Here is a 56,233-nt window from a genome sequence, read left to right on the forward strand (position 1 = left end):
GCGGCACACTGCTGCCCAAGGGCTTTCATTGCGTGATTCCCTCGCAGCGCCTGAGCGAAGCCGAGGCCACGGCGAAGATTCTCGGCGAGGGTGTATGGAAAAGCTTGCCTTGGGCGTGCGGCCAGGACGGCCGGCGCGTGCTGCCTACCACTACGGATCCGCAGCAGGCGCTGCTCGATTCCACGTGGCGGCCTTCGCTTTCGGTCACCGGCGCAGCGGGCCTGCCCGCGCTCGCCGACGCCGGCAATGTCTTGCGCCCGCGCACGGCGTTCAAGCTCTCGCTGCGTCTGCCGCCGCTCGTGGAGGCAGCGAAGGCCGTGGCGGAACTGAAGGCGCTGCTCGAGTTCGATCCACCCTACAACGCGAAGGTCACCTTCAGGCCAGACGCAGGCGCGGCCAACGGCTGGAGTGCCCCGGAACTCGCCCCCTGGCTAACCGAAGCGCTCAGCGCCGCCTCGCGCACGCACTTCGGCGCGGATTGCGCCTATCTTGGCCAGGGCGGCACGATCCCGCTCATGAATGTGCTGCAGGCGGGCTTCCCCAAGTCGCAGTTCATGGTGTGTGGCGTGCTTGGCCCCAAGTCCAACGCTCATGGACCGAACGAGTTCTTGCACGTGCCGTATGCGAAGAAGCTCACGGCCACGGTTGCCGAGGTAATCGCCGCAGCACCTTGACCGGGTGCCACGGCGCGACCCGACGGCCGCAGCTTGCACTGCGGGAGACGCATCAGCGGCGTTGACGTGCCGGTGCGTCGTTTGCAGCATGGCCGTCGCCATGGCATGAGCAGCTTTCGTCGTCGATGGGTTGTTCCAGACTTTTCATGATCCCGCACCCGGCGCTGCTGCTCTGATGGGTGCGGCAGCTCTCGCGCAACGTGCGCAACTGCTGCTCCAGCACGCGCATCGATTCGATTTGCTCGTGAATGCGCGCGATCTGGTTGTCGATCAACTCGTTGACTTCGTCGCAAGGCTGGCCAGGATCGGCCTGGAAGCGGCGCAGCATGCGGATGTCCGCCAGCCCGATGCCGAGCGACCGGCAATGGCGGATGAAGTTGAGCTGCGCGGCGTGGATGGCGGTGTAACTCCGGTATCCGTTGGTCTCGCGCGCGGGCTCGTCCAGCAGGCCCTCACGCTCATAAAAGCGCACCGTTTCGACATCGCAGTTTGCGAAACGCGCCAGTTCACCAATTCGCATGGTCGCGGTTCTCCTGAATCACTTGACCCTGTAGCCACTACAGGCTGTTCAATGATTTTGTCACTTTGGGGAGAAATCGGCGATGAACCATGGCTTCTTGTCACGGCTTGGTGTCGCGCAGCGCTTGCGTGCGCGTGACGAAGAAAGGGCGGCCGGAGGCGCCAGCGGCGCGTGTTGCGAGGCGGACAGGGCCAGCGCGCCTGCTGGCGGCTGCTGCCACCAGCATGGGCATGAAGATCACGGCCACGATCACGATCGCGGCCACAGCCACAGCCACAGCCACGATCACGGCCATGCCGAAAGCTGCTGTCACAGCGCCGCACAGGAGCGCGCGCCGGAGCACGCGCGTTGCCAGGCACCGGCACCCGAAGGCGCCAGGCGCGCGCGCTGGCGCATCGACAACATGGATTGCCCGACCGAGGAGCGTCTGATCCGCAACCGGCTCGAGCCGATGCCGAGTGTCGTGCGTCTCGACTTCGACCTGCTCGCTCGCGAGCTGACCGTGCATCACCGGCTCGACGATACGCAGCCGGTCGTCGATGCATTGCTCGCTCTCGACATGTCCCCGCGCGCGCTCGATGCGACCGCTGCGGTGCAAGGCACGCCGCCGGCCTCGCCCGGCATCGCCCTGCGCCAGAAGCTGCTGCTCGCTGCGAGCGGCATCGCAGCCGCAGGCGCCGAGGTGCTTGCGTGGAGCACCGGCCACGAAACCGGCCTGCCGGTGCTGGCCTGCGCGGTCGTCTCGCTGTTGTGCGCGGGGCTGCCCACGCTGCGCAAGGGCTGGATTGCGCTGCGCAATTTCACCATCAACATCTATTTCCTGATGTCGCTCGCACTCATGGGCGCGGTCGCGATCGGCAAGTGGCCCGAGGCCGCGATGGTCGTCTTCCTGTTCGCACTCGCGGAGGAAATCGAGGCGCTATCGCTCGAACGCGCGCGCCACGCCATCCGCGCGCTCACCGCGCTCGCGCCCGAAACTGCCGAGGTCTGGCAGGCCGGCGACGGCGTCGCCGCGACGGGCGAATGGCGCGAGTGCGCGGTGAGCGCGGTAGTCATCGGCAGCCGCATCCGGGTGCGCACCGGTCAGCGCGTGCCGCTCGACGCGCGCGTCACCGCGGGCCGCGCCGCGCTCGACCAGGCGCCGATCACGGGCGAAAGTCTGCCCGTCGACAAGGAGGCCGGCGCGGCGCTGTACGCGGGCAGCATCGTCGTCGATGGCGTGGTCGAGGCGCTCGTCACCGCCGCCGCGCAGGACAGCACGCTCGCGCGCATCGCGGCCGCGGTGCAGGAGGCGCAGGCGCAACGTGCGCCCACGCAGCGTTTCGTCGATCAGTTCGCCCGCTATTACACGCCGGCCGTCGTCGCACTCGCCGTGATCATCGCGCTTGCCGGGCCGCTCGCATTCGGCGGCGCATGGAGTGCCTGGCTCTACAAGGCGCTCGTGTTGCTCGTGATCGCCTGTCCGTGCGCGCTCGTCGTCTCGACGCCGGTGACGGTCGTGAGCGGCCTCGCCGCCGCCGCGTCCCACGGCATGCTCGTGAAGGGCGGTGTCTGGCTCGAACGTGGCCGGCTCCTCAAGGCCGTCGCGCTCGACAAGACCGGCACGCTCACCCGCGGCGAGCCCGTGCTGACCGACGTGCTCGCAGCGCCCATGCGAGCGCTGGCTACCGCTGGCGCGCCAGCCGAAACGCCGCCGCTTTCGGTTGACGAGGCACTGCGCATCGCCGCGAGCCTCGACGACGCGAGCACGCACCCGGTCGCGCGTGCGTTGGTCGAGGGCTGGCGGGCGCGTCAGCCGGATGCGCGCCTCTTCCCGGTCGATCAGTTCGCGGTGCTGGGCGGCCGCGGCGTGCAGGGGCGCGTCGACGGCGCGCGCTGGAGCCTCGGCAATCACCGTCTGGTCGAGGAACTCGGCTTATGCTCGCCCGAACTGGAGGCGCAACTCGCGGGCCTTGAGCTTTCGGGCAAGACCGCGATCGTGTTGTGCACGCCGGAGTCGGCCGTTGCCGTATTCGCCGTGGCCGACGCGCTGCGCGAAGAGAGCGCGCCGGCCGTGCGCGCCTTGCGCTCGCTTGGCGTCACGCCTGTCATGCTGACCGGCGATAACGTATCGACTGCGCGAGCGATCGCCGATCAGCTGGGCATCGACGATGCGCGCGGCAATCTGCTGCCGCAGGACAAGCAGGACGCGATCGCCGCGCTCTCCGGGCAGTACGGCATGGCCGCGATGGTCGGTGACGGCGTGAACGACGCGCCCGCCCTCGCGCGCGCCGATATCGGCTTCGCAATGGGCGCGGCGGGCACGGCCACCGCACTCGAAACCGCCGACGTGGCGATCATGGACGACGATCCTCGCAAGATCGCTGCGTTCATCGGGCTTTCTCGCAAGACTGCCGCGGTGCTCATGCAAAACATTGCGTTCGCGCTCGGCATCAAGGCCGTCTTTCTCGTGCTCGCGCTGGCAGGCGAGGCCACGCTCTGGATGGCCGTGTTCGCCGACGTGGGCGCGAGCCTGCTCGTCGTGGCGAACGGCCTGCGTGTGCGCCGGCATTTCGGTGCGGTGCGACAGGCGATGAAGCCTGCATGAGAAACATCCGTGCGGCGACTCAACGCAACTAACAGCCAAACCCGCGGCGGTGCTCCAAACGCGGCTCACCAAGGCCTGGTGAGCCGCGCGCGCAGCGCGGCTCGCGTGCCTTCGTCGAATTCGCCGAGAAAGGCGAAACGCCCTGCAATCAGGGTCGCGGCAGGCACGCCGTCGCGGAACACGATGCGGTTGCCGACTACAGCCGGCACCTTTTCCCCCGGCAGCAGCGTGCCGACGAGATTGAGCGGATCGGCCGCGCTTACGCACACAAGCTGTCCGCCTTCTCCTGGTGTGGGCGCGCGCCGCCGTACGTCGCGCAGCAGCGCCACGGCTTCGGGTAGCGCGAACTGTTCGCCCGAAATACCGGTGATGAAGCGCCCGCCGCGCGCTTCGCCGCGCGCCTCCATCCGATGCAGCACGCGCAAAACGTCGCGCCAGGGTGGCAACCAGGGCGCTTCGCGCGCGAGCAGATGCCAGCTGACGACGCCATACCGGCGCAGCAGGACGTCGGCGATATGCGCCAGCCGTTCCGGATCGGCGGGCGGACGGCGAGCCGCCGCCGTGGTGGCCGACGGTCTGGCGCGCGCGAGCGCTGGCGCGCGGGGGGCGGCGACGACGTTGCCGTTCGAAGCAGCCGGCGCTTTCCCGACGAACGACGTTGCATCCTCGGTGTCCGTGAGCGGGGCGGCCAGAGTATCCGCCAAAGGGTCTGGCAACTGAGCCGCCAACGGATCTGCCAACGAACCTACCAACGAATCTGCCAACTGAGCCGCCGAAGAAGTCGCCAACGGCACGCGCCGCAGTGTCGCCCAGCGCCCCGCGTCGGCCATGCCGCCCGCGAGCGGCGCGAAACCGCGTGGCCGGCGCCGGCCGGGATGCGCGCCGCGCTGCGCCGCCGGCTTCACGAGTGTCCGCAGCCCGGCGAAGCTGTCCGCGTTCACGAGCCCTGCCGCCACCAGTTCGCCCAGTGCGTTTTCCAGTTCCACGCCGAGCAGATGCGCATCCGCGGTCAGCTCGTCGAAGAACATTGCGCCGTTTCGCATCAGCGCCTCATACACGCGCCGCGCGCGCGCCGACAGACCGGCGGTGTCGGGCGCTTCGACGAGCGCCATCCAGTGCGCCAGTTCGCGGCGCGAGAGCAGCACGACCGGCGTGCTGCGCACCGTCGACGCCGCCGCCGCGCGCGCGGGCAGCCGCGCCCAGGCGAGATGCCCCGAGCGGCATAGCTCGTCGAGCAGCATCGGCGTGTAATCGTCGATACGAGCCGGCAGGATCTCGTCTTCCCACGCGAGCGCGGAGGCCTCCCAGCCTTCCAGCTGGTCGAGCACGGCAGCCAGCGCGTCGCGGCCCGACCCGCGCGTGCCGGGCGCCACACGCTGCCATTCGAACAGGAAGCGCATGAAATCGTGGCGCTCGACAGGCTCTATCTCGCGTCTGAGCTTGCGCACCGTGTAGCGGTGAATGCGCGCAAGCAGATGGCGTTCGCACCATTCGTCCTGGCCGCCTCCCATCGCGGCAGACGTAAAGCGCCCGCGCATCACGGCGCCTTCCGCTTCGAGGTGCGTAAGCGCGAGCGCCACCACGCTTGCTTCGAGCGCAAGCGGCCGCGCCGCCTGCGCGACCGTGAGCGGTCCGAACCCCGACAGGCGCGCACGCACGATCTCGACGAGCGCCGCTTCCTCGGTCCACGCCTGCGCATATTCGGGCGGCGGCGTGAGCGGCGGCTCGCACTGCGCCTGCGGATAAATGGCCTGCACGCATGCCAGCCTCTCCACGGCCACCCACAGCGCGTCATGCTCCGCAACCGGAATGCGCGTCGCGCGACCTTGCGCCGCCAGGTCGCCGAGCCATGCGAGCCACTGCGGCTCGCGCTGCGCCTCGCTTTGCGCAAGCGCGCCGAGGCTCGTGAGCGCGTCGTGCATTTCGTCGGCATCACGCGCCTGGGGCCAGGCTTCCTCGCGCACGCTTGCGATCGCTTCGGGGTCGAGCGCGCCGAGATCGTCGGTGGACTCGGGGTCGCTCCAGCGGCGCGACAGCACGGCCTGCGTGCGGCGTTCTTCTATCGGCGCGTCGTCGAGGAACGCATAAGGGCGTGCCGTGAGGATTTCGGCGGCGAGCGGCGAGGGGGCTGGCAGCTCGCGCACCACGAGCGTCACCTCGCCCGCTTCGATGCGGCGCAGGAGCGCGATCCATGCTTCGGAGTCCATCGCGTCGTGCAGGCAGTCGTCGAGGGTCTGGTCGACGAGCGGATGGCGCGGCACGTCTCGCTCGCCCGCGATGTTCTCGACGCACGCCGCCTGATCGGGGAACACGGCCGCGAGCAGATCCTCGCTGCGCATGCGCTGGATCTGCGGCGGTGTCTTGCGTCCGCCGGTCTGGCGCGGCAAGGCCAGCGCCGTGGTCGCGTTCCAGCGCCAGCGCACGCCGAAGAGCGGCGCGTCCAGCAGCGCCTGGACGAGCAGATGCTCAGCGGAGTTCGAATGCAGATAGCGCCACACCTCATCGAGCGCGAAGCTGTGCGCGCCGGTGAGCGAGAGGATGATGGCGTCCTCGGTCGCGGCGGCTTGCAGTTCGAAATTGAACTGGCGGCAAAAGCGCTTGCGCAGCGCGAGACCCCACGCGCGGTTCAGCCGGCTGCCCAACGGTGCGTGGATGACCAGTTGGGTGCCACCCGATTCGTCGAAAAAACGCTCCATGACGAGCGTGTCCTCGGTCGGCAGCACGGTGAGCGCGGCGCGGGCGCGCGCGAGATATTCGACGATCTGGCGCGCGGGGGCATCGTCGATATCGAGCGCGGCGGCAAGCTTTGACGTGGCGCGATCGACCACCGGGGAAGATGGGGCATCGTCCGCCGCGCCGGCGCTCGCGCTTGCGGTCGTGCTCGCGCTCGCCTCGATCAGTGCCGCCTCGACCTGCTTGCGCAGCCGTGAAATCGCGTGCGAAAGCTCGTCGCTGCGGCCCGGTGCTTCGCCGAGCCAGAACGGAATGTTGGGCGGCTGCCCCTGGGCATCTTCCACGCGCACGCGTCCAGCCTCGATGCGCAGAATCCGGTACGAGGCGTTGCCGAGCTGGAACACGTCGCCCGCAAGGCTTTCGACGGCGAAGTCCTCGTTGACGGTGCCGATCTGCACGCCTTGCGGCTCCAGCAGCACCGAGTAATCGGCGTTGTCGGGTATCGTGCCGCCCGAAGTCAGCGCGACGAGCCGGGCGCCGCGCCGCGCGCGCAGCGTATGGCTCACCACGTCGCGGTGCAGGTAGGCCGCGCGCGGCCCGTGACGGCTCGTGTAGCCCTCGGCGAGCATGCGCAGCACCGCATCGAACTGCGCGCGCTCGAGCGTCGCCCACGGCGTGGCGCGCCGCACGAGCGCGTAGAGGGCATCTTCTTCCCATGCCTCGCAGGCCACTTCGGCGACGATCTGCTGCGCGAGCACATCGAGCGGCGCATGCGGCAGGGCGAGGCGATCGAGTTCGCCGCGCCTCACGCTGTCGAGCAGCGCCGCGCATTCGATCAGATCGTCGCGCGAAGTCGGGAAGATCCGCCCCTTCGGCACGCCGCCGACCTGGTGTCCCGAGCGCCCCACGCGCTGCAGGAAGGCCGCGATCGACCGTGGCGAGGCGATCTGGCACGCGAGATCGACGTCGCCGATATCGATGCCCAGTTCGAGCGACGCCGTCGCCACGAGCACGCGCAACTCGCCGCGCTTCAGGCGCTGTTCGGCGAGAAAACGATGCTCGCGCGCGAGGCTGCCGTGGTGCGCGGCCACGGCCTCGGCGCCCAGGCGGTCGGTGAGATGGCGCGCCACGCGCTCGGCCATGCGGCGCGTGTTGACGAACACGAGCGTCGTGCGATGCATGGCGACGAGTTCGGCCATGCGGTCATACACGCGCTCCCACACATCGTTCGCCATGATGGCTTCGAGCGGCACGGGCGGCACTTCGATCGCGAGGTCGCGTGTTCGCGTATGTCCGACGTCGACGATCTCGCAGGCGGGCGCGTTGGCGTTCGGATCCTGTGCCGCTTCGCCCATGCCCACCAGAAAGCGCGCGACGGTCCCGATCGGCTTTTGCGTAGCCGAAAGCCCGATACGCAGCAGGCGCGTGCCGCACAGCGCATCGAGCCGCTCGAGGCTCAGCGCGAGGTGGCAGCCGCGCTTGTTGCCCGCGAGCGCATGGATCTCGTCGACGATCACGGTGCGCGCGCCAGCCAGCATGCGGCGGCCCGACTCGGAGCCGAGCAGCACGTAGAGCGACTCGGGTGTCGTCACGAGGATATGCGGCGCGCGCTTTCTGAGCGCGGCGCGCTCGGGCTGCGGCGTGTCGCCGGTGCGCACCGCCGTGCGGATCTCGACCGGTGGCAGGCCGAGGCGCGCGAGCTCCGCGCCGATCCCTTCGAGCGGCCGCTCGAGATTGAGCCGGATGTCGTTGGAGAGCGCCTTGAGCGGCGAAACGTAGACGACGAGGGTAGTATCGGGCAGCGCGCCGCGATTCGCGAGGCCTTCGCGCACCAGTTCGTCGAGCGCGCCGAGAAACGCGGTGAGCGTCTTGCCCGAGCCCGTCGGGGCCGCGACGAGCGTCGCGCGCCGGCTCGCGATGAGCGGCCAGGCGGCGCGCTGGGCGGCGGTGGGCGCGTCGAAGCTGCGCCGAAACCAGCCGGCGACGGCCGGATGAAATTGCGCGAGCACGTCGCCGGCGCCCTCGTCATGCGCGGCGAGAGCCGGTGCGTGCGGATCGTTGACAGGTGTGGGCGAGGTCATCCGGATGAATAGCGGCGACGGGGCGTTCGCGGCTCGTGCGCTCGTGCGTCGCGGTGGTTCGTGCACGCCTGCAAGTCTCGCAGCTTTCGCGGGCCCTTGCCAGGCACGAACCCAGGCACGAACCCAGGCGAACCGGGTGCGCATCAGGCATGAACCCTGCACGATCGCCGGCCGGCATCCGGCAAGCGCGGCGCGATCGCACGCAGTATCCTCGCCGCGTTGGACTTTCCCTCGACCCACGACGGAGTCACACCATGCGCTACAACCCCTTGGGCCGCACCGGCCTGTTCGTTTCGGAACTCTGCCTCGGCACCATGACGTTCGGCGGCGGCGCGGGCATCTGGAACCAGATCGGCGATGTCCAGCAGTCCGACGCCGAGCGCCTGGTCGGCCGCGCGCTCGAAGCCGGCGTCAATTTCATCGATACCGCCGATGTCTACTCGCAGGGCGTCTCCGAGCAGATTACCGGACAGGCGCTCAAGAATCTCAAGATCCCGCGCGAGCAGGTCGTGATCGCGACCAAGGTGTTCGGCGAAATGGGATCGTCGCCGAACGAGCGCGGCGCCACGCGGTACCACATCATGGACGGCGTGAAGGCGAGCCTGAGGCGCCTGCAGCTCGACCACATCGACCTCTACCAGATTCACGCATTCGATCCCGTCACGCCCATCGAAGAGACGGTGCGTGCGCTCGATGCGCTCGTCCGGCAGGGGCACGTGCGCTACGTCGGCGTCTCGAACTGGGCGGCGTGGCAGATCGTCAAGGCGCTTGGCGTGGCGCACCGCGAGGGGCTCGCGCGCTTCGAATCGCTGCAGGCCTACTACACGATCGCGGGGCGGGATCTCGAACGGGAACTCGTGCCGATGCTGGAAAGCGAAGGCCTCGGGCTCATGGTCTGGAGCCCGCTCGCGGGCGGGCTGTTGAGCGGGAAGTACGGGCGCGACAAGCAAGGCGAGACGGGCAGCCGCCGGACCACGTTTGACTTTCCGCCGGTGAATCGCGAACGGGCTTGGGATTGCCTGGACGCGATACGGCCCATCGCCGAGGCGAAAGGCGTGTCGGTCGCGCAAATCGCGCTTGCCTGGCTGTTGAATCAAAAGGCGGTGACCTCGGTGATCATCGGTGCGAAGCGCTTGGATCAGCTCGACGACAACCTCGCCGCGACGAAAGTGAAGCTCAGCGCGGAGGAAATCGGCGTGCTGGACAAGGCGAGCGCGTTGCCCGCGGAGTATCCCGGCTGGATGCTGGCGCGCCAGGGCGAGCAACGGCGCGCGCAACTCAGGCAATCGCGGCAAGGCGACGAGTGAAGGAGGACGGAGGCGCGCCGGCGAAGCATTGCCGTTTGTGATGACTCGATGGTCTCACGGGTCACACGCCCGGACGCTCCGTGCGCGTCCGGGCACGGGGCTCTCTGGCCCGGCAGGGCCCTTAGCTCGCCGCCGAGACCTTCAGGTGGTTCTTCACCGAGGTCACGCCCGAGACCCCTTCCACGACCTGTTTGGCGTTGTCGCGGTCCTCGGCGGTCGGCACGGTGCCCGTGAGCGAGACGACGCCCCTATGCGTTTTCACGTGGATGTGCTCGGACTTGACGTTCTTGGCGCCGAGCAGTTCGGCCTTGACCTTGGTCGTGATCGTTGCGTCGTCAACGTGCTGGCCCATGGATTCCGAGCTGCCGGAAGGCGCGGTGCTATGCGTCGTCGTGGTCTGCGCACCGGCCATCAGTGCGAACGTCATGCAGGCGGCGCCGGCCGCGGTCTTGAGAATCAGGATGCGCTTCATGGCTGCTCCTTTTCTGGTTGCGGTCGCTGGTTTTCCCGCAAGGTTCGTGCCGCCCAACGCTCGATGCGCGCAGCGCTCCATTGAAAGCCCGCTGGAAGCTGCTGCAACGCGCCGCCGTTCAGGATGACAGCGCAGTCTGCGCGGTCTGGGTTTCCGTCCTCCGCCGGACACAATTTTCCGCATGCGTTGTAAAAATCTCCACGGTCGAGCCGCGAAAACGGTGTGCGAACCGGGCTGTGCAAGTGGCGATCCCGTTTGAGAACAGGGGCTTGTGAAAACTGGCATGGGTGTTGCGTCAGGGCGATCACCTACTCAATTCAACACAAACGGGATTGCCATGCCTTCCATCGCGTTACACGCGCGCCAGCATTTGGCGCTCACGCCGCGTCTTCAACAGGCGGTGAGGCTGTTGCAACTGTCATCGCTCGAATTTCAACAGGAACTGCGCGAAGCGCTCGATACCAATCCGTTCCTGGAATACGTGCCACCCGCCTCGGAGACAGGCGAGGCCGCCGAAGCGGCCGATGGCGCCGCGGGCATCGGCTCCGCAGCCGCCCCAGTGGCCGAGGCCCCGGCCATCGCAACAGACGGCGCGGTCGAGTCCGGCCTCGATGCCGGCATGGCCCAGGACGCGGCCCCGTACTCCGAACCCTCGTACGGTGAGGGCGAGTCCGCCTACAGCGACGACGGCTCGGGCTACACCGCCGAGTTGCCTTCTCCGGGCGGCCTGCGCACCTCGAGCTATCGGGGGGGCGAGGATGGCGAATCCGAAGCTTCCGACTGGGTGCGTGTGCCGATTTCGCTGCGCGAGCAACTGCATGACGCGCTGCGTCTGTCGCCGCTCGACGACCTCGACCGCGCGGCGACGCAGGTCGTGATCGAGGCGCTCGACGAGGACGGCTATCTGCGCCAGGATCTCGCCGATCTCGCCGACGGGGAGGGCGCCGACGACGGACTCGACGAGGACCGTCTGCGCGTGGGATTGCGCGTGGTGCAGACGCTCGATCGCCCGGGCATCGGCGCGCGTTCGCTTTCCGAGTGCCTCGCGCTCCAGCTCGACGCCATGCCTCACGACACGCCGCATCGCGAACTCGCCATGCAGATCGTCACGCAGCACCTCGAACGTCTCGCGCGCCGCGAACATGGCGAACTGCAGCGGCAACTCGGCTGCGACGCCGCCTCGCTGCAAGCCGCGATCGCGCTCGTGCGCCGCCTCGACCCGAAGCCTGGCAACCACTACGGGCGCGCGGACGGCGGCTATGTCGTCCCTGACGTGATCGTGCGCCAGGTGCGCGGCAAGTGGGTGGTGAGCGTGAACCCTGCTATCGAGCCGCGCGCTCGCATCCACAAGCTTTATGCGGAGATGTTCGCGCGCTCGGACCAGACGAGCCGCTCGCCGCTCGCCCAGCAGTTGCAGGAAGCGCGCTGGCTGATCCGCAATGCGCACAAGCGCTGCGAGACGATCTTGCGCGTGGGCGAGTGCATCGTCGCCCGGCAGAAGGCTTTCTTCCAGTACGGCGAAATCGCGTTGCGCCCCATGCTGCTGCGCGACGTCGCCGACGAACTCGGGCTGCACGAATCGACCGTCTCGCGTGCGACCGGGAACAAGTACATGGCCACACCGCGCGGCATTTTCGAGTTCAAGCGCTTCTTCCCGCGGGAACTGGAAACGCGCACGGGCGGCACGTGCTCGGCGGCGGCGGTGCGCGCGCTCATCAAGGAGATGATCGACGCCGAGGATCCGCGCGATCCCCTTTCCGACGTCAACCTGACGCAGGAACTCGAAAAGCAGGGCGTGCAGGTGGCGCGTCGCACGGTCACGAAGTATCGGCAGATGATGAAGCTGCCAGCGGCCGAGATGCGGCGGCAGATTTGAGGCGCGACAAACGATGAAAGCTAACGCGTGCCCAGACGTTCGATCAAGGCCATCGCCGCCGCCGGGTTCCGTTCCTTGAAGCCGCTGATGACGTAGAGAAAAACGTCCCGGCCAGTTTTCGCGGCGACCGGCTTCGCATAGGTCGGGAGATCGCCGGGCGTCTCGCCGCGCGACCAGGCAAGCGCGCGCTCGGCCCAGCGGTCGAGATCGGCGGATGCATAGCCTTGCGCGTGGCTCTGCGCAGTGCCCATGATCCGTGCATAGACGAATGGCGCGCTGATATCGGCGATCAGCGGGTAATCGGAATCGCCGGAGACGACGATGGCCGCATTGTGCTCGCGGGCGAGCGCGACGAATTCCGGCGTACAAAAGCTCGCATCGCGGACTTCGAGCGCGTGCCGCAGCGGACGGCCGTCGCCCTCGCGCGGTAGCAGTTCGAGAAATCTCGCGTAATCCTCAGGATCGAATCGCTTGCCCGGCGCGAGCTGCCAGTTGATCGGCCCGAGCTTGCCGCGCAGGTTCAGCACGCCGCCGTTCATGAAACGCGCTATCGCGGCGCCGGCTTCGGCCAGCACGCGGCGATTCATTGCAAAGCGGGGACCCTTCACGGAGAAGACGAAGTCGTCGGGCGTTTCATCGTGCCAGCGCCTGAAGCTTTCCGGGCGCTGCGCGCCGTAATACGTACTGTTGATCTCCAGCGTCGAGAGATGGCGGCTTGCGTACTCCAGTTCGCGGCGCTGCGCGAGTCCCTTGGGATAGAACGCACCGCGCCACGGCGCATAGATCCAGCCGCCGACGCCCACGCGAATCTGGCCCTGCCGGGATTTCGAACGGGATGAAGACGCCATCGGAACTCCACTGCCGTTGCCGGAAGGCGCAGTGTAGCGCAACGCTGCGGCCGCGCCACGGTCGTCGCGTCGGCGCGCGTGTCGGCATTCGTCGGCCATTTTAGGCATCGTCCGATATTTTCTTGTCGGCTGGGAGGCTACTGTAGTTGTGTCAGACAACCTCATATGGATCATCAGATGTCTTCCCGCATATCTCCGGAACTGACAGATGCGCAATGGCGCAGCATCGAGCCGATGTTTCACGAAATCCGCGTCGATCCTCGTCGTCGCGGGCGCCCTGCACATAATCCCCGCCTCGTTTTCGCGGGAATCCTCTGGGTGCTGGCGACCGGCTCGGTCTGGTCGAAAATGCCCGAGTGCTATCCCGATTTCCGAACCTGCCATCGCCGTTTCAAGGTGTGGTTCGAGGCCGGCCTTGTCCATCGCGCCATGGAACGTCTGCACGGCGAGGAAGGGCTGCTGCTGTGCGAGGCGATCTCTGCGCGCATGCGGCCGTGGTCTGCGCCGGTCGGCCGCAGGCCACGCTTTCCGGTCGCTTCCACGCTGCGCTGGCCGCTCGTGCGTCCGTTCGTCGAGCGTTGATCGTCGAGCGTTGATCGTCAATCGTTGATCGTCGAGCGGGCAGCTGCTGGGTTCCGGCAGCGGTTGATGGGTCCGCTGGTGGGTCAAATTTTCCCGCCTTCCGCGTGCAGGCGCTCGAACAACGGCGCCCACCATTGCGGACGCGAAAACGCCTCGATTGCCACATCGGTATCAAGATCGACGGTGTGCTGCCGCTCCTGCGCGTCGAGCGCATCGGCTTGCGCGATCTGTGCGGCGAGCACTTCAGCGCCCGCGTCGGAAGCGTTTCGCGGCCCGCGCGCACGCGCATTCACGCGCTCGGCAAGTCGAGCATGCGGTGCGTGGAAGTTCAAGATCAGCATCGGCCGGTTCAGCTCGTGCGCGAGTGCTGCGAAACGCGCACGATGCGCTGCCTTCAGAAACGTAGCATCCACGAGCGTCGTATAGCCCGCGTTAAGGACATCGCGCACATGCGCGACAAGACGTTGGTAGTGGGCGTCGAGCGCGGCTTGGGTGTAGGCGCCTGGCGGGAGTGCGTCGAGCGCGGGCGCGGCGAACGGCGCGCGGCGCTTTCGTTCCAGATCGCTCGATACCCTGATGGCCCCGCTCATGTCGGCGAGCGCACGGCTCGCGACCGATTTTCCCGAACCCGAGAATCCGTGGCACAGCAGAAGCCACGGCGCACGCTCGCGCATGTCACGCGCCTCGTTTGCCGCCAGGTTGAGGTACGACGTGATGCCGCGTGCGGCAGCGGGCGCGTCGCACATTTCAGGCGGCTCGGCCTTGAGCAACGCCACCCGTGCCCGCACAAGCGCGCGATAGACGACGTAGAGCCGCAACGCCGCGAGTCCCGCGAAATCCCCCGTTGCTTCGAGGTAGCGATTGAGCAAACGATGCGCGTGCTCTTCGTCGCCGTGCGCGCGCAGATCCATCAGCAGGAAGGCGAGATCGCAGGTCACGTCGATCCAGCGCAGCTCGTCGCTGAATTCGATGCAGTCGAACATCAATGCGTGCTGGCCGCTTCGCACGATATTGTCGAGATGGAGATCGCCGTGGCAGGCGCGCACGTACCCCTGCGCGCGACGTGAGTCGACGTGGAGCGCGAGTCTCGCGAGTTCGCTTTCGCACGTTGCGCGCAACGCCGACCGACCCACGGCATCGGCGGTGCGCGGGTCGTCTTCGAGAGGCGCGAGCGCCGCGAGGACCTGGTCACGCAGCAATGCCGCGGAGCCGAGCCGTGCCACGGGCGCCCGCGGCCCATTGCCGGCCCGGCGCGCGTGGCGATGACTAGCGGCCAGCTTCGTTGCAGCCGCATCGATGTCCGAAGCGCTCAGTTCGCCGTGCGAGAGCAGGTTCGAAAACAACAGGCGCTGGTCGAAGCGTCGCATGCGGACCGCATAGTCGATGACTTCCGCGTCGTCGCGTCGGGGAGCAGGCGCCCGTTTGCAGATGCCACGCCCGAGTCGGCAACGCCGTCCATCGAAAAGCAACTGGCGAACATCGCAATAGATCCGTCCCGCAAACGGCGCATTCAGGCGAATTTCAGCTTCGCAGCATCGGCGTCGAGCTTCGAGTCCAACGAAATCGACAAAGCCGAAATCGACAGGCTTCATGATCTTGTACGCATACCGCCCGGCGAGATAGACGACGGAGATATGCGTTTCGATGCGCACGACGCGCCCGGCCGGATGCGCGTAGGTCGACGCGCGCGAGAGCGCCGCGTCCACGAGGCGGCCGTGGCGGTGCGCCGCGCGCAGACGGTTGAGGACGTGGCGTGAGGTCGGGTTGTCGGACATCGGCATGAATAGCTTGGGAATCCGGGGGCGGCAGCAATGCGGCGTACGGACGAGCATACACGCGAGCGGGTGCCTGAAGCCCGTTGTGCGGCATAGCGCCGCCTTGACTGAAACGGCCTGCGAGGACACCGGGATATTGCACGTTTTGTGCGATCCGGCGAGGCTGCGCGATACTGTCAAGTTCAACCAAAGGGGAAGCTCGAAAGACATGGCGCATTTCGACGTATTCAACGGCGACGCGGACGGCATCTGCGCACTGCATCAGCTGCGCCTCGCAAGGCCGCGAGAGGCGACGCTCATCACCGGCGCGAAGCGCGACATCGCGCTGGTCGGGCGCGTGCCCGCCCGGCCGGGCGACTCGCTCACGGTGCTCGACATTTCCTTCGACGTAAACCGCGCGGCGCTCACGGCGCTGCTTGCCAAGGGTATCGAGGTCGAATATTTCGACCATCATCATGCGGGTGACCTGCCCATATGCACGAATCTCGTGGCGCATATCGACACCACGGCGCAGGTCTGCACGAGCGTGCTCGTCGACCGGCACCTCGCGGGCCGCTACCGGGCGTGGGCGATCGCCGCCGCGTGGGGCGACAACCTCCCGGACACCGCGCGCGCCCTGGTGCAGCAGGCCGGGCTCGACGCCGCGCAGGCCGGGCAGCTGCGCGAACTTGGCGAGTCGATCAACTACAACGCCTACGGCGACTGTGTCGAAGACCTCGTGATCGCGCCGCTCGATCTGTACGCTGCGCTGAAGCCGTACGCGAGCCCGTTCGATTTCATCGCCGCAGAGCCCATCGTGGGGCAACTTGCCCGTTGTCGTCGCGACGACCTCGAACTGGCCCAGGCCATTGCGCCGCTCATCGCGCTGCAGTACGGCAGTGTGTGCGTGCTGCCCGATGAGCCGTGGGCGCGGCGCGTACGCGGCGTGTTCGCCAACGTCCTCGCAAACGAGGAGCCTTCGCGCGCGCACGCGGTGCTGAGCGTGAACCCGGACGGCAACTATGCGGTGAGCGTGCGTGCGCCGCTCGCCCAGCCGCGCGGCGCGGACGAGCTCTGCCGCGCATTCCCCGGCGGCAACGGCCGGGTGAGTGCGGCAGGCATCGACTGTCTCGACTCGAAGCGGCTCGATGCGTTCGTCGCGGCGTTCGCGCGCGTCTTCGGGCGCTCCAAGCCAGTGTCGGCGTGATTTCACCTGACCTGACCCGAGCGCGGCCGGGCAGACCCGAGACGATTCGCCGCCGCTTGACGAGACGTGCATGCGCCAGCTGCGGTTGCGAATCGGGCACGCGGCACGCGATGAGCCGCCCGACCGCCTAACATGGTTTCATGAGGGTCGATGCGGCGCGAGGGCCGCACCCAGGCGAGGAGGATGGCGATGCGGGCAATGGTGTTCGACGGCGGGAATCCGCGGCTGCGTGAAGCGGAGTTACCCGACCCGGCGCCGGGCGAGGGCGAACTGCTGCTCGACGTCCGCGCGTGCGGCGTGTGCCGCACCGACCTGCACGTCGTGGACGGCGATCTTGAGCACCCGAAAAAGCCCGTCATTCCCGGTCACGAGATCGTCGGCACGGTCGCGGCGCTCGGGGCGGGCGTGACCGGTTTCGCGACCGGCGACCGCGTGGGCGTGCCATGGCTCGGTCACACCTGCGGCCATTGCCGCTTCTGCGCCGACGGGCGCGAGAACCTCTGCGACGCACCCGGCTTCACCGGCTACACCATCGACGGCGGCTACGCCACGCGCACCGTCGCCGACGCCCGCTACTGCTTTCATCTGCCGCGCCAGTACAGCGACGTCGAAGCCGCGCCGCTCCTGTGCGCGGGGCTCATCGGCTATCGGTCGCTCGCGATGGCGGGTGACGCGCAACGCATCGGCATTTACGGTTTCGGCGCGGCGGCGCATATCGTCGCGCAGGTCGCGCGTCAACAGGGGCGCACGGTCTACGCGTTCACGCGTCCCGGCGATACGGCGGCGCAGCAATTTGCCCGGCGCCTTGGCGCGGCATGGGCGGGCGGCAGCGACGAACGCGCGCCCGAGGCGCTGGACGCGGCGCTGCTGTTCGCGCCGGTCGGCGCGCTCGTGCCCGCCGCGCTGCGCGCCGTGACGAAGGGCGGCACGGTCGTGTGCGGCGGTATCCACATGAGCGACATTCCCTCGTTTCCCTACGCGTGGTTGTGGGAGGAGCGGCGCATCGTTTCGGTGGCGAACCTCACGCGCGAGGACGGCACGACCTTCATGGCGATCGCCGCGCGCCACAAGCTCGAAATCGAAACCACGCCGTATCCGCTCGTGCGCGCCAACGAGGCGCTGGCCGATTTGCGCGAGGGGCGGCTGACGGGTGCGGCGGTGCTCACGATGCGATGAGCGTGCCGCCGCCGGGATCCATGGCGCGGTCGATTCAATGGGATGGCGAAGGTGACGCTCGGTGACGGAATGGCGACAACGCGTCGCACCGACCCGTGCGCGCATCCGCACCCAAATGCGCTACAAAGATTTTTAGATGGCGCGCGCTCCGAGAGCCGGCGCGCCTTGCAACGGCCGGCCGACCGTCGCGCGGGACGCTCACGAAGTCCGCGCGCGGCCATGCCGCGCATCATGGGCGACGCCCGGGAGGTCCACGATGTACAAGCAGATTCTGGTAGCGGTAGATGGCAGCCGTAGCGGCCGGCGCGCACTGGACGAGGCCGTGAAGATCGCGAAGGCGACCGGCGGCACGGTCCAGGCGCTTTGCGTGGTGCGGCATCCGGCGCGGCTCGCGGACGTGAGCGCCGGTTTCGCGGAGGAGCAGGTGCGCAGCTCGGCCGAAAACGATGCCGCGACGGCGGCGCTCGAAGAAGCCAGGATGGTCTTCGCGCAGGCCCAGGTGGCGGGCACCACGCGCGCGGCGGACGCCAGCGGCGAGGAGATCGCCGTGGTGATCGCGCGCATCGCTGCGGAGGACGGCGCGGATCTCGTCGTGATGGGCACGCGCGGCCTTTCGGGCGTGAAGCGACTGTTGCTGGGGAGCGTGGCCGAATCGTTCCTGCGCATGGCGGACCGGCCGGTCATGCTGGTGCGCGACGAAGAGGTGTCGGCGGCCTGAATCGGGCGCCCGGCTTCACTGGCCGATCACCCGGCCGACCCACCTCCCCGTGAGCGGAGAGGGCGCGATCGGCCGGTAAGCATTTGCGGAACTTTTGTCCGCCCGGACTCCCGTTATCTTTTGCGTTCTCGCTGCATGCTTTCGGCGGCCTGGCGATCGGTCGCGAATAACTGCGAGAAACGTCGTTTGAATCGCTGCGCATCAGCCATCCCGCAATGTGACGCGATCACGCGGCGAATTGACCAATCGCCACGCGCGAACCCATCTTCGTGCCTATGATGTTGGCTTGGGCCGGCTATCTTGTGAACACGCGGCACTCCGAAGCATTTCGTCCACCATCGTCGCGCGTGAAGCGCTTTCCTTTCGCTCGCCGCAGTTCCGCCGCGGTCCCCGACCGCGGCAAATGCATTGGGCCGTGAGCCGGGCGCAAACTACTTATGGAGGAGATTGACATGCCAGCTGCTTCCCCATTCTCATCCGGTGCGCCGCTTGGCGCCGCATTTGATACCTACCGCACCAGTGCCAATGCTGCGCTGCAATGGCTCGTTGGCCAACAGGAATGGCGCGAGCGGGTTCTGAAGCTGGAGCAGCGCCGCGTCGAGCGCGATCGCGAAGCGCTGCAGGGCGCCATCGAGGCGCTGCGCACCGCGCGCGACTGGACCGATTTCGCGATCGCCACGCAATCGGTGTGGCGCGAGTATGTCGGCGCGTGCACGTCCCTCTGGCAGGAAGGCGCCGCGGCGGCGATGCAAGGCGCGAGCATGTGGTCCGACACGGCCCGCGACGTCACGCAGCAGTGGCAGCAGGCCTGCGCGGGTGCGCAAGCAGGGGCAGCCAACGCACCGGGCGCGCTGCCGATGCGCGAGTGGATGGCCGCTTTCGAACGTGCAATGAACAGCGCGACGAACGGCGCCGCTTATCCGGCGAGTTCCTCGGGCGCCGGCCGTGCCCAGGGTGCGAACGCAGGGGGAGGTCAGCATGGCCACTAAGCGCGTTGCCTTCGTGACGGGCGGCATGGGCGGCCTCGGCGAAGCGATCAGCCGGCGCCTGCATGACGCGGGCATGACCGTCGCCGTCTCGTGCTCGGCCGCGAGCCCCCGAGCGGATGCCTGGCTTGCCGCGGAGCGCGCGGCGGGCCGCGACTTCGGCTGCCATGAAATGAACGTCGCCGACTGCGAGGCGTGCGAGCGTGCGGCGCAGCAAGCGCTCGGCGATCTCGGGCAGGTCGATGTGCTCATCAACAACGCCGGCATCACGTGCGACCGCAGTTTCGTGAAGATGTCAAAAACCGATTGGGACAGGGTGCTGCGCACCGACCTCGACGCGCTCTTCAATGTGACGAAGCCGTTCTTGCCCGGCATGATCGAGCGAGGCTTCGGGCGCATCATCAATATCGGCTCGGTCAACGGCTCGCGCGGCGCGTTCGGGCAGACCAACTACGCCGCGGCGAAGGCGGGCATGCATGGTTTCACGAAGGCGCTCGCACTGGAAGTGGCCAGGAAGGGCGTGACCGTCAATACGGTGTCGCCGGGCTACCTCGCCACGCAGATGGTGGAAGCCGTGCCGAAGGACGTGCTGGATTCCCGCATCCTGCCGCAGATTCCGGTGGGCCGCCTCGGCCAGCCGGCCGAGGTCGCGGCGCTCGTGGCGTTCCTCTGCTCGGACGACGCGGCGTTCATCACCGGCGCCGACATCGCGATCAACGGCGGCATGCACATGCAATGACGTGCCGCGCGGTCAAGAATTTTTTTGGCTGCATCGAGAAGGGGGCTTGTAAACGGACCAGGTGCCTGCATGTTGGAACCATGAGCGGCATCGGCCGCGCGGCGAGAGCGGCGCGTTTCGTTGCCGCCGATTTTCCATCGGCGTCCGCAGCGGGGCATTGCGCACCGGCGCCGACCGTGTGGAAATTGAGGAGTCCGTTGCAGTGCATATCGTTGCGCGGGTAAGGAAACCGTTCGGTCCATGGAGGCATCAATGAGCAATATCTCTCGCTGTGATCCGTTTTCGCTGGACGGTGTGCCCGATCTGTTTCAGGGACTATTCCGTCCGTTGCGCGCGGCGGGCGTGGAAACACAGGCGGCAAGCGTTCGCGTCGACGTGACGGAAGACGAGGCCGGCTACACCGTAAAGGCCGAAATGCCCGGCGTAGAGAAGAAGGATATCGACGTCAAGATCGAGGGAAATCTGGTTTCGATTGCGGCAAAAGTCGAGCGGGGCGGCGAGTTGAAGGAAGGCGAGCGCGTCGTGCGCCGTGAACGGTATTCGGGCAGTGTGAGCCGCGCATTCACGCTCGCTGCGGAAATCGACGATGAAAAGGCGAGCGCCCAATACAAGGACGGCGTGCTAACCCTTACGCTGCCGAAGCGGGCGGCTGGGGCCCGTAAGCGCCTCGAAATCAACTAAGGCCGCAGCGATCTCGGCCGGCGGTGCGCAACGGTGTCTCATGCAGCTGCGCGCCGTTTTCATTTTCCTCATGCTCAGGTGCTTTCGTGTCGCGGCGGGCAACGCGTCATCGATGTTCGGCGCGTAACACGGTGCAACACAACTGTAGCGAAACTGTCCGATTGACTCGCTATGCTGGGCAAGACTGCTAAATGCAGGACTGGAGAAATCCGATGCTCAGCCACCATGAACTGGCGACGTTACTGCTGATCCGCGACGCGAACACGCCCATACAGACGCTCGATTCCGACTTTCTGGCGCTTCACCGCTACCGGCTCGTCGAAATGGACGAAGCGGGCGGCGACTCCACATTGCGCCTCACCAACCGCGGCCGCGAACTGCTGCGGCGTCTCACGCATGAGGGCGACGAGCGCAGTGCTTGAACCGGGGCCTCTTGCATGAGGCGAGGCCAGGTCTCGCGCATCGAGCGATGTGGAGTGCGTTGCGCTACGCTCGTTACATCCGTGTATTGCGGCGCATGGTTCGCTACGGCACAGTGCTGGTCCTTTGATGCAGCGAGGTTTCCGGGCTTCGCGCCACGAAGCCCGCAATCGAGCCCGCCCAGCCCGCCTTTCGGCTACTCGTTCCCGCCGTAGCCAAGTGTGGCTGGGTCGGAGTTCTTGAAGATCAAGTAGAACGGCGACTGCAACGGATTGCCAGCCGGTGCAACAATGTCACAGACCTTTGTCTTGACGAGGTTTGCAAGGGAGTATGCACCGCCGCGTAATCAAAGAAGCAAGGGGTTTCATGTAAGCCTCCAATTGTATAGGACTACAAGCGACGATGAATAACGTTGTCGATGCCATGAATCGGAGGCGCTGCTCTGCAAAACGCAAATACAGGATAACGAACCAATGAGGAACTGATTTAAACGATAAAATCAGTGTTTTTTATATTATTAAGCTGATTCGCGGGCGGCGGGAAAGGCCTGGCACTCGAAGCAAGGCATGCTTTTCGTGTTGCCTATGTCAATCTATTTTCGGGCATCGGAGAGGGCTCCCGATTGCCGAAGGACGGGAAGTCGCTATTGCTACCCCACGTGAACTATATTGGCTCGACTTACGATTCGCCTCCATCAAATGATGGAGAGCAACTATGAATACGCTGTCAACGACGCCAATTCGCCCCGCCGATGCGCGCTCTGCCGCGTCTGCAAAATCGCGACCCCGGCGCGCCGAATGGCGTGCCGCGCGTCGTTACCTTACTTGCCGCGTGACTTTTTCTCCAGATAATCGCGCAACACGATCGCGTGATTGCGCTCCGTGTCGTGCGAGCCATAGAGCAGGGTGATGTGCCCCTCGGCGGCCGCCTGGACGAGCGGCTGCCAGGCGTCCGGGCTGGCGTTCAGTTCGGCCAGATAGCGCTTCTTGAATTCGGTCCACTGCTCAGGGTCTTTGTGGAACCATTGGCGCAATTCCGTGCTCGGCGCCACTTCCTTGAGCCATTCCACGTTCGCGAGCCTTTCTTTGCTCAGGCCGCGCGGCCAGAGGCGGTCCACCAGAAAGCAGTGGTGCCCGTCATCGGGCAGGGGTTCGTAGACACGCTGGATATCGATTGCGTGTTTCGTCATCGTCGAGTCCTTCATTGCGGATTGCGCGGATTGCTCATCCCGCGCCGCGGATTTCGTTGGCGCAAAGAGCGCGCCCACGCGTTCCTGCAAGGCCGGCACCACCTCGTGCCCGAACCACGGGTGGCGTTTGAACCAGGCCTGGTTGCGCGGCGAGGGGTGCGGCAGCGGCACGAAGTCAGGCGCGTACTCGCGCCATGCCGCGACGGTTTCGGTGAGGGACGTCTTGCGCCGGTCGCCCAGAAAGTAACGCTGCGCGTACTGGCCGACCAGCAGCGTGAGGCTTACGTGCCCCAGCTGTCCGACGAGCTCTTCGTGCCAGAGCGGCGCGCATTCCGGGCGAGGCGGGTTGTCTCCGCCGCTGCCGCGGCCGGGGTAGCAAAAGCCCATCGGCACGAGCGCGACCTGGGCGGCGTCGTAGAACGTCTTGCTATCGACGCCGAGCCAAGCGCGCAGGCGCTCGCCGCTTGCATCGTCCCAAGGAATGCCCGATGCATGAACCTTCGCGCCGGGCGCCTGGCCCACGATCAAGAGACGCGCCGTCGCGCTCGCCTGGAGTACCGGACGCGGGCCGAGCGGGAGCGCGTGCGCGCAGGCGCGGCACGCGCGGATTTCCGCGAGCAGTTCTGGGAGAGGGCGCAGCGCTCGGGTAGTCGGCACGACAGGCGGAGGAAATGAGCGGGACAACCAGTCTACCAAAGGGGTTGCCTTCCGATAGGCGGGCATCGTCCGTGATGCCGCCCGGCGAACGGGACGCAGCCTGCCCGGCTTCGCCGACTCGCTGCCGATCGCGTATCGATGGCGCGCTGCGTCATGTTCGGGAGGCCATTTGCGCTTTTCCTGTACTCTCGCCAGTGGTCAATCCCGAACGGAGCCGCGATGCCTGCCGAAGCCGAGCCGTCAACCCGCACCGAACCCTTGCTCGTCGATCTCGCGCTGCAAGGCGGCGGCTCGCACGGCGCGTACACATGGGGCGTGCTCGATCGCCTGCTCGATGAGCCCTGGCTGCAGATCGAGGGCATCTCGGGCACGTCGGCCGGCGCGATGAATGCGGCCGTGCTCGCGAGCGGCCATGCGCGCGACGGCGCGGCGGGCGCGCGCGACGCACTCGAGCGCTTCTGGCGCCGCGTCGCCGACGCCGCGCGCTTCAGCCCGTTCCGGCGCGGCCCCATCGACGTGCTGCTCGGCCGCTGGACGCTCGATCATTCGCCGATGTTCGTCGCACTCGACATGATGGCGCGCGTGGTGTCCCCTTACGACCTGAACCCGGGGAGGGTGAACCCGCTGCGCGCGATCCTCGCCGAGATCATCGACTTCGACGCGCTGCGCAACTCCCGCATCAAGCTCTTCGTCACGGCCACGCGCGTCAGCAACGGCCAGGCGCGCGTGTTCCGCAACGCCGACCTGACGCCCGACGCGCTGCTCGCCTCGGCGTGCCTGCCCACGCTCTTCCAGGCCGTCGAAATCGACGGCGAGGCCTACTGGGACGGCGGCTACACGGGCAACCCCACCATTACACCGCTCATCCGCGAGACCGCTGCGGTCGACGGCATCCTCGTGCAGGTCAATCCAGTGGAGCGCGCGGGCACGCCGCGCTCCGCGCGCGACATCATCAACCGCATGAATGAGATCGCGTTCAATTCGCCGCTCATCAAGGAGTTGCGCATGATGGCCCTGCTGCACAAGGTCGCAGACGCGGGCAGCGAGGAAGGCCGCCGCTGGGCCAACATGCGCCTGCATCGCGTGCATAGCGAGAAGCTCGCCACGCTCGGCGCCTCGTCGAAGCTCAACGCGGAGTGGTCGTTCATCTCGATGCTACGCGACGAGGGCCGCCGTGCCGCCGACGACTTCCTTGCGCAGCACGGCGCGCAGCTCGGCAAGACGTCGACGTTCGATTTCGAAGCGCTGCTCGACGGGGTGCTCCAATGAGCGCCGGCGCGTTGGTCATCGGACTCGGGGGCATGCTCGCGAGCCTCGCGCTCCTCATCTGGCTTGCGTTTCGCGGCTGGAGCGTGCTGCTGCTCGCGCCGCTGTGCGCGATGGTGGCCGCGCTCGTTTCGGGCGAGCCGGTGCTCGCGCACTGGACACAGACGTTCATGTCGAGCACGGGCCGCTTTCTCGCGCAGTTCTTCCCGATCTTCCTGCTCGGCTCGCTGTTCGGCAAGCTGATGGAAGACAGCGGCTCGGTCGATGCCGTCGCGCGCCTCATGATCGACAAGCTGGGCACACGCCACGCGATCGTGGCCGTGGTGCTGGGCGGCGCGCTCGTCACCTATGGCGGCGTGAGTCTCTTCGTGGCGTTCTTCGTGCTCGCGCCGATGGCGCAGGCTCTCTTTCGCTCCGCCGATATCCCGCGCCGCCTGATGCCTGCCGCGATCATGCTCGGCACGTCCACGTTCACGATGTCGGCGCTGCCAGGCACGCCGGCGCTGCAAAACGCGATTCCGATGCCGTTCTTCGGCACGACGCCGTTCGCGGCGCCCGGCCTCGGCGTCATCGCGAGTCTCGTGATGGCGGGCTTCGGCCTGTGGTGGCTCGGGCGCGCGGCGGCGGCGGCGCGACGCAATGGCGAGGGCTTCGTCGAGCCGGACCACGGCGGCGCCGACGACGAAGCGCGCGGCAAGTCCTCGCTCGTGCGCGAGCGCGCGAGCCTCGCGCAGGCCTTCGACCCTGCCGAGATCGGCACCGGCGCGGCCGTATCGGACCACGCCGGACCGCCAGCGCCGTTCGTCGCGCTTGCGCCGCTCGTCGTCGTGGTGGCGATGAACTTCGTAATGAACGTCGTGGTGTTCCCGCGCATCGACGCTTCGTATCTCGCCGAACCGCGCTGGGGGGCGACCACGCTCTCGGCCGTGGCGGGCGTATGGGGCGTGTCGGTTGCGCTCGCGCTGGGCATCGTCGTGCTGGTGGCGTTGAACCGCAGGCGGCTCGGCACGCTGCGCGACAGTGTAGATGCGGGGGCCAACGCATCGGTGCTGCCGGTGCTCAGCGTGGGCAGCCTCGTGGGCTACGGTGCGGTGATCGCGGCATTGCCCGCGTTCGAGGCCGTGCGCGACTGGGTGCTCGGCATCGGCGGCGGCCCGCTCGTTTCGCTCGCCGTGGCCACGAACCTGCTCTCCGGGCTGACGGGGTCGGCATCCGGTGGCCTGACCATCGCCCTCGACGCGCTCGGCGGCACCTATATGCAGCTCGCTGCCCAGCACGGGATCGATCCCGCCTTGCTGCACCGCGTGGCCGTCATGTCGGCAGGCACGCTGGACAGCCTGCCGCACAACGGCGCCGTGGTCACGCTGCTGGCCGTGTGCGGCTCGACACACCGCGAGAGCTACGGCGACCTCGTGGTCGTGAGCATCGTCAGCGCGATCATCGCGCTCGCCGTGGTGATCGTGCTGGGTTCGCTGTTCGGCAGCTTCTGAGGCTTGCACGCGCCGCTGCGGCGAGCGCGCACGCGCGGCACCGGAGCGCGAACGTCCGCAGATGCCCGCGGAGCAGCGGCCGTTGGCAAGGAGGCTTCATGAAATTGCTTGCTGTCCACCCGAGCGGACTGATGTACACGCGCGTATTCCTGAGGCTCGAACCGCTGGGTCTCGAAGCCGTGGCAGGCACGGCGCGCGACGCGGGTCACGACGTGCGGCTCCTCGATTTGCAGGTTCAGACGCACCGCGACCTCATGCGCACGGTGCGTGGCTGGCAGCCCGATGCACTCTGCTTTTCCGGCAATTATCTGGCCAACATTCCCGAGATCATCGACCTTTCGAAGGCCGTGAAGGCCGCGCTGCCTTCGTGCTTCGTATTCGTGGGCGGCCACAGCGTGTCGTTCACCGCGCACGATCTGTTGCGCCATGCCGAAGGCGCGATCGACTGCGTGCTGCGCGGCGAAGGCGAGGCTTCCGTGACTGCGCTGCTCGACGCGGCGGCGCGCGGCGAAGGTCTGCTCGCGGTGCCCGGCGTCGTGACGAGCGAGGGCTCCGGGCCGCCGCCGCGTTTCGTCGAGAACCTCGATCCCGTGCGGCCCGCGCGCGATCTGCTGCGGCATCGGCGCAAGTATTTCATCGGCACGCTCGATCCTTGCGCCTCCATCGAATTCGCGCGGGGCTGCCCGTGGGACTGCACGTTTTGCAGCGCCTGGACGTTTTACGGGCGCAGCTATCGCACGCGCAGGCCCGAAGTCGTCGTGGAGGAACTGGCGGCGCTGCGCGAGCCGGGCGTGTTCATCGTCGACGATGTCGCGTTCGTGCACGCCGAGCATGGCATGGCGATAGGCGAAGCGATCAAGCGGCGCGGCATCGCGAAGCGCTACTACCTGGAAACGCGCGGCGACGTACTTCTGCGCAACAAGGACGTATTCCGCCTGTGGGCGTCCATCGGTCTCAGGTACATGTTCCTCGGCCTCGAGGCGATCGACGAGGCAGGGCTCAAGGCGTTTCGCAAGCGCATCAGCCTCGACCGCAATTTCGAGGCGCTCGAATTCGCGCGTTCGCTGGGGATCACGGTGGCGATCAACCTGATCGCCGATCCGGACTGGGACCGTGGGCGCTTCGAAACGATACGCCAGTGGTGCCTGGCGATCCCGGAAATCGTCAATATCAGCGTGAACACGCCGTATCCCGGCACGGAGAGCTGGCAGCGCGAGGGCCGCCGGCTCACGAGCCTCGACTATCGCCTTTACGACATCCAGCACGCCGTGGTGCCGACCCGGCTCCCGCTGCCCGAGTTCTACGCGGAACTCGTGCGCACGCAGCAGGTGCTCAACCGCAAGCATCTGGGCTGGACCGCGCTGCGTGGCGCGGCGGGCCAAGCCGCGCACTTGCTCTTGCGCGGCCAGACCAATTTCGTGCGCATGCTGTGGCGCTTCAACTCGGTGTTCGATCCGCGCCTGCAGATGGCCGACCACGCGCGCGACGTCCGCTACGAGATGACGCCGCCGCCCGGCATGAACGGCGCGCAGCAGACCGATATGAAAACCGTCTATATTCATGGTCCCACTGGCCGCAGGGGCCGCAAGATCGACGACGCGACGGAGAAGTTCGTCGACGAGACGCGCATGGGCCTCGGCTGAAGTCTCGTTTGCGCTTTGTCCATCTCGCCGGGTTGTCGGCTCGTTGCCGCTCGAATAAAAATGCGGCGACGGTATCGATCCGCCGCCGCTGCGCGCCGTGCTGCGCGTTGCTCCGTTTTAGCTCTTCGTCGCCGTTTCCATCCAGCCATTTTCCTTGCTGACCTGCGCGACTTCCTTCGCGATCGAGCGGGCCAGTTTGCCGGCGTCCGAGGAGAGCGTGTCCCGCTTCGCTTCGGAGGCGCCGTGGAGACCGCCGCCAACCACGGCCGCCGTCGCGACATGACCCGCAGCCGCGCCCACGCCGGCGGTTTCCGCCATGCCGGGCATATGGCCGCTGTCCGCCTTCGTTTCGAAGCTCAGGAGCGGCTGGGGCGCGGCGCCGTTGGCCGGCTGGTACAGCACGGCGATCGTCGCGCCTACTTCGCTCTTGCCCGCGCCGAGGCCGATCAGCATGCGGCGGCGGCGGCTGCCCGCGTCCATCGAGTCGATGCGGCCTTCCACGATCAGGGCGCTGCGGCCGGCGGGCGCGGGACCATCCATGCGCACGGCGGGCAGGCCGATTTTCTGGAGTTCGCTCACGAGTTGATCGGCGAGATGCTCGCGCGTTTGTTCCGCCGCCTGCTGTTGCTGCTGCGCCGAGGACTCGCCGCTCTCCATCGCCTTGAGCCTGTGCATCATGCCGGTGTTGTCGAGCTGCACCTGGCCGGCGCTGGCGTCGAACGCGTAGACATAGATGACGTCGGCGTGCAGTTGGGGGAACGGTCCGTTCGTCTGCACGACCGGCGCAGCCGATGCGCAGCCGCTCGCGAAAAGCGCGCCCGCGAGAAACGCGGTGCCCGCGATGCGCTTGACCTTGTTGACGAGGAACTGGATGAGCGTTTGCATGTCGATGTCCTTTAACTGAAAGCGTGTCTCGTGTCTGCCGATACTCGCAAATCAGTAAGGATGGCGAACTATCGACCGTGGTGCTTCGGCGTCTGGGCTCCGGTTTGCTACGTTCCGTTGCTCAGGCTCAGGCGCAAGTATGGGGGGGAAGGGCATGTGAAATCCACGCGCAAATTATGTCGAATCATGTCACGTGCGCTCGGCAGGCTGCGCGTCTTTCGGGCCGGCGGCGGGCCGGTTCAGCGGCAGGCGCACGACAGCTTCGAGGCCACCCCCTTCGCGGTCGCGGAAGTTCAGCGAGCCGCCGTGCAGTCGCGCGATTCGCTCGACGATGGCGAGCCCGAGCCCCGAGCCGCCCGAGTGCGTGCGGGCGTTCGCGCCGCGGCTGAAGGGCGATTTCAGACGCTCCAGCGCTTCGGCGCGGATGCCGTTGCCCCGGTCGGCAACGACGATGCAGGCAGCGTCGCCGTCTCGCCGGGTGCGAATCGTCAGACCTGTGCGGCCGTAATTCACAGCGTTCTGCATGAGATTCATCAAGAGGCGCATAACGGCGACGGGCCGGAATTCGAACACCGGCAATTCGCCCTCGTCGAAGTCGAATTCGTGTCCGAGTCCGGCGAAATCGGCAACGAGTTGGCCGGCGAGCGCGTTGAGGTCGCCGGGCTGCGGCGCTTCGCGCTCGCCGCTGCCTGCGTAATCCATGAACTGCTGGAGGATTGTATCTATCTGGTCGAGGTAGCTCTCTGATGAGGCCACGAGCGCATCGTTGCTGCCGCGCGGCAGCGCCATCGCAATCGCGAGGCGCAGTTTCGTGAGCGGCGTGCGGATATCGTGCGAAACGCCAGCCAGCATCAATGCGCGCGTGGCCTCGGCCTGCTGCAGCGCTTCAGTCATCTGGTTGAAAGCGCGGCTCACCTGGGCGATTTCGGTCGGGCCGTCGGTGGGCAGCGGCGCGGGCTTTTCGCCCGCGCTCACGCGCCGCGCCGCGCGCGCGAGCTTGCGCAGCGGCTCGTTGATGTGGCGTTGCAACAGGTAGCCGGCGAGCGCCGCTAGCAGAGCGAGCGCAGCGGAGAGGGCCAACGCGGGGGTGATGCCGCTCGCGCGCACGTCGGCGGTCATCGGGAGTGCGATCCATATGGGCTCGCCCGCCGCGTGAAGGCGGATCCACAGGCGCTCCTGCGCGGCTTCGTCGTCGGTTGCGAGCGTCTTGCCGTCGCGGCTCTCCTCCCAGCGCACCAGCAGGTCGGGCGGCAGATGGCGTTGCAGCGCTTCGACGAAGACGTCGCGCTGCCACGTGCGAAAAAAGTCGCCGAGGCTCGGGTGGGTATCGGCAGGCGTGTCCGGTGGCGCTGCCGCCCGCGCGTTCAGGCGCGCGGTCGCAGTACGGGCCTCGGCGGGCGGCATGGACGCGAGCGTCATATCGAGCAGCTTCACGTAGTCCGCGAAGATGATCGACGCGCGCTCGATGCGCGGGCGCTGCACGAAATGCAGCAGCACGCTGATCGAGCAAATTTGCGAGAACGCGACGAGCGCCACCAGCAGCGCAATGTTGCGCGAGAGGAGCGAGCGCGGAATCCCGAGCCGCATTACGGTTCGACGCCGGCCACCAGCATGTAGCCGATGCCCCAGACCGTCTTGATGAAGCGCGGTTTGGCCGGATCGTCCTCGACGATCTGGCGCAGGCGCAGGATCTGCACGTCGACGCTGCGGTCGAGCGCATTGTGGTCGCGCCCGCGCGCGCGGGCCAGCAGGTTTTCGCGGCTCACCGCGCGATTGGGCGACGAGCCGAGCGCATGAAGCAGCAGCATCTGCGCCGAATGAACCTCGACCGGTGCGCCGTCGCGGTAGAGCGTCTGTTTGCCGACGTCGAACGTGAAGTCGCCGAAGCGCAGCATCTGCGACGTGACGGTCGGTTCGCCCGCGGCCATCTTCTGGCGGCGCAGCAGCGCACGGATGCGCGCGACCAGCTCGTCGGGCAGGAACGGCTTGGCGAGGTAGTCGTCGGCGCCGGTTTCGAGGCCGATCACCTTGTCGGCGGCGTCGCCCTTGGCGGTGAGCATGAGGATCGGCAGCGTCTGGCCTTCGGCGCGCAGGCGGCGGCACACCGTGAGGCCGTCTTCGGGCTCCATCATGAGATCGAGCACGAGCAGGTCGTACGGTTCGCGCTGGAGCAGGCGGTCGAGGCGCTTGCCGTCGGCCACGGCGCGCACCTCGAAGCCCTGGCTCGTGAGGAAGCGCTGCAGCATGTTGCGCAGCTCGGCTTCGTCGTCGAGCACGATGATCCTGCCTGCCTGCTCCATGGGACGCCTCCGGCGTTCATCGGGCTGCTGCGCGCGCTCGCATGAAGTCCTCGATCTGTGCGAGGGTGACGAAACCGGCCTGCTGCGCGTCGATTTCCTCGAAGTGCTGCGCGACCATCGGCATGCCCGCCTGCGCCTGCTCGCGCGTGAGCTTGCCGTCATGCGTGGTGTTCGCGGCGGCGAAGCGGCTCTGCACTTGCGCCATCATGCGCTCGACGCGCGCGCTGCCGTTCGCGGCGCCGCTTGTGGGTCCGCTTGCGGCCCCGTTTGCCGGCCCGTTTGTCGCTCCGCTCGTGGCACCGGCGTTGGCCGGCCAGGCCTCGGCCGACGCCGGCAGCGAAACGGCTGCTGAAACGATACACAAAACGAGCGATGCGATCATCTTCTTCATGATGTTCTCCGTGAGACGGCCGACACAGCTTGCCGGCCGGTTGATTAAAGCGGGTGCGAAACGAAGGAGGAAGGGCGGCGTCTGCGGGAGCGAAGGCGAAGCCGCCTCAGAGGGGGCACGCCCAGTGGGGCACGCCCAGTGGTTCACGCCCAGTGGGCGGGCACCCAGACGCGGCCAACCCAGTGCCCCGGAACCCACACGGCGGGACGTGGCGCGATGTACACGGCGCGCGGCAGCGGTTGCCCCACATAGACGACCTTGGGCGCCGGCGGAGCCACGTAGATCACCTTCGGCGCGGGCGGCGCGACATACACGGTCTTCGGCGCGGAAGGCGCGATATAAACCGTCTGCGGTGCTGGTGCCGGGGCCGGTGCGACGACCACCGTCTTCGGCGCGGGCGGCGGCGGGGCGACGTACACGGTGCCCGGCGGCGGCGTGACGATCACCGGCGCGGGCGCCGGGACACCCACGACGGCGACCGTCGCGCCCGTTGCCGTGACCGTGCCGGCTGTCGAAACCGTACCCCCAGCGACCACGGTCGTGCCGCCGGTGGAAACGGTGCCGCCGTGGACGACGGTCGTGCCGCCGCCCGTCGTCACCACGCCGGTTCCGACGCCCGTGGCGCTGCCCGAGTGGTAGACGCTGCCGCCCTGTGTGCCGGTGACGGTGCCCGATCGATAGCACGTGCTGCCCGCGCAGGCGGTGGACGCCGAGTGCCCGTAAGTGTTGCCGTTACCCGTCGTGACCGTGCCCGTCGACGAGTGCTGGCCGGGCGCGCTGCGCGTCACGCTGCCCGAGGTGCTCGCGCTGCGGCCATCCGAGCCGTCGAGCGAGCCGGTGTGCGAGCAGGTCCCGTTCGCGCAGCTCGTATCGCCCGAGTGCTGGACCGAGCGGCCGTTCGGGCCATAGGCGGTGCCGCTGTTGCTGAACTGGCCCGGCGCGGTGCGCGTGACCGAGCCGCTGTTGGTCGCGACGCCGCCCCAGGGGCCAATCGCGCCGCCCGCATGCGAGCAGGTGCCGCCGCTGCAGGAGCCGTAATGCGCGCCGCTGTAGGTGCCGTGCGGCGTGTAGGCCGTGCCGTGGCCGGACCAGCCCGCAAACGCGGGGGCGCTGGCAAAGCCGATGAGCGCGGCGACGACGAGGGGGAGCGTTTTCATCAGAGGTCCTTGAGGTTCGTTTCCGGGCACGCCGTGGCGTGTCAGCGGGACGAACTATAGGGCGGCCTTCTGCTCCCGTCGCCTCATAAAGGATGTCGCGGTGTTACACGGCGCGAGACGCTGGCCTCGCCCGCCGCACCTGCACGGCGCTGCGGGCAGGTGGCTGCACTGCGCGGGCCGTGCCGCATGACATATCGCGACATACTTTGCGCGTGGTTTTTCGCGCGGTGCGCCACTACAGTGCCTCTCATCCGACGCGCCGCCGGCTCGCTTCCGTGCAATACGCGTCTTCGTTCACCGCGCCCTGCGCGCTCACCGCACACCATCCATCATGCTCACCACCGGAAAAATCGCGCTCTATGTCACGCTGTTCGTCGTCATCGTCTCGCTGATCGAGGCGTGCTTGCTCACCTTCGGCAAGCGCCGCGAACACGACGCGGCCTTCGATTGGTCTGAAGTTTGGCTCTCGCTCGCCGACCTCACGGGTCGCAAGCTCTTCGCACTCCTGCCGCTCTCGCTCGCCACGCCTGTCTTCGATTTCGCGTGGGAACACCGGCTCTTCACGCTGAATTTCGACAGCGTTGCGCTCGTGCTGCTCGTCTTCCTGGGGCAGGAGTTCTGCTATTACTGGTATCACCGCGCCTCGCACCGCATCCGCTTCTTCTGGGCCACGCACGCCGTTCATCATTCACCCAACCAGTTGACGCTTTCGTCGGCGTACCGCCTCGGCTGGACCGGCAAGCTCGCCGGGCCGGTCATGTTCTTCGCGCCGCTCGTGTGGCTCGGCGTGCGCCCTGAAGTCGTGCTCGCTATCCTTTCGTTCAACCTGCTCTATCAGTTCTGGCTGCACAACACGTGGATTCCGAGGCTTGGCTGGCTCGAACATGTGTTCAATACACCGTCGAATCATCGCGTGCATCATGCGTCCAACGTCGACTACCTCGATGCGAATTATGGCGGAGTCCTGATCGTCTTCGACCGCCTGTTCGGCACGTATGTAAAAGAGCGCGCCGACGAGCCGTGCCGTTATGGTCTCGTCACGCCCGTGCGCTCGCGCAATCCGTTCGTCGTCGAATTCGAGCACTGGGCGACGCTCGCGCGCGACGTCTTCACGGCGAAGGACATCTGGACCGCCGTGCGCTACGTGTTCCTGCCGCCGGGCTGGCGTGCGGACGGCGGCGGCGAAACCACCGAGAACCTGCGCAAGCAGCGCGCGCTCGCTACGGTGCGCACGCGAGGTTGATCGAAGCGCGCGCCTCGCGTAACGTGGCCATAGCGGCGCTCGTCTGGATCACGCGAGACTCATTGAAAGAACGTCACTGAAAGAACGTCACTGAAAGAACGTCACTGAAAGAACGTCACTGAAGGAACATCATGGAAACCGGTTTGAATGGCAGGATGGTCGCGGTGACGGGCGGCTTCGGCATTCTCGGCATGGCAACGGCCCAACTGCTGGCCGAACGCGGCGCCCGCGTGGCGCTCATCGGCCGAGGCGCCGCGCCCGATGCGGCGTCGCTGCCTGCCTCGCTCGCTGGCGCGCTTTGCCTCGCTGGCGTCGATCTTGTCGATGCGCAGGCCGCGCAGGCCGCCTGCGCCACGCTGGACGAGCGCCTCGGCGGCCTCGATGCGCTCGTCAACGTGGCTGGCGCGTTTCGCTGGGAGACCATCGGCGAAGGCGACGCGCGCACCTGGGACCTGATGTTCGATTTGAACGTGAAGACGGCGCTCAATGCCTCGAAGGCCGCGCTGCCTTATCTGGTGAAGCGCGGTGCGGGCCGCATCGTCAACATCGGCGCGGGCGCGGGTCTGAAGGCGACGCTCGGCACGGGGGCCTATTCGGCTTCGAAGGCGGGCGTGGCGCGCTTGACGGAAGCGCTCGCTGAGGAAGTGAAGGACAAGGGCATCACCGTGAATGCGATTCTGCCGGGCATCATCGACACGCCGCAAAACCGCGCCGACATGCCGGACGCCGATTTCACGCGCTGGGTGCAACCGCGCGAGATCGCCGCTGTGATCGCTCTCCTGCTGGGCGCGGACGCCCAGGCGATTACGGGAGCGCTTATTCCGGTGAACGGGCGCTTGTAAGCAAGACGCCGCCGGCCTTGCGGGTCGCTCGGGACTACGCAGCGCGGGACTCACGGCACGGCGCGCTAGTGGCCGTGTCCGCCGCCGCCGTGGCCCATGCCGCCACCGCCGCCTTGCCACGTGCTGCCGCCGCCATGCCAGCCGCCGTGGCCCCCGTGCCAGCCGCCATGGCCGTCGCCATGCCAGCCGTGGTGATAGCCGCCGCCACCCCCCCAGATGGCGATACCGCCATACCCCCCGCCGACATATCCGGGGTAGGGGTCGTAACCGTAGGCGTACGGATAGCCGGAATCGTATGGATAGCCGGAATAGTAGGGGTAGCCGTACCCATAGTCGTAATAGCCGGGATAGCCCGGGTAGGGAGCGGCGCAGCCTGCGAGAACTGCGGCCGTCCCCAATGCTGAAATTAGCCGCAACACGATGATCTCCGGAGATATACGTTTGAAACTGTTTGGCGCAGACAGGTTCAGACGCAATTGTGTCCGCTGGTTACCGCGGTCGCCTCTACGCGCGGCCGAACGGCAGACGGTCGAAGAACCGGACCGCCACCATCTTCGTGCCAATGAGCGCAAGCACGATGCCGGGCGGCATGAGACGGTTTTCAGGCGCGCAGCCGCGGCGGTAGCGCTCGCGCGCCGGAAGGCAGCGCGGCTTCGGCGCGAGCGAGCCGCGCCTCCATGGGCAGGCGCGGCATGGCTGCGGGCGCGACCATGCAACGCTTATCCCCGCATCGCCGGCCGAACTCGATGTACGATGCCTGGTCCTATACCCCCAAGGATGAGCGGCCGTGGCCGGCGCAGCAGGCCATGCCCGCTATCCTGTAGCGCCTCGCGCGCGGCCCGTCCGGTCGAGCACCATCGGGCCGACGCAGGCAATCGATGCCACATTTGCACAGGAATCCCCTAATGCGCCGACGTCAATTCCTCCTCAGTTCCAGTGCCGCCCTTGCCGCCGGCGGTCTCGCGCTTGCCGGCTGCACGACGACCCCGCTCGGCTCGCAGAACAGCGCCTCGCAAAACGCGGCGAAGCGCAACTCGATCGACGCGGGCGTCGACGCCACGCTCGCGCGCCTCTACGACACCGTGAGCGGGTCGCAGGAACTGATCTCGAAGTCGAGCGGCGTGCTCGTCTTTCCGCAGGTATTGGCGGCGGGCTTCTGGATCGGCGGGCAGTACGGCACCGGCGCGCTGCGCGTGGGCGGCCGCACCACGGGCTACTACAGCACGGTGGCGGCCTCGTTTGGCCTGCAGATCGGCGCGCAGTCCAAGGCGATCATCTTCGCGTTCATGAATCCGGTCGCGCTCGATGCGTTCACGAACAGCCAGGGGTGGTCGGCGGGCGCGGACGCCACCGTTGCGCTCGTCACCGTGGGCGCGAACGGGAAAGTCGATACCTCGACCGCCACGAGCCCCGTGGAAGCATTCGTGCTGACCAACGCGGGCCTGATGGCCGGGGTGTCGCTGGAAGGCGTGAAGGTGTCGCGGCTCGTCATCTGAAGCGAGCGAGATCAGCAATGAAGGGAGACCCTCGCATGGCGACGCCCACGTACCGCCGCAAGCACAAGATTCACTTCTCGGAATGCGATCCCGCAGGCATCGTGTTCTACCCGCAGTACTTCGTGCTGTTCAACGATCTCGTCGAATCGTGGTTCGACGAGATGCTGCCGCAAGAGGGCTACCACGGTGTGATCGGCGCACGCCGCGTGGGCATGCCGACCGTGCGGCTCGAAGTGGATTTCAAGGCGGTCAGCAAGATGGGCGACGAGGTCTGGCTCTCGCTCGACGTCGTACGGCTCGGCGGGGCCTCGCTCACGCTCGCGTGGGCCTGCACGGGCGTGGACGGCGTGCTGCGCATGGCGGCGCGCCAGACGATCGTGACGACCTCGCTCGACACTCACAAGTCGATCGGCATTCCTGACGATATTCGCATGGCGATCGAAAAGTCGATGGCGGCCCCCACGCGCGAATGACGCCAGGGCAATGATCAGGCGGTCCCGCCGAGCGCCGCCTGCAACGTCGCAAAAGTCTTCTCGTCGGTGCGTTCGAATTGCAGTGGCGTAACCGAAACGCGCCCGGCGTTCACCACGGCCGTTTCGGTGTCGGGCCCGTTTTCGCGCGGACCGCGATTGAAGCGCAGCCAGTAGTAATCCATGCCGCGCGGGTCGATTTGCGGCACGACGTCGATGCCCTGCACGAGCCCGACCCCCTGGCGCGTGACCGTGAGCGGCCCGGCGGCGCTCGCGTCGATATCGGGAAAGTTCACATTGAGGCAGACGGGCGCATCGTGCGCGACGGCAGCGAGGCGGCGTATCACATCGGGCGCGAGCGCGCGGGCGGTGTCCCAGCGCACGCGCTCGCGGTCGCGAAAGGTCTGGCTCAACGCGATGGATGGCAGGCCGAGCAGGAGCCCCGTCATGGCCGCGCCCACCGTGCCCGAGAACATCGTCTCCACGCCGAGGTTGCCGCCGCGGTTGATCCCCGAGAGCACGAGCGAAGGGCGCACATCGCCCATGAGCTGACGCACCGCCATCACCACGCAATCCCCCGGCGTGCCGACCACGCCGAAGCGTCGATCGCCGCGCCGGCTCACGCGCAGCGGCGAATGCAGGCTGATCGAGTGCGAGGTGCCGCTCTGGTCGTGTTCCGGTGCGACGACCCAGACTTCATCGGCGAGTTCGGCGGCTACGGCTTCGAGCACGGCGAGGCCGGGTGCCTCGATACCGTCATCATTAGTGAGGAGCACGCAGGGCAGTTTCGTTTCGGTGGCTGACATGACTGGCTCTTTTTCGTTGCAAGGTCGGGGACAACGCCATTATTCCAGAGTGCGTTCGGGCGCCATATCCGGGATAGACTAGCGCGTCGGCGCCATGAGGCGCGCCCTGCTGTGAGGAGAAGTACGTGAAGCCGCAAGCCATGCCGGACCTTGCCCGCATCCTGTTCATCGTCGCCATACTCTGCGCGCTGACGATCGGCAGCATCTATGTCATGCGCCCGTTTCTGCCGGGGCTCATCTGGGCCACGACCATCGTCGTCGCGACCTGGCCCGCGATGACGGCCATCGAGCGGCGTTGCGGCAACCGCCGCTGGCTCGCCACGCTCGTGATGCTGTTGATCCTGCTCGTCGTGATCGTCCTGCCGCTCTACGAAGCCATCTCGACGCTGGCCTTGCACGGCGGCGAGATCATGGACCTGATCCGCAAGCTGCCTGAATACGCGCTGACGTCGCCGCCGGCCTGGGTCCACGACATTCCCGTGGTCGGCACGCGTATCGTCGACAAATGGCAGGAGTTCTCCGACGCCGGTCCGAGCGGTCTGCTCGCGCAGCTCGAACCCTACGCCTCGATTGCGGCGCACTGGCTGATTGCGCATGCCGCCTCGGTCGGCGTGTTCGTCGTGCACATGTTCATCACCATCATCATCACGGGCATTCTGTATAGCAAGGGCGAGAGTGCCGCCGCGTATGTCACGCGGTTCGCCATTCGCGTCGCACCGGCTTATGGCGAGCAGGCCGTCAAGCTCGCGGGCGCTTCGATTCGCGCGGTGGCCCTTGGCATCGTCGTGACGGCGATCCTGCAGTCGGCGCTCGGGGGCATCGGCCTGTGGGTGGCGGGAGTGCCGGGAGCGGCCGTGCTCACCGCCTTGATGCTCATGCTCTGTCTCGCGCAGATCGGCCCGACGCTGCCGCTGCTCGGCGGCGTGATCTGGCTGTTCATGCACGATGCACATCTCGCGGCCATCCTGCTCGCGGTGTGGGCCGTGATGGTCGCGATGCTCGACAACCTCGTGCGTCCCGTTCTGATCCGGCGCGGCGTCAACCTGTCGATGCTGCTGATTCTCACCGGCGTGCTCGGCGGGTTGTTCGCGTTCGGCATCGTCGGGCTCTTCATCGGACCGGTGATTCTCGCCGTTTCGTCCACTTTGCTGACCGCGTGGATAGGCGATACGGCCGCTGGCGCACGCGGCGCCGGCGAGGCGGCAGCCATCAAGACGCCTGATCGAACAAGATAGCGCGACCCGCAAGCCGTTCGTCTCCTTGACGACGCGCCGTTCGATTCGACGTTACGATGACGTCTGAACTTCAGTGCGGCATTCGTTAGAGCATTCAGGCGGCGCTCCTGCGGGCACCCTTCGTGCGGCCCTGGTCCTCGGTCCGCGCACGTCCGCGCGTCGCGCACCGTTTCCAGGAGACGAAATGGCTCAGTTCAACTGCGATATCTGCGGCGTGCGCCCCGCGACGGTGCGGGTCGCCGTGTTGCAGGACGGCAGGCGGCGTTTTCTCGACGTTTGCGACTATCACTACGCGCAACTCACGCGGCATCAACGTACCTTGAGTCCACTGGAGGCGCTGTTCCGCGGTTCACAGCAGACGGACGGCGCGGGTGGAACGTCGCCCGAGCTTGCGCCCCAGGCCGTGGAAGCCGGCGACGGCGCCAGCGTCGAGCGCTATTTGAGCGACGTGGCGCGCGAATTGCTGCAGCGGGCTGCCGAGCGGGCCGTGCAGTTCGGGCGCCGCGAGGTCGACACGGAGCATCTGCTCTACGAACTCGCGGGCAACGACGCGGGCGCGGCAATTCTCAAGCGCCTCGGCATCCAGCCAGACGACGTGCGCGCATTCATCGACGCCAATGCGCAAAAGCGCGAAGGCGTGGGCGTGCCCGAAGACGGCCGCATCGGCGTCTCGCCGCGCCTGAAGGGCGCACTCGACCGCGCCTTTCTCGTCTCGCGCGAACTGGGACACAGCTACGTGGCGCCCGAGCATCTGCTCTTCGGGCTCACACAGGTGCCGGAAAGCTTCGCGGGCTATCTGCTGTCGCGCTACGGCGTCACGCCCCAGAACGTGCTGCAGCGGCTCGTGGAAGCCCAGGGCGACAAACGCGAGCGGCCCGCTGCGAAAGGTCCGAGCGCGACGCCGCAACTCGACCAGTACAGCCGCGACCTCAGCGCGCTTGCGAGCGAGGGCAAGCTCGACCCCGTGATCGGCCGCTCGAGCGAGATCGAGACCGTGGTGGAAGTGCTCGCGCGCCGGCGCAAGAACAACCCGGTGCTGATCGGCGAGCCGGGCGTGGGCAAGACGGCCATTGCCGAGGGCCTCGCGCAGCGCATGCTCAACGGCGACGTGCCCGAATCGCTGCGCGGCCGGCGGCTCGTCGAGCTGAACGTCAACGGGCTCATCGCGGGCGCGAAATATCGCGGCGAATTCGAAGAGCGCGTGAAGGGCGTGATGGAGGAAATCGCCGCGCAGCGCGAGAGCCTCGTGCTCTTCATCGATGAGGTGCACATGATCGTCGGTGCGGGTCAGGGCGGCGGCGAAGGCGGCCTCGATATCGCCAACGTCTTCAAGCCGGCCATGGCGCGCGGCGAATTGAACCTGATCGGCGCGACGACGCTCTCGGAGTACCAGAAGTACATCGAGAAGGACGCGGCGCTCGAACGGCGCTTTCAGCCCGTGTTCGTGTCCGAGCCCAGCGTGGATCAGACGATCAACATCCTGCGCGGCCTGCGCGACAAGCTCGAGGTGCATCACCATGTCACCATCCGCGACGACGCGCTCGTCTCGGCGGCCGAGCTGTCGGACCGCTATGTAATGGGGCGCTTCCTGCCGGACAAGGCGATCGACCTGATCGACCAGGCGGCCGCGCGCGTGCATCTGTCGGCCACCTCGCGGCCCGCGGCGATCCTCGAACTCGAAGCGGAACTGGCGCAGCTTCGCCGCGAGCAGGACTACGCGGCGACGCGCAAGAACTTCGAGCGCGCCCACGCGCTGGACGAGCCGATCGCCGGGAAGGAAAAGGCGCTCGCACAGGCCACCAATGACTGGAAAGGGGAACTCGGCACCGTGACCTCGGATGTGACGACCGAGGACGTGGCGGAGATCGTCTCGAAGCTCACCGGTGTGCCGGTCACGCAGCTCACGGCCGAGGAGCGCACGCGTCTGCTGGAAATGGAAAAGCGCCTGCACGAGCGTGTGATCGGCCAGGAGCAGGCGATCGTCGCGGTGAGCGACGCGGTGCGGCGCTCGCGCGCCGGGCTGCGGCGCGGTCGGCGGCCCACGGCCGTGTTCCTGTTTCTCGGGCCGACCGGGGTCGGCAAGACCGAGCTGGCGAAGGCGCTGGCCGAAGTGGTGTTCGGCGACGAGGACGCCATCGTGCGCATCGACATGAGCGAGTATATGGAGCGCCATGCGGTGTCGCGGCTGATCGGGTCGCCGCCGGGTTATGTCGGCTACGACGAAGGCGGACAGTTGACCGAGAAGGTGCGCCGCCGCCCTTATTGCGTGATCCTGCTCGACGAAATCGAAAAGGCTCACTCCGATGTCTACAACGTACTGCTGCAGGTGTTCGACGACGGCCGCCTCACCGACGGCAAGGGACGCGTGGTGGACTTCAGCAACACGGTCGTGATCGCGACGAGCAATCTCGCTTCCGACGTGGTCTCGGGCCAGAAGCGCTCGGGGCCGGGCTTCCTTTCGAGCGCCGAAGGATCGATGCAAGGCGCGGTGATGGGAGAACTGCGTCAGCATTTCCGGCCCGAGTTCCTGAATCGCATCGACGAAATCATCGTGTTCCAGCCGCTCAGCAACGACGAGCTGCGCGCGATCGTGCGGCTGCAGCTCGAGCAGGTCCGGCGCATGGCGCGCAGTCAGGATATCGAATTGACGTTCGACGAAAGCGTGACCGAGCATCTCTCCGCAGAGGGGTATCGACCGGAATACGGTGCGCGTGAACTGAAGCGGCAGATCCAGCAGGCGGTGGAAAACGAACTGGCGAAGGCGATGCTCAAGGGCGACGTGAAGGAGGGCGCGAAAGTCGTTTGCCGCTATGATGCCGCGGCTAAACGCATGGCGTTCGCATTGCAGGGAGCGGGCAAGGACTGATGCGATCCGTGCGTATGCCGTTCGCAGCGTGTGCGTCCTCCGTTAGCGGATGAGTTTGGGGCGCGAGACGGGCTTGACGCCCGGGCGTTCGACGGCGCGCCGGATCTTCGAAAGGAGGTCGTCTTCGCCAAAGCGCCGGTCACCGGCGAGCCGCGCCGCAACGCTGCGGTATGCGTCCCGGAGGCGCGCCATGATGGCCTCGCTTTCGGCTGTGCCGAGTTCGAGGCGCCGCGCGAAAGCAAGGAGTTCGGCGGTCAACGGGAAGGTCTTGCTGCGGTTGAGGCTGAGCGCCATGCGCCCGTCCAGGTCGGGATAGATGTCCGTGCAGACTACATCGAACACCGGAGCGAGCCTGCGTGGCCCGGTTGGATCGGCATAGAGGATTCCCAGGTTTTTCATGTGGGCATCGCCGTCGCGCAGCAGGCAAGAGAGGGCGATGCGCTCGAAAAGGCGCCGCTTCTGCACCGGGTCCGAGCGCGTGTAGATGTCGACGGCCTTGGCGATCATTTCGTAGCTCCCCTCGTACTTCGCCTTGCCGGTGAGCACGCTCATGTCCTCGAATCCGAGGGGCGTGCCGTTCGCCTCGCGGTCGAAGCGCGACATGACGAAGAGCTTGCCGTCGTCGGAAAGCCAGAAGTCGGGAACTTCGAGCGCCGCCTCCTTCGCCACCGACATGCAAAAGAACTCGTTGCGCGCGAGCCCGGGGAAATCATCGCCTTCCGCTTTCACGATCACCGTGCGAAGCGGCAGCGCCGTGTGCTCCGCGGGCCGCGCGGCGGGTTGACCGGCGAGGGGAACAACCGCTTTCGGCTGGACGCCGGAAATGCCGGAGCCCAGCGCATAGCGGTCGATCAGGCGCTCGAACAACCGGCCCGAGGGCGAAGAGAGCAGTTCTTCCAGGCGCTCGCCTTCGCTCTCCGGCACGCGCTCGCCCGGCACCGAATAGGTGAGCCGCCCGATCTGGTTCCGGGCGGCGAGAAAGAGCAGGAACATGTCGCTGGGCGCGCCGTAGCGCGCGAGCCGTTCCTCTATCACGAAGCGCAGGTAGCCCTCAGGCCGGTTCATCGCGAAGACGCCCATCAGGTCGCCGCTCGCGTAACTCTGGCGGCGCACCGGCATGGTGAGCGATACGCCAGCGACGTCCGGCACGTCGCCGTAGTTGAAGACGAAGCGGCTTTCGCGCGCCAGCAAGCCGCTCGGGCCCTGCGGCGTATGCACTTGCAGACTGCGGATTTCACGCAGGAGCCGCTCGAGGTCGAATGGGGCATCGCCTGTCATTCGTCGTCCCTGAAGATATCATTCAGGTCCTCGAGTATCACGGTATCCATGGGCCGCAAGACGACTTCGTAGCCGAGTGCGTTCACGAGACGGCAGAGTTCGCGAATGCCGACGTTGCCCGCGCGTTCGGCGTTCGTAATGGTGCGGCGGGCGATGCCGGCACGATCGGCCAGCGCTTGCTGGGTCAACTTGCGCGCGCGCCGGGTCGCGCGCAGCGACTCAGCGAGGCGCTCGACGTTGGAGATCGGCAAGTCGGTGTGATTTTTGCGCATGATGATGCGCATTATAGGTTGTCGGCGGGAATTTGCGCATAATTTTGCGCAAAACTCGCGGGGCCAGCTTAGCCCGAATGAGCGCAATTGCGCGCAAACGCGGCGCCGAGGAGCGGAATGCGCAGGATCATGCGCATTCCGTCCGCGCAATGCGTTCCCGCTTTACAGCGCCCGCAATGCCGAACGCTTGAGCTTCCCAGTCTCGGTTCGCGGCAGCGCGTCGATGAACGCGATCAGGCGCGGATACTTGTACGCCGCCACCGCGTTTTTCACGAAGTTCTGCAACTCGGCGACCAGCGCGTCGCTCGCGTCGAAGCCTGGGCGCAGGACGACGAAGGCCTTGACCACCTGGCCACGCAGTTCGTCGGGCACGCCCGTCACCCCGCACTCGGCCACCGCAGGATGCTGCATGAGCACCGTCTCGATTTCCGGCCCCGCGATGTTGTAGCCCGACGAAACGATCATGTCGTCCGAGCGCGCCTGATAGAACACGTAGCCGTCGGCGTCGATCGAAACGGCGTCGCCGGGCAGATTCCAGCCGCCGCGCACGAACACCTTCTGGCGTTCGTCGGCGAGGTAGCGGCAACCGGTCGGACCGCGCACGGCGAGATTGCCCGTTACACCCGGCGCGACAGGTTGCAGATCGTTGTCCAGCGCCTGTACGACGTAACCCGGCACCGCACGCCCGATGGAGCCGGGCCGCACGTCGGCGCCCGCCGACGAAACGAAGATATGAATCAGTTCCGTGCCGCCAATGCCGTCGATCATCTCGATGCCGGTCGCCTCGTGCCACAGGTCGCGCGTGGCCTGCGGCAGCGCCTCGCCTGCCGAGACCGTCTTGCGCAGGCTGGAAAGATCGTGCTGCGCGACGAGCGGCGCCATCTGCCGATAGAACGTGGGGGCGGTGAAGACGATCGTCGCCCGAAAGCGCTCGATGGTATCGAGCAGCAGCGCCGGCGTGAGCTTCTCGATCAGCACGGTCGATGCGCCCACTCGCATCGGGAAGCACAACAAGCCGCCCAGCCCGAATGTGAACGCGAGCGGCGGCGTGCCGCAGAACACGTCATCGGCCGCGGGCTTCAGTATGTGGCGCGGGAAGACGTCGCACATGGCGATCACGTCGCGGTGGAAGTGCATGCAGCCCTTCGGCATGCCCGTCGTGCCGCTCGTGAAGGCGATCAGGCAGACGTCGTCGCTGGCCGTATCGCAGGCCGTGAAGTCGGCGGGCTTGTTTCTCGCCAAGGCTTCCAGCGTGCCCCGTGAACCGACGCCCGGCGAAGCGTCGCCCGGCGAAGCGTCGCGCGGCGCCTCGTCGTGGAAATAGCGGACCTGCTTCAGGCTCTCGCAGAAAAATTCGTCGGCGGGATCCATGCAGCGCGCCAGTTCTTCGGTGAGCCGCACGTCGCACAAGGCGGCGCTAACCTGTGCCTTGTCGGCGATCTGCTTGAGCTCCTTCGCGCGCAGCAGCGGCATGGTGGGAATCACCACGAGGCCTGCCTTGAGCGACGCGAGGAACGCGACCGCCATCTGCAGCGTGTTCGGCCCGCGCAACAGCACGCGATTGCCCGGTTGCAGTCCCATGTCTTCGACGAGCACGTGGGCACTGCGATTGACGAGCGCGAGCAGCTCGGCATATGTCGTCGCCTGGGGCTTGCCGTCGATGTCCGACCAGATGGCCGGCCGCTCGCCGTGCCCGGCCTCGATCGCGCGGTCCAGCAGCTCGACCGCGCAATTCATGCGTGCGGGGTAGGCGACGTCGGGGTTGTCGAGCAGCATGTCGGGCCACTGCGACTCGGGCGGCAGATGATCGCGGGCGAAGGTATCGACATGGGCGGTGGGTTGCATGGCGTCTCCGGCAGTCTGAATGGGCGGGTCGTGCTGTTGCGCTTGCCGCGGCCTATGCGCGCGTGAGGCGCGCGTCGTCGGGAATCACGGCCGTTGCTTCGATTTCGACCTTGGCTTCGTCTTCCATGAGGGCGACCACCTGAACCGCGCTCATCGCGATGTCGTAGTCGCCGATCAATTCGCGAAACGCTGCGCCGATCTCCTTCAGCGATGCCAGGTACTCCTTCTTGTCGGTGACATACCAGGTCATGCGCACGAGATGCTCAGGCCTGGCGCCCGCCGCGCCGAGCACGGCGACGATATTGCGCAGCGCCTGCACGGCCTGCGCGCCGAATTCCCGGCTCGTGAAGCGTGCGTTCTCGTCCCAGCCGATCTGACCGGCGATATAGACCTGGGTGCCGGTGGCGGCCACGCCGTTGGCATAACCGCGCGGCTTGATCCAGCCTGCGGGAAGAAGGGCTTGTTTCATGTCTCGTCCGATTCCATAGAGGGGCCGCGCAGGCTTACGCGGCGTTGTATTCCTTGAGCAGGTCGCGCCCGACGATGAGTTGCTGCACTTCGGTCGCGCCTTCGTAGATGCGCAGCGAGCGAATCTCGCGGTAGAGCGATTCGACGATGTTGCCGCTCTGCACGCCCATGCCGCCCCACAGCTGTACGGCCGCGTCGATCACCTGCTGCGCGCCTTCGCTTGCATGCCATTTCGCCATGGCGGCTTCGCGCGTCACGCTCTCGCCCTGGTCGCGCAGCCACGCCGCGCGATAGACGAGCAGCGCGCTGCTGTCGATGGTGAGGGCCATGTTCGCGAGCTTTGCCTGGGTCAACTGAAAGTCGCCGAGCGTCTGGTTGAACATCTTGCGCGAGGCGGCGCGCGCAAGCCCCTCGGCCATCGCGCGGCGCGCAAAGCCCAGCGAAGCCGCGGCGACCGACGTGCGGAAGATATCGAGCGTGCGCATGGCGATCTTGAAGCCTTCGCCGGGGGCGCCGAGCATCTGGCTGCGCTTCACGCGCGCGCCGGTGAAACTCAGTCGCGCGAGCGGGTGCGGCGCGATCACGTCGATTCGTTCGGCAATTTCAAGCCCAGGCGTGTCGGCATCGACCACGAAGGCGCTGATGCCGCGCGAGCCCGGCGCCTCGCCGGTGCGCGCGAACACCACGTAGAAATCGGCGATCCCGCCGTTCGAGATCCACGTCTTTTCGCCGTCGAGCACGTAGTCGTCGCCCTCGGGGCGTGCGGCGAGCGCCATCGCGGCTACGTCGGAGCCCGCTTGCGGCTCGGAGAGCGCGAACGCAGCGATCGCCTCGCCGCGCGCGACACGCGGCAGATAGCGCGACTTCTGCGCGTCGTTGCCGGCCAGCGAGATCGCGCCGGAGCCGAGACCCTGCATCGCGAGCGCGAAGTCGGCGAGGCCCGAGTGTTTCGCTAGCGTTTCGCGCAGCAAACAGACGGCGCGCGTATCGATCGTATCGCCATGGCCGCCGTATGCCGTACCGCCCACGCCATAGCGCAGCCAGCCGGCGTCGCCCAGTTTGCGCACCAGCGTACGGCAGGTCGCATCGACATCGTCGTGCGGCACGTGCGAGAGATGCTCACGCGCCCAGGTCTCGATTCCCGCAGCCAGCGCGCGATGACGATCTTCGAAGAAAGGCCACGCGAGCGGGTCGTGAAGGTTGGTTTGTGCGGCAGCGTTCAATTCAGTCCCCCTCGAAAACCGGACGCGTCTTCGCCGCGAACGCCTCATAGGCCCGGCCGAAATCGCGCGTGGCCATGCAGATCGCCTGCGCCTGGGCCTCGGATTCGATGGCCTCGTCGATGCTCATGGTCCATTCCTGATGCAGCATCGTCTTGGTGATGCCGTGTGCGAAAGTCGGGCCCGACGCGAGATCGGCGGCGAGCTTCTGGGCATCGGCGAGCAGCGTCTCGGGGTCGCAGAGGCGGTTGTAGAAACCCCACGCATGACCTTCCTCGCCGCTCGCGGAGCGCCCCGTATAAAGCAGTTCCGCGGCGCGGCCCTGCCCGATGATGCGCGGCAGGATCGCGCACGCGCCCATGTCGCAGCCCGCGAGTCCCACGCGCGTGAAGAGAAACGCGAGCTTGCTGCGTGCCGTGGCATAGCGCATGTCGGAGGCCATTGCGAGAATCGCGCCCGCGCCGGCGCACACGCCGTCCACGGCGGCGATGAGCGGCTGCGGGCAGTGCCGCATCGCTTTGACGAGATCGCCCGTCATACGCGTGAACATCAGCAGTTCCGGCATCGGCAGATCGACGAGCGGCGCGATGATGTCGTGCACGTCGCCGCCCGAACAGAAGTTCTCGCCGGCGCCGTGCAGCACGACGGCTTTCACGTCGGTTGCATAGGCGAGCTGGCGAAAGAGATCGCGTAGTTCTGCATAAGATTCGAACGTAAGCGGATTCTTGCGCTCGGGGCGGTTGAGCGTGATGGTCGCGACGCGGCTCTCTACAGACCAGCCAAAGTGTTTAGCCTGATAGCCCGCAAGCGTCACGCGGTTGCCTGCGAAGAGCGCGTCGGCGCTGGAACGTGTCGTCAAGATATGTCTCCTGTCTATCTGCTCCGCGCGGCTTCAGCCTTCGATGCCGTTGCGCAGATGTTGTTTGAGCTTGCCGAGGCGCTCGTGCATCTTCGACTTCTCGTCGAGCGAGAGGCCGCCGAATAGTTCCACGACCCATTGCTCGTGCGCTGCCGCCATGCGGTCGAAGAGGGCGCGTCCCTCGGGTGTGAGGCGCACCGCGAACGAGCGCCGGTCGTCGGGGGCGACGTCGCGCACGACGAGGCCTTCTTTTTCGAGCTGATCGGTAATGCCGGTGACGTTTCCGCCCGTCACCATCAAGCGGCGCGAGAGTTCGGTCATGCGCAGGCCTTCGGGGTGGCGCTCTAGTTGCGCCATCAAGTCGAAGCGCGGCAGCGTCGTGTCGAATTCGGCGCGCAAGCGGCGGCGCAACTCGGCCTGCACGAGGTTCGTCGTGGTGAGCAGGCGCAGCCACAGGCGCAGGCCCATGTGGCTGTCGGCACCCGTGCTCATTTCCATGTCGACGACGTTCTCGGCCGGCTTCTCTACGCCCTTGCGCGGCGCTTTCGTTGCGGCCTTCGCGGTGGCGTTCTTGCGCGTGGATGCGGGCGAGGTCATGTGATTTCTCCACCTGAGACGGAAATGGACTGGCCCGTGATCGCGGACGATCCGGGTGCGCAGAGCCACAGCACCGCGTTGGCGACTTCGTCGGGCGTGACGAACCGCTGCTGCGGGTTGTGGCGCACGAGGATGCTACGCGCTTCAGCCTCGCTGCGTGAAGTCTTGCGCGTGATCTGTTCGAGCGACGCCTGGAGCAACTCCGTTTCCGTATAGCCGGGGCAGACGGCGTTCACGGTCACGCCCTGGGTGGCCACTTCGAGCGCAAGCGCGCGCGTCATGCCGATCACGCCATGTTTCGAGGCGCAGTAGGCGGCGACATACGGATAGCCGACCTGGCCCGCCGTGCTCGCGACGTTGACGATGCGCCCCGCCTTGCGCGCGAGCATGGCGGGCAGCACCGCCCGCGTGCAAAGAAACACGCCCGTGAGATTGACGTCGAGCATGCGCTTCCACAGCGCGAGGTCGGTTTGCGTGAACGGCGCGGCCTGGGCCTGGCCTGCGTTGTTGACGAGGATATCCACGGCGCCAAGTTTTTCTGCGGCTCGCGAGAACGCTGCGTTCACGGCGCTTTCGTCGGTGATATCGGTGCTCACGCAGGCCACGTTTTCGCCGCCGCCTAGCGCCGCACGCTGCGCATCGAGCCGCGCGGCGTCGCGCCCCATCAGCGTGACGCGGGCGCCGGCACGCAGGAGGGCAGCAGCCGTTGCGGCGCCGATGCCGCTGCCGCCGCCCGTGACGACGGCGTGACGATCGTTGAGGATTGCCTGGTTCATGCTCACACCGTTCCTTCTGCGCGTTGTGCGCGCTCGAGTGGCGAAAGCCCAGCGGCCGCGGCGGCTGCCGCACGCTCGCGCTCTATGTTGCGCTCCAGTTGCGTCTTGGCGGCCGTGTACTGGTGCGGCCACTTGATGTCGAGGTAGCCAATGCGCGCGGCTTCCGTGAGCGTCCACGACGGATTGGCCAGATGCGGCCGCGCCACGGCGCACAAATCGGCGCGCCCCGCCGCAATGATGCCGTTCACGTGATCGGCTTCGGAAATCGCGCCCACGGCAATCGTCGCGATTCCGGCTTCGTTGCGGATGCGATCGGCGAAGGGCGTCTGGAACATGCGGCCATAGACGGGCTTTTCTTCCTTGCTCACCTGACCCGAGGAAACGTCGATCATGTCCGCACCCGCCGCCTTGAAGGCGCGCGCGATCTCGATGGCGTCGTCGGGCGTGTTGCCGCCTTCCACCCAGTCGTGTGCCGAAACGCGCACCGAAATCGGCTTGTCGTCGGGCCATACCGCGCGAATCGCCCTGAAAATTTCGAGCGGATAACGCAGGCGATTCTCGATCGAGCCGCCGTATTCATCCGTGCGCTGGTTCGTAAGCGGCGAGAGAAAGCTCGAAAGCAGATAGCCGTGCGCGCAGTGCAATTCGAGCCAGTCGAAGCCCGCCTCGACTGCCATTTGCGCGGCGCGCACGAATTGCGCCTCGATTTCGCGCAGTTCTTCCTTGCTGGCCTCGTGCGACCACTGGCTCACGCCGCGCAAGTATTGTTGCGGCGAAGCGGAGACGAGCGGCCAGTTGCCGTCGTCGAGCGGCTGGTCGATGCCTTCCCAGGCCACGCGCGTCGAGCCTTTGGCGCCCGAGTGACCGAGTTGCACGCCGATCTTCGCGTCCGAGTTCGTATGCACGAAATCGACGATGCGCTTCCAGGCCTGCAGATGCTCTGGCGCATACATGCCCGGACAGGCGGGGGTGATGCGCGCTTCGGGCGAAACGCAGGTCATCTCGGTCATGACGAGCGCGGCGCCGCCCATGGCGCGCGCGCCGAGATGCATGAGATGGTAGTCGCCGGCCACGCCGTCATGCGCCGAATATTGCGCCATGGGCGAAACGATCACGCGGTTCTTCAGCGTGACGCCGCGCACGGTATAGGGCGTGAACATCGGCGGCACTGCGCGCGCCTCGCCACCCGCGCGCTGCGCGAGCCACGCTTCGAAACCGGAGAGATAGCTGGCGTCGCGCTCGCGCAGATTTTCGTGCGAGATGCGCTGCGAGCGCGTGAGCAGCGAATAGGCAAACTGCTCCGGCTCGAACTTCGCGTAGCGGTCCACGTGCTCGAACCACTCCGTGGAGTTGCGCGCGGCGTTCTGAATGCGCAGCACGTCCACGCTGCGCACGTTCGTATAGTGCGTGAGCGCCGCGCGCAGATCGCCGGGGTGCGCTTCCATGCTGTTGGCGAGTTCGATGGCGTCTTCCAGTGCGAGCTTCGTGCCCGAGCCGATCGAGAAGTGCGCAGTGTGCGCAGCGTCGCCCATCAGCACGACGGGCGTTTGTTTGCCGTCGGCCGCGGTTTTCCAGTGCACCCATTCGCGATTGACCACGCGCGGAAAGCGGATCCATTGCGCCGAGCCGCGCAGATGCGACGCGTTCGAGCGCAGCGCGTGACCGTCGAGATAGCGCGCGAACAGCTTTTCGCAGAACGCGATGCTGTCTTCCTTGCTCATGGTCTCGAGCCCCGCCGCGCGCCATACGTGATCGGGTGTTTCGACGATGAACGTGGAGGTGTTGTCGTCGAAGCGATAGGCATGCGCCTGGAACCAGCCCCATTCGGTTTCTTCGAATGCGAACGTGAAGGCGTCGAAGAGCTTCGACGTGCCGAGCCACACGAAGCGGCAATTGCGCAGATCGATATCGGGCTGATAGGTGGCGGCGTACTTCTGACGCGTGGCGCTGTTCAGTCCGTCGCTCGCGATGATGAGGTCGGCCCGGGTTATGTCGTCGTCCGTGATCTGCGATTCGAATACGAGCTTCACGCCGAGCGCTTCGCAGCGCGCCTGCAGGATATTGAGGAGACGTTTGCGGCCAATGCCGCAGAAGCCGTGCCCCGACGAGCGGACCGAGCGGCCGCGAAAATGAATCTCGATGTCGTCCCAATGATTGAAGGCGTCGAGAATTTCTCCGGCGCTTTCGGGGTCGGCCGCGCGCAGGTTTCCGAGCGTTTGGTCCGAGAACACCACGCCCCAGCCGAAGGTGTCGTACGGGCGGTTTCGTTCAATCACGGTGACTTCGTAACCGGGGTGACGCCGCTTCATCAAGAGGCCGAAATAGAGGCCTGCCGGCCCGCCGCCAATGCAAACAATGCGCATGCTCGCTCCTTCGTTTAGCTTCGTTCAGACCGCAGGGACAATGTAAATTGATTTACTTTAGGTGTCAAGTAAATCGACGGAGAGGGCGGGATGACCCTGGGCGCGGCGACAAAAATCGGCCAATTCGCCGGAACCCTTGGCGCGTGCACGGCGTCCATCCGGCATGACTCGCGCAAAGGACGCATGCATTGCTTTCGGACGCCTTCCAGCGGCCGCGACGGGGCGGGAGCGATATCGTCGGATGCGGCACCAGAAAAGGGCGGGTGCTGTCCTGGTGGGCATGCTGCGCACCGTTCGGGCATGGGCGGGCGGCTGCGTGAGCGCATCGCGCACGGGAAATGCTTAGCATGGGTTGCTCAGCCGGAATCGGCGTGGAGCTGGCATCAAATTCGCATAGTGGCGCGGGGCTTTCGCGCCGGCTATTACGAAACCCTTTCATGTGCAACGCAGTGGGTGGCGAATCGATCAGGCATCCTTACAAAAAGAACAATGAAGCTGACAGCTTCATCGAATCGCGACCGTAAATCCCTTCAATCGTAATCTTCGGCACGAACGGGAGTCGTCTTTGATGAACCAGATAGCGAAGCGATCGATCGAAATCGACTTTTTCAGGGGTTTCGCATTGATTGCCATTGCGCTCGATCACGTCCCGTCGAGCGTGCTTTCGCATGTGATGCTGCACAACTTCGCGTTCTGCGACTCCGCGGAAGTGTTCGTGTTCGTGAGCGGCTACGTATGCGCGGCGACCTGGCTCGCCATCGCCGGGCGCAAGGGGGAACAAGCGGCCAACCGTCGCTTCTGGCGACGTGGACGCGAGATCTACGCCGCCTACTTGTGCACCGCCGCGCTCATGCTGCTTTCGGGCGCCGCCGCGGTGATGCTGCGAGTCGATTCGCCGCTGGTGGCGGCGTCGGGCTATCTGCGCTTCGCGGCGCAGCCGTTCACGATGCTCGCCAATATCGCGGTCTTTCGCGATCAGCCTTACCTCGCGGGCGTGCTGCCGATGTACATCATGCTCGTGACGGTCTTGCCGTTCGTGATGCCGCACGCGCGCCGTTCGCCCGATGTCGTGCTGGTGGGCAGTTTCGTGCTGTGGTTCGGCGGCTGCTGGCTTGCCGTGTGGCTGCCTGCGGCTCCGGGCGCGTCGTGGCCGTTCAATCCGTTTGCCTGGCAGGCCATGTTCATGCTCGGCCTGCTGTGCCGCCTCTATCCCGTCTCAAGTGCTTTCCAGGTTTCGTTGGCGGGTCGCGCGTTGACCGTGTCCGCTGTGTCGCTGGTTGCAACGTTCGCGTTCATCCAGTTGTTCGCCGATCTGGACCCGCAGCCCGGCTATATGAAGCAGAACCTCGCAAGCGTGCGGATCGTGAATTTTGCCGCCATTGCCTGGCTGGCAGCGCAGGCGGTGCGCAAGGGCTGGATAGCAAGGCTCGCGCAACGGCTGCCGGCCGTCGTCACGGTGGGTCAGCAGGGCCTGGTGTGCTTTGTGGGCGGCGCCGTGGCCTCCAATGCAATCGACACGCTCCTGCGCGCAACGCATGTCACGGATTTGCTGCCCGCGAGGCTCGCCGGTGACCTGCTCGCGATCGGCGCGTTGCTCATGCTCGCGGGCGGCGCGCGACGGCTGAAATCGGTACGGCCGCGTATCGCGCTTACGTGAAGCGGGTTGGGAATATCAAAGGTGAGTGTTTGCGGGAGACGATACCGGCTGGCAAGAAAAGGACGGCTCGGCCAGCGGAAAAAACGCGTTGTCCGGCCCACCCATTCCACTACGGACGGAAGCTAAGGTGAAGGTTTGCGGGAGACCGCCGCCGACGCGCAAAGCGCTTACGCCTTGACGAGATCGCGTACATCGGCTGTCGGCACGGATCCAAATGCCTCGCTGAGCGCATAGTCGATCAGTTGCTGCGCGGCAGCTTCCGGTGTAGACAGCAAACCGTTTTGCTTGAGTTGTTCGAAGCGTTCGCGCATCGGGAATTGATCGGCGCTCGTCGCGCGTATCGTCTGCTGCATGCCGGTATCGACCACGCCCGGAGCGAGGCTGCAGACGCGCACGCCAGGCGGTGCGTCGAGCGCGACGGCTCGCGCGTGATGATCGAGCGCGGCCTTCGTCGCGCAATAAACGCTCCAGCCGGCGTAGGCGTTGCGTGCAGCACCGCTGGAAATGTGCACGACACGGCGCGACGCGCTCGCGCTCGAATGAGGCATGGCGGCGAGCGCATTCGCGAGCATCAAGGGCGCTGCGACGTTGAGTGCCACGGCGCGTGCGATGGCGAGCGCATCCTGGGCGCCGAGCGGCGCGATGGGGTCGACGGTGCCCGCGTTGTTGAAGAGCAGCACGCACTGCGCGCCGTGTGCGAAGGCCTTGAGCGTTTCTCCGGCCAGCCAGCGGTCGAGCGCGGCGGGATCGGCAAGATCCACGACGGCTTGCGCGAACCGCGTCGCGTATTGGGACGCGAGTTCGCCGTGCGTACCACGGCCGAGGCCGAGCACGTCGATGTCCCGTTGCAGCAGCGCTTTGGCGAGCGCTGCGCCCAGCCCCCGCGTATGACCGGTGACGATGGCGCGAACGGCGGAACGGGGGGCGGATGCGGAATTCGTCATGATGTGTTGATGGAGAGAGGAATCGGTCCTTGCGGGCGCAAGGGATAGGGAGCGGAAAATCGGGGTTTTATCGCGCTACAGGGGTATTTGCTACCAGCAGCGGGCGCATGATGGCGGATTCAGGCGCAGCTCTGTCATACGATTGCCCGGTTAGGTCGGCCGCGATTCGGTATCATAGCGTCCGGTCCCATATGGAAGAGAGCTGGACGTGAAAGCCGCATCGCAACAACGCCGTACCCTGAGCTTCAAGGAAGGTCTTCTTGAGATCAAGAAGAGCATGGGTGGCGGCTCGGGCCAGCCGCCCGAAGAACACGCGCAAAAATCGCAGGGAAAGCCTGCCCACAAGGGCGCGAAGAGCCATGGCGGCTCGCACGCCCCGAAGGGACCGCGCGCGCCGAGAGATGGCGCGGCGCCTGCGGGCGCGGCCGGCGCCAAGGACGAGCGCTCGCGTTCGCGCCACAGCCGGCCCCAGGGCGCAAGAGCGCAGCAACCTGGCCAGCAGCAGGCGCAACAAGGGCAACCAGCGGAGCAGGGCCAACGCGCGCAGCAGCCGCGCCGCCCGCAACAGCCCAAACCGGCTCGCGGGCAGGAAGGCGGCGAGCGCGCCGCGCAGCAGCGCCGGCGTCCGGCGCGGCCCCAGCAGCCGCCGGCAGCGAATTTGAGCGAGGCAGAAAGGGCGCGCATCGAGCGCAACCGCCAGCTCAACACGGTCTGGAACGTATTCGCGAAGCACTACCCTGCATTCCGCGACCGTTTGCCGCTCAAGATCGGCGTGGCCGAGGATCTCGTCGCCCGTCATCCCGAGTATGAGCGGACGATGATCGTCGCCGTGCTCAAGCGTCACGTGAATCATCCGCGCTATCACGAGCGCGTCGCCGCGGGCGGATCGCGTTACGAACTCGACGGCACGGCTTCGGAAGGTCCGGGCATCGACCCCTCGCACATCGGTCGCGCAAACGCGGCGCTCGCGCGCCAGAAGGCCAAGGCCGAGGCGCAGGCCAAGGCACGCGAAGACGGCAAGGCGCAAGCACGGCCGGAGGCGCAAGCCCAGTCCGCGCCGAATGCCGAAGTGCAGACCGAAGCGCAAGCCCAGTCCGCGCCGACTGCCGAAGTGCAGACCGAAGCGCAAGCCCAGTCCGCGCCGACTGCCGAAGTGCAATCGGAAGTCCAGGCCGTGCAGCCTGACGCCAGGGCCGATGCGGCGCAAGCACCGGCACCGCATCCGGAAAACGGCGAGACGCCCGCAATCGGCGCGTGAGCCTTGGTGGCGCTGGATTCTCCGTTCGGAAACGACCCTCGCGCGGCATAGCCACGCGAGGGTCGTTTACACATGTGGCCGGCGCCGCGATCGTTCCCGGTTCATCACTGCCTGCATGACGGCAGTGCCGCCCGCACTCGGGAGCAGACTGCCGATTCACCCACGTCGCGAGTGTTGTCGATTCGTTGCGCGCGCATCCGTCTGCATGCAGCTTCGCGCAGGCTTGCGCTCGGCACGCTGCTGGTCTCACGCACCTGGCGTTTTCGTCGATCCGTCGAACCCGTGTATTGAAAAGCGCGATTACCGGGCGTTGCTCGAAGCCGTGCTTTGCAAGGAGGCTTGCGCCGAAGCCCCCGATCCAGAACCTTTCGCAGCAGGCGCGGAAGCCGCGCTCACAGCCGAAGCGGCCGCTGCCGCAAAAGCCGACGCCGTCGAAGCCGCAAGCTCCGCGCTTGCGGGCGCGTCGCTCGCGGCGGGCGCGCTAGCGGTGTCGAGCACGCGGCTGAACTCCACGGCGCGCGTGCGGATTTTTTCCGCATAGGCCTTCGAGCCGCCATAGTTCTTCATCGCCGAGTTGAGGTCGCCGCCGGCGGCCCGCTGGTAGCCGTAGAGGATCGACGAGCCAATGTCGATGTTGACCTCGGGATCGGTAAGGTCCTTGTTACGCAGGATATTGCGATGTGCCGACGGCACGACCTGCATCAGCCCGGTCGCGCCATTGGCGCCGCGCGCCTTCTCGCGAAAGCGCGACTCGATCGAAATGATGGCGAGGAGCACCGCGGGCGGCAGCGAGTACTTCTCGGCAGCGCCGGTTACGGCCTGCGAGATCTGCGCCGCCTTCTCCTTCGCGACACCGAACTTTTGCGTGAGATACCTGGAAACGGACGCTGAGACCGCACCGGCGCTCGCGGGTGCAACGGGTGCGGAAGCAGAGGGAGAAACCGCGCTCGCAGCCGGGGCGCTGACGGTGTCGCTAGCGGACGTCTGCTGCGCCTGCGCGGCCGCGGTTTGCGCGAGGCCCGGCAACAGGACGAGCAGGCAGAGTAGCTGCCTCATGGCCGGTGCATTCGGAGAAAAAAGGGAAGGTGCAAGTATAACCGGCCTCGCTCCGAGGCCGAATTCGTCTGACCTTCACCTCGCCGGCCCGCATGAGAACCGGCCCGGCGCGCGCTAACGCCGGGTTAGACGCGCCTCGCCCGGGCAGTCAGGCCTTCTGCACCGAAGCCTTCCAGATCTCGTCGATGCTCGCGGCGAGCGCTGCATCGAATTCGGCGTCGCTCATCCCCTTCGTGAGGTCGTTGATGAGGGCGCGCGAAAAGCTTGCAATCATTCCGTGGTTCCTGGCGAGGCGCTCGCACGCGTCGGTGCGCGTATAGCCGCCGGAAAGCGCCACCACGCGCACCACGCGCGGATGCTCGATGAGCGGCAGATAGAAGTCGGGCGTATCGGGAATCGTCAG

General features: G+C 66.8%; 49 protein-coding genes and 1 pseudogene (2 of these 50 running past the window's edge). 23 read left to right on the plus strand and 27 right to left on the minus strand.

What is annotated here, in order from left to right; all coding sequences use genetic code 11:
• Positions 1 to 674: the 3' portion of a M20 family metallopeptidase gene (locus VSR34_RS05430; protein WP_342962042.1), read on the plus strand. Its footprint begins 787 nt before the window's first position; the window shows 674 of its 1,461 coding nt (coding positions 788-1,461); its start codon lies off the left edge, out of view; it ends in the stop codon at positions 672 to 674.
• A gap of 52 nt (positions 675 to 726) precedes the next feature.
• Here VSR34_RS05430 and VSR34_RS05435 read toward each other — a convergent pair whose 3' ends face one another.
• Both VSR34_RS05435 and VSR34_RS05440 read right to left on the minus strand, forming a co-directional pair.
• Entirely contained in the window at positions 727 to 1,194 is a 468-nt protein-coding gene (locus VSR34_RS05435; RefSeq protein ID WP_028210245.1) for a Cd(II)/Pb(II)-responsive transcriptional regulator, read from the minus strand.
• A gap of 100 nt (positions 1,195 to 1,294) precedes the next feature.
• The gene (locus VSR34_RS05440) at positions 1,295 to 1,489 is read right to left on the minus strand and encodes a hypothetical protein (protein ID WP_238327627.1); all 195 of its coding nucleotides are present in this window, start codon (positions 1,487 to 1,489) and stop codon (positions 1,295 to 1,297) included.
• A gap of 108 nt (positions 1,490 to 1,597) precedes the next feature.
• Between VSR34_RS05440 and VSR34_RS05445 the strand changes: the two genes are divergently transcribed.
• Entirely contained in the window at positions 1,598 to 3,781 is a 2,184-nt protein-coding gene (locus VSR34_RS05445) for a heavy metal translocating P-type ATPase (protein WP_042289496.1), read from the plus strand.
• Positions 3,782 to 3,846: 65 nt separating this feature from the next.
• Here VSR34_RS05445 and VSR34_RS05450 read toward each other — a convergent pair whose 3' ends face one another.
• Positions 3,847 to 8,535, minus strand: coding sequence for a DEAD/DEAH box helicase (locus tag VSR34_RS05450; protein ID WP_342962043.1), 4,689 nt, complete (start codon positions 8,533 to 8,535; stop codon positions 3,847 to 3,849).
• Between the two features lie 254 nt (positions 8,536 to 8,789).
• Here VSR34_RS05450 and VSR34_RS05455 point away from each other — a divergent pair, with 254 nt between their 5' ends.
• Positions 8,790 to 9,842, plus strand: a complete 1,053-nt coding sequence (locus VSR34_RS05455) for an aldo/keto reductase (protein WP_028230442.1) — start codon at positions 8,790 to 8,792, stop codon at positions 9,840 to 9,842.
• A 121-nt stretch (positions 9,843 to 9,963) separates the two neighbouring features.
• On the opposite strand, the gene VSR34_RS05460 is transcribed toward VSR34_RS05455, so the two are convergent.
• Complete coding sequence (locus VSR34_RS05460) at positions 9,964 to 10,314, minus strand: BON domain-containing protein (RefSeq protein WP_028210243.1); 351 nt, start codon at positions 10,312 to 10,314, stop codon at positions 9,964 to 9,966.
• Positions 10,315 to 10,651: 337 nt separating this feature from the next.
• Between VSR34_RS05460 and VSR34_RS05465 the strand changes: the two genes are divergently transcribed.
• Positions 10,652 to 12,190 (plus strand): RNA polymerase factor sigma-54, encoded by a 1,539-nt coding sequence (locus VSR34_RS05465; RefSeq protein WP_028210242.1) that lies wholly within the window; start codon positions 10,652 to 10,654, stop codon positions 12,188 to 12,190.
• A gap of 20 nt (positions 12,191 to 12,210) precedes the next feature.
• Here the strand turns inward: VSR34_RS05465 and VSR34_RS05470 are convergent, their stop codons facing one another.
• Positions 12,211 to 13,038 (minus strand): DUF72 domain-containing protein, encoded by an 828-nt coding sequence (locus VSR34_RS05470; protein WP_036018060.1) that lies wholly within the window; start codon positions 13,036 to 13,038, stop codon positions 12,211 to 12,213.
• A 177-nt stretch (positions 13,039 to 13,215) separates the two neighbouring features.
• On the opposite strand from VSR34_RS05470, the gene VSR34_RS05475 reads away from it, so the two are divergent.
• Positions 13,216 to 13,620, plus strand: a complete 405-nt coding sequence (locus VSR34_RS05475; RefSeq protein WP_051381350.1) for a transposase — start codon at positions 13,216 to 13,218, stop codon at positions 13,618 to 13,620.
• A gap of 83 nt (positions 13,621 to 13,703) precedes the next feature.
• On the opposite strand, the gene VSR34_RS05480 is transcribed toward VSR34_RS05475, so the two are convergent.
• On the minus strand, positions 13,704 to 15,401 hold the full coding sequence (locus tag VSR34_RS05480; protein ID WP_342962044.1) for an AAA family ATPase: 1,698 nt from the start codon (positions 15,399 to 15,401) through the stop codon (positions 13,704 to 13,706).
• Between the two features lie 202 nt (positions 15,402 to 15,603).
• Between VSR34_RS05480 and VSR34_RS05485 the strand changes: the two genes are divergently transcribed.
• The 7 genes from VSR34_RS05485 to VSR34_RS05515 all read left to right on the plus strand — a co-directional run bounded on the left by VSR34_RS05485 (position 15,604) and on the right by VSR34_RS05515 (position 21,303).
• Positions 15,604 to 16,581, plus strand: coding sequence for a hypothetical protein (locus tag VSR34_RS05485; RefSeq protein ID WP_028210240.1), 978 nt, complete (start codon positions 15,604 to 15,606; stop codon positions 16,579 to 16,581).
• Positions 16,582 to 16,770: 189 nt separating this feature from the next.
• Entirely contained in the window at positions 16,771 to 17,757 is a 987-nt protein-coding gene (locus VSR34_RS05490) for a zinc-dependent alcohol dehydrogenase family protein (protein ID WP_028210239.1), read from the plus strand.
• 256 nt (positions 17,758 to 18,013) lie between these two features.
• Positions 18,014 to 18,475: a universal stress protein gene (locus VSR34_RS05495; protein ID WP_028210238.1), complete on the plus strand. Its 462-nt coding sequence runs from the start codon at positions 18,014 to 18,016 to the stop codon at positions 18,473 to 18,475.
• Positions 18,476 to 18,927: 452 nt separating this feature from the next.
• The gene (locus tag VSR34_RS05500) at positions 18,928 to 19,464 is read left to right on the plus strand and encodes a hypothetical protein (protein WP_028230443.1); all 537 of its coding nucleotides are present in this window, start codon (positions 18,928 to 18,930) and stop codon (positions 19,462 to 19,464) included.
• The gene (gene phbB, locus VSR34_RS05505) at positions 19,454 to 20,200 is read left to right on the plus strand and encodes an acetoacetyl-CoA reductase (RefSeq protein ID WP_028210236.1); all 747 of its coding nucleotides are present in this window, start codon (positions 19,454 to 19,456) and stop codon (positions 20,198 to 20,200) included. Before VSR34_RS05500 ends, phbB begins: the two co-directional genes overlap by 11 nt.
• A gap of 252 nt (positions 20,201 to 20,452) precedes the next feature.
• Entirely contained in the window at positions 20,453 to 20,881 is a 429-nt protein-coding gene (locus VSR34_RS05510; RefSeq protein WP_342962045.1) for an Hsp20/alpha crystallin family protein, read from the plus strand.
• A 212-nt stretch (positions 20,882 to 21,093) separates the two neighbouring features.
• Complete coding sequence (locus tag VSR34_RS05515; RefSeq protein ID WP_028210234.1) at positions 21,094 to 21,303, plus strand: hypothetical protein; 210 nt, start codon at positions 21,094 to 21,096, stop codon at positions 21,301 to 21,303.
• 818 nt (positions 21,304 to 22,121) lie between these two features.
• Here VSR34_RS05515 and VSR34_RS05520 read toward each other — a convergent pair.
• Together VSR34_RS05520 and VSR34_RS05525 are read right to left on the minus strand one after the other, a co-directional pair.
• The gene (locus tag VSR34_RS05520) at positions 22,122 to 22,505 is read right to left on the minus strand and encodes a DUF488 family protein (protein WP_342962116.1); all 384 of its coding nucleotides are present in this window, start codon (positions 22,503 to 22,505) and stop codon (positions 22,122 to 22,124) included.
• Positions 22,506 to 22,565: 60 nt separating this feature from the next.
• Positions 22,566 to 23,129 (minus strand): annotated as a pseudogene (locus VSR34_RS05525) (uracil-DNA glycosylase family protein); the annotation flags it as partial.
• 237 nt (positions 23,130 to 23,366) lie between these two features.
• On the opposite strand from VSR34_RS05525, the gene VSR34_RS05530 reads away from it, so the two are divergent.
• The 3 genes from VSR34_RS05530 to hpnR all read left to right on the plus strand — a co-directional run bounded on the left by VSR34_RS05530 (position 23,367) and on the right by hpnR (position 27,546).
• Positions 23,367 to 24,416 (plus strand): patatin-like phospholipase family protein, encoded by a 1,050-nt coding sequence (locus VSR34_RS05530; protein ID WP_028210233.1) that lies wholly within the window; start codon positions 23,367 to 23,369, stop codon positions 24,414 to 24,416.
• The gene (locus VSR34_RS05535; RefSeq protein WP_028210232.1) at positions 24,413 to 25,903 is read left to right on the plus strand and encodes a GntP family permease; all 1,491 of its coding nucleotides are present in this window, start codon (positions 24,413 to 24,415) and stop codon (positions 25,901 to 25,903) included. Before VSR34_RS05530 ends, VSR34_RS05535 begins: the two co-directional genes overlap by 4 nt.
• Positions 25,904 to 26,001: 98 nt before the next feature.
• Positions 26,002 to 27,546 (plus strand): hopanoid C-3 methylase HpnR, encoded by a 1,545-nt coding sequence (gene hpnR / locus VSR34_RS05540; RefSeq protein WP_028210231.1) that lies wholly within the window; start codon positions 26,002 to 26,004, stop codon positions 27,544 to 27,546.
• 117 nt (positions 27,547 to 27,663) lie between these two features.
• Here hpnR and VSR34_RS05545 read toward each other — a convergent pair whose 3' ends face one another.
• The 5 genes from VSR34_RS05545 to VSR34_RS05565 all read right to left on the minus strand — a co-directional run bounded on the left by VSR34_RS05545 (position 27,664) and on the right by VSR34_RS05565 (position 32,279).
• The gene (locus tag VSR34_RS05545; RefSeq protein WP_342962046.1) at positions 27,664 to 28,431 is read right to left on the minus strand and encodes a DUF4410 domain-containing protein; all 768 of its coding nucleotides are present in this window, start codon (positions 28,429 to 28,431) and stop codon (positions 27,664 to 27,666) included.
• A 189-nt stretch (positions 28,432 to 28,620) separates the two neighbouring features.
• Positions 28,621 to 30,018, minus strand: coding sequence for an ATP-binding protein (locus VSR34_RS05550; protein ID WP_342962047.1), 1,398 nt, complete (start codon positions 30,016 to 30,018; stop codon positions 28,621 to 28,623).
• Positions 30,018 to 30,731: a response regulator gene (locus VSR34_RS05555; RefSeq protein WP_342962048.1), complete on the minus strand. Its 714-nt coding sequence runs from the start codon at positions 30,729 to 30,731 to the stop codon at positions 30,018 to 30,020. The genes VSR34_RS05550 and VSR34_RS05555 overlap by 1 nt, the downstream gene beginning before the upstream one ends.
• A 16-nt stretch (positions 30,732 to 30,747) precedes the next feature.
• A complete protein-coding gene (locus VSR34_RS05560; protein WP_342962049.1) occupies positions 30,748 to 31,122 on the minus strand; it encodes an EF-hand domain-containing protein in 375 nt (124 codons plus the stop codon).
• Positions 31,123 to 31,265: 143 nt separating this feature from the next.
• The gene (locus VSR34_RS05565; RefSeq protein ID WP_342962050.1) at positions 31,266 to 32,279 is read right to left on the minus strand and encodes a hypothetical protein; all 1,014 of its coding nucleotides are present in this window, start codon (positions 32,277 to 32,279) and stop codon (positions 31,266 to 31,268) included.
• 331 nt (positions 32,280 to 32,610) lie between these two features.
• Between VSR34_RS05565 and VSR34_RS05570 the strand changes: the two genes are divergently transcribed.
• Both VSR34_RS05570 and VSR34_RS05575 read left to right on the plus strand, forming a co-directional pair.
• The gene (locus tag VSR34_RS05570; RefSeq protein WP_342962051.1) at positions 32,611 to 33,522 is read left to right on the plus strand and encodes a sterol desaturase family protein; all 912 of its coding nucleotides are present in this window, start codon (positions 32,611 to 32,613) and stop codon (positions 33,520 to 33,522) included.
• A gap of 131 nt (positions 33,523 to 33,653) precedes the next feature.
• A complete protein-coding gene (locus VSR34_RS05575) occupies positions 33,654 to 34,364 on the plus strand; it encodes an SDR family NAD(P)-dependent oxidoreductase (protein ID WP_342962052.1) in 711 nt (236 codons plus the stop codon).
• A 65-nt stretch (positions 34,365 to 34,429) separates the two neighbouring features.
• Here the strand turns inward: VSR34_RS05575 and VSR34_RS05580 are convergent, their stop codons facing one another.
• Entirely contained in the window at positions 34,430 to 34,783 is a 354-nt protein-coding gene (locus tag VSR34_RS05580; protein WP_342962053.1) for a hypothetical protein, read from the minus strand.
• 486 nt (positions 34,784 to 35,269) lie between these two features.
• On the opposite strand from VSR34_RS05580, the gene VSR34_RS05585 reads away from it, so the two are divergent.
• Together VSR34_RS05585 and VSR34_RS05590 are read left to right on the plus strand one after the other, a co-directional pair.
• Positions 35,270 to 35,860 (plus strand): YSC84-related protein, encoded by a 591-nt coding sequence (locus VSR34_RS05585; protein ID WP_028210223.1) that lies wholly within the window; start codon positions 35,270 to 35,272, stop codon positions 35,858 to 35,860.
• Positions 35,861 to 35,895: 35 nt separating this feature from the next.
• Positions 35,896 to 36,333 (plus strand): thioesterase family protein, encoded by a 438-nt coding sequence (locus VSR34_RS05590; RefSeq protein WP_154671165.1) that lies wholly within the window; start codon positions 35,896 to 35,898, stop codon positions 36,331 to 36,333.
• A 14-nt stretch (positions 36,334 to 36,347) separates the two neighbouring features.
• Here VSR34_RS05590 and surE read toward each other — a convergent pair whose 3' ends face one another.
• Positions 36,348 to 37,136: a 5'/3'-nucleotidase SurE gene (surE, locus tag VSR34_RS05595; protein WP_028210221.1), complete on the minus strand. Its 789-nt coding sequence runs from the start codon at positions 37,134 to 37,136 to the stop codon at positions 36,348 to 36,350.
• A 140-nt stretch (positions 37,137 to 37,276) separates the two neighbouring features.
• Here surE and ydiK point away from each other — a divergent pair, with 140 nt between their 5' ends.
• The gene (gene ydiK / locus VSR34_RS05600; RefSeq protein WP_342962117.1) at positions 37,277 to 38,371 is read left to right on the plus strand and encodes an AI-2E family transporter YdiK; all 1,095 of its coding nucleotides are present in this window, start codon (positions 37,277 to 37,279) and stop codon (positions 38,369 to 38,371) included.
• A 184-nt stretch (positions 38,372 to 38,555) separates the two neighbouring features.
• The gene (locus VSR34_RS05605; protein ID WP_342962054.1) at positions 38,556 to 41,237 is read left to right on the plus strand and encodes an ATP-dependent Clp protease ATP-binding subunit; all 2,682 of its coding nucleotides are present in this window, start codon (positions 38,556 to 38,558) and stop codon (positions 41,235 to 41,237) included.
• A 42-nt stretch (positions 41,238 to 41,279) separates the two neighbouring features.
• Here VSR34_RS05605 and VSR34_RS05610 read toward each other — a convergent pair whose 3' ends face one another.
• From VSR34_RS05610 to VSR34_RS05650, 9 genes are all read right to left on the minus strand, one after another.
• Positions 41,280 to 42,515 carry a type II toxin-antitoxin system HipA family toxin gene (locus VSR34_RS05610; RefSeq protein ID WP_342962055.1) on the minus strand — a complete coding sequence of 412 codons (1,236 nt, stop codon included), beginning with the start codon at positions 42,513 to 42,515 and terminating at the stop codon, positions 41,280 to 41,282.
• Positions 42,512 to 42,787: a helix-turn-helix transcriptional regulator gene (locus VSR34_RS05615; protein ID WP_042290750.1), complete on the minus strand. Its 276-nt coding sequence runs from the start codon at positions 42,785 to 42,787 to the stop codon at positions 42,512 to 42,514. The genes VSR34_RS05610 and VSR34_RS05615 overlap by 4 nt, the downstream gene beginning before the upstream one ends.
• A 162-nt stretch (positions 42,788 to 42,949) precedes the next feature.
• Positions 42,950 to 44,632 carry an AMP-binding protein gene (locus VSR34_RS05620; RefSeq protein WP_342962056.1) on the minus strand — a complete coding sequence of 561 codons (1,683 nt, stop codon included), beginning with the start codon at positions 44,630 to 44,632 and terminating at the stop codon, positions 42,950 to 42,952.
• Between the two features lie 52 nt (positions 44,633 to 44,684).
• Positions 44,685 to 45,101 (minus strand): RidA family protein, encoded by a 417-nt coding sequence (locus tag VSR34_RS05625; protein ID WP_028210215.1) that lies wholly within the window; start codon positions 45,099 to 45,101, stop codon positions 44,685 to 44,687.
• Between the two features lie 34 nt (positions 45,102 to 45,135).
• Entirely contained in the window at positions 45,136 to 46,323 is a 1,188-nt protein-coding gene (locus VSR34_RS05630) for an acyl-CoA dehydrogenase family protein (protein WP_028210214.1), read from the minus strand.
• A 1-nt stretch (position 46,324) separates the two neighbouring features.
• Positions 46,325 to 47,179 carry an enoyl-CoA hydratase family protein gene (locus tag VSR34_RS05635; RefSeq protein WP_036017990.1) on the minus strand — a complete coding sequence of 285 codons (855 nt, stop codon included), beginning with the start codon at positions 47,177 to 47,179 and terminating at the stop codon, positions 46,325 to 46,327.
• 33 nt (positions 47,180 to 47,212) lie between these two features.
• Complete coding sequence (locus VSR34_RS05640) at positions 47,213 to 47,776, minus strand: MarR family transcriptional regulator (RefSeq protein ID WP_028210212.1); 564 nt, start codon at positions 47,774 to 47,776, stop codon at positions 47,213 to 47,215.
• Positions 47,773 to 48,552: an SDR family oxidoreductase gene (locus VSR34_RS05645; RefSeq protein WP_342962057.1), complete on the minus strand. Its 780-nt coding sequence runs from the start codon at positions 48,550 to 48,552 to the stop codon at positions 47,773 to 47,775. The genes VSR34_RS05640 and VSR34_RS05645 overlap by 4 nt, the downstream gene beginning before the upstream one ends.
• A 2-nt stretch (positions 48,553 to 48,554) precedes the next feature.
• The gene (locus VSR34_RS05650; protein WP_342962058.1) at positions 48,555 to 50,915 is read right to left on the minus strand and encodes a bifunctional salicylyl-CoA 5-hydroxylase/oxidoreductase; all 2,361 of its coding nucleotides are present in this window, start codon (positions 50,913 to 50,915) and stop codon (positions 48,555 to 48,557) included.
• Between the two features lie 568 nt (positions 50,916 to 51,483).
• Here VSR34_RS05650 and VSR34_RS05655 point away from each other — a divergent pair.
• Positions 51,484 to 52,572 carry an OpgC domain-containing protein gene (locus VSR34_RS05655; protein ID WP_342962059.1) on the plus strand — a complete coding sequence of 363 codons (1,089 nt, stop codon included), beginning with the start codon at positions 51,484 to 51,486 and terminating at the stop codon, positions 52,570 to 52,572.
• A gap of 167 nt (positions 52,573 to 52,739) precedes the next feature.
• Here the strand turns inward: VSR34_RS05655 and VSR34_RS05660 are convergent, their stop codons facing one another.
• Positions 52,740 to 53,516, minus strand: a complete 777-nt coding sequence (locus VSR34_RS05660) for an SDR family oxidoreductase (RefSeq protein ID WP_342962060.1) — start codon at positions 53,514 to 53,516, stop codon at positions 52,740 to 52,742.
• A gap of 208 nt (positions 53,517 to 53,724) precedes the next feature.
• Here VSR34_RS05660 and VSR34_RS05665 point away from each other — a divergent pair, with 208 nt between their 5' ends.
• Positions 53,725 to 54,774 carry a ProQ/FINO family protein gene (locus tag VSR34_RS05665; protein ID WP_342962061.1) on the plus strand — a complete coding sequence of 350 codons (1,050 nt, stop codon included), beginning with the start codon at positions 53,725 to 53,727 and terminating at the stop codon, positions 54,772 to 54,774.
• Positions 54,775 to 55,074: 300 nt separating this feature from the next.
• Here the strand turns inward: VSR34_RS05665 and VSR34_RS05670 are convergent, their stop codons facing one another.
• On the minus strand, positions 55,075 to 55,830 hold the full coding sequence (locus VSR34_RS05670; RefSeq protein ID WP_342962062.1) for a transglycosylase SLT domain-containing protein: 756 nt from the start codon (positions 55,828 to 55,830) through the stop codon (positions 55,075 to 55,077).
• 148 nt (positions 55,831 to 55,978) lie between these two features.
• Positions 55,979 to 56,233: the 3' end of a fructose bisphosphate aldolase gene (locus VSR34_RS05675; protein ID WP_342962063.1), read on the minus strand. It continues 642 nt past the right edge of the window; 255 of the gene's 897 nt are visible here — the last part of the coding sequence; its start codon lies beyond the right edge, outside the window; the stop codon is at positions 55,979 to 55,981.

Source organism: Paraburkholderia sp. JHI2823, assembly GCF_038900695.1.
Lineage (GTDB): Bacteria > Pseudomonadota > Gammaproteobacteria > Burkholderiales > Burkholderiaceae > Paraburkholderia > Paraburkholderia mimosarum.

Bases quoted from the DNA above. Each gene is read 5' to 3' on its own strand.
- VSR34_RS05500 (WP_028230443.1), top strand. From the start codon at position 18,928: ATGCCAGCTGCTTCCCCATTCTCATCCGGTGCGCCGCTTGGCGCCGCA.
- VSR34_RS05470 (WP_036018060.1), bottom strand. From the start codon at position 13,038: ATGGCGTCTTCATCCCGTTCGAAATCCCGGCAGGGCCAGATTCGCGTG.
- VSR34_RS05510 (WP_342962045.1), top strand. From the start codon at position 20,453: ATGAGCAATATCTCTCGCTGTGATCCGTTTTCGCTGGACGGTGTGCCC.
- VSR34_RS05520 (WP_342962116.1), bottom strand. From the start codon at position 22,505: ATGAAGGACTCGACGATGACGAAACACGCAATCGATATCCAGCGTGTC.
- VSR34_RS05445 (WP_042289496.1), top strand. From the start codon at position 1,598: ATGGATTGCCCGACCGAGGAGCGTCTGATCCGCAACCGGCTCGAGCCG.
- VSR34_RS05450 (WP_342962043.1), bottom strand. From the start codon at position 8,535: ATGACCTCGCCCACACCTGTCAACGATCCGCACGCACCGGCTCTCGCC.
- VSR34_RS05460 (WP_028210243.1), bottom strand. From the start codon at position 10,314: ATGAAGCGCATCCTGATTCTCAAGACCGCGGCCGGCGCCGCCTGCATG.
- VSR34_RS05565 (WP_342962050.1), bottom strand. From the start codon at position 32,279: ATGAAAACGCTCCCCCTCGTCGTCGCCGCGCTCATCGGCTTTGCCAGC.
- VSR34_RS05530 (WP_028210233.1), top strand. From the start codon at position 23,367: ATGCCTGCCGAAGCCGAGCCGTCAACCCGCACCGAACCCTTGCTCGTC.
- VSR34_RS05480 (WP_342962044.1), bottom strand. From the start codon at position 15,401: ATGCCGATGTCCGACAACCCGACCTCACGCCACGTCCTCAACCGTCTG.
- VSR34_RS05660 (WP_342962060.1), bottom strand. From the start codon at position 53,516: ATGACGAATTCCGCATCCGCCCCCCGTTCCGCCGTTCGCGCCATCGTC.
- surE (WP_028210221.1), bottom strand. From the start codon at position 37,136: ATGTCAGCCACCGAAACGAAACTGCCCTGCGTGCTCCTCACTAATGAT.
- VSR34_RS05605 (WP_342962054.1), top strand. From the start codon at position 38,556: ATGGCTCAGTTCAACTGCGATATCTGCGGCGTGCGCCCCGCGACGGTG.
- ydiK (WP_342962117.1), top strand. From the start codon at position 37,277: ATGCCGGACCTTGCCCGCATCCTGTTCATCGTCGCCATACTCTGCGCG.
- VSR34_RS05590 (WP_154671165.1), top strand. From the start codon at position 35,896: ATGGCGACGCCCACGTACCGCCGCAAGCACAAGATTCACTTCTCGGAA.
- VSR34_RS05655 (WP_342962059.1), top strand. From the start codon at position 51,484: ATGAACCAGATAGCGAAGCGATCGATCGAAATCGACTTTTTCAGGGGT.
- VSR34_RS05515 (WP_028210234.1), top strand. From the start codon at position 21,094: ATGCTCAGCCACCATGAACTGGCGACGTTACTGCTGATCCGCGACGCG.
- VSR34_RS05545 (WP_342962046.1), bottom strand. From the start codon at position 28,431: ATGCAAACGCTCATCCAGTTCCTCGTCAACAAGGTCAAGCGCATCGCG.
- VSR34_RS05490 (WP_028210239.1), top strand. From the start codon at position 16,771: ATGCGGGCAATGGTGTTCGACGGCGGGAATCCGCGGCTGCGTGAAGCG.
- VSR34_RS05555 (WP_342962048.1), bottom strand. From the start codon at position 30,731: ATGGAGCAGGCAGGCAGGATCATCGTGCTCGACGACGAAGCCGAGCTG.
- hpnR (WP_028210231.1), top strand. From the start codon at position 26,002: ATGAAATTGCTTGCTGTCCACCCGAGCGGACTGATGTACACGCGCGTA.
- VSR34_RS05570 (WP_342962051.1), top strand. From the start codon at position 32,611: ATGCTCACCACCGGAAAAATCGCGCTCTATGTCACGCTGTTCGTCGTC.
- VSR34_RS05455 (WP_028230442.1), top strand. From the start codon at position 8,790: ATGCGCTACAACCCCTTGGGCCGCACCGGCCTGTTCGTTTCGGAACTC.
- VSR34_RS05465 (WP_028210242.1), top strand. From the start codon at position 10,652: ATGCCTTCCATCGCGTTACACGCGCGCCAGCATTTGGCGCTCACGCCG.
- VSR34_RS05650 (WP_342962058.1), bottom strand. From the start codon at position 50,915: ATGCGCATTGTTTGCATTGGCGGCGGGCCGGCAGGCCTCTATTTCGGC.
- VSR34_RS05620 (WP_342962056.1), bottom strand. From the start codon at position 44,632: ATGCAACCCACCGCCCATGTCGATACCTTCGCCCGCGATCATCTGCCG.
- VSR34_RS05485 (WP_028210240.1), top strand. From the start codon at position 15,604: ATGGCGCATTTCGACGTATTCAACGGCGACGCGGACGGCATCTGCGCA.
- phbB (WP_028210236.1), top strand. From the start codon at position 19,454: ATGGCCACTAAGCGCGTTGCCTTCGTGACGGGCGGCATGGGCGGCCTC.
- VSR34_RS05610 (WP_342962055.1), bottom strand. From the start codon at position 42,515: ATGACAGGCGATGCCCCATTCGACCTCGAGCGGCTCCTGCGTGAAATC.
- VSR34_RS05495 (WP_028210238.1), top strand. From the start codon at position 18,014: ATGTACAAGCAGATTCTGGTAGCGGTAGATGGCAGCCGTAGCGGCCGG.
- VSR34_RS05475 (WP_051381350.1), top strand. From the start codon at position 13,216: ATGTCTTCCCGCATATCTCCGGAACTGACAGATGCGCAATGGCGCAGC.
- VSR34_RS05575 (WP_342962052.1), top strand. From the start codon at position 33,654: ATGGAAACCGGTTTGAATGGCAGGATGGTCGCGGTGACGGGCGGCTTC.
- VSR34_RS05645 (WP_342962057.1), bottom strand. From the start codon at position 48,552: ATGAACCAGGCAATCCTCAACGATCGTCACGCCGTCGTCACGGGCGGC.
- VSR34_RS05560 (WP_342962049.1), bottom strand. From the start codon at position 31,122: ATGAAGAAGATGATCGCATCGCTCGTTTTGTGTATCGTTTCAGCAGCC.
- VSR34_RS05640 (WP_028210212.1), bottom strand. From the start codon at position 47,776: ATGACCTCGCCCGCATCCACGCGCAAGAACGCCACCGCGAAGGCCGCA.
- VSR34_RS05585 (WP_028210223.1), top strand. From the start codon at position 35,270: ATGCGCCGACGTCAATTCCTCCTCAGTTCCAGTGCCGCCCTTGCCGCC.
- VSR34_RS05535 (WP_028210232.1), top strand. From the start codon at position 24,413: ATGAGCGCCGGCGCGTTGGTCATCGGACTCGGGGGCATGCTCGCGAGC.
- VSR34_RS05440 (WP_238327627.1), bottom strand. From the start codon at position 1,489: ATGGCCGTGATCGTGGCTGTGGCTGTGGCTGTGGCCGCGATCGTGATC.
- VSR34_RS05615 (WP_042290750.1), bottom strand. From the start codon at position 42,787: ATGCGCAAAAATCACACCGACTTGCCGATCTCCAACGTCGAGCGCCTC.
- VSR34_RS05435 (WP_028210245.1), bottom strand. From the start codon at position 1,194: ATGCGAATTGGTGAACTGGCGCGTTTCGCAAACTGCGATGTCGAAACG.
- VSR34_RS05670 (WP_342962062.1), bottom strand. From the start codon at position 55,830: ATGAGGCAGCTACTCTGCCTGCTCGTCCTGTTGCCGGGCCTCGCGCAA.
- VSR34_RS05625 (WP_028210215.1), bottom strand. From the start codon at position 45,101: ATGAAACAAGCCCTTCTTCCCGCAGGCTGGATCAAGCCGCGCGGTTAT.
- VSR34_RS05550 (WP_342962047.1), bottom strand. From the start codon at position 30,018: ATGCGGCTCGGGATTCCGCGCTCGCTCCTCTCGCGCAACATTGCGCTG.